The sequence below is a fragment of the Bradyrhizobium sp. INPA03-11B genome (assembly GCF_040446015.1).
Classification (GTDB): Bacteria; Pseudomonadota; Alphaproteobacteria; order Rhizobiales; family Xanthobacteraceae; genus Bradyrhizobium; species Bradyrhizobium macuxiense_A.
Genome location: NZ_JASGSR010000068.1, coordinates 1 through 44,670, shown reverse-complemented (window position 1 = coordinate 44,670; position 44,670 = coordinate 1). Strand labels below are relative to the sequence as shown.

At 60.7% G+C, this 44,670-nt stretch carries 46 protein-coding genes, 1 pseudogene and 2 riboswitches; of the genes and pseudogenes, 34 read left to right on the top strand and 13 right to left on the bottom strand.

What is annotated here, in order from left to right; all coding sequences use genetic code 11:
- From nifD to QMZ05_RS25700, 9 genes are all read left to right on the top strand, one after another.
- The coding region (gene nifD / locus QMZ05_RS25740) for a nitrogenase molybdenum-iron protein alpha chain (protein ID WP_353703291.1) at positions 1 to 1,342 on the top strand (1,342 nt) is incomplete at its 5' end.
- Positions 1,343 to 1,409: 67 nt separating this feature from the next.
- A complete protein-coding gene (gene nifK, locus QMZ05_RS25735; protein WP_353703290.1) occupies positions 1,410 to 2,966 on the top strand; it encodes a nitrogenase molybdenum-iron protein subunit beta in 1,557 nt (518 codons plus the stop codon).
- Positions 2,967 to 3,074: 108 nt separating this feature from the next.
- Complete coding sequence (nifE, locus tag QMZ05_RS25730; RefSeq protein ID WP_353703289.1) at positions 3,075 to 4,748, top strand: nitrogenase iron-molybdenum cofactor biosynthesis protein NifE; 1,674 nt, start codon at positions 3,075 to 3,077, stop codon at positions 4,746 to 4,748.
- 9 nt (positions 4,749 to 4,757) lie between these two features.
- A complete protein-coding gene (gene nifN, locus QMZ05_RS25725) occupies positions 4,758 to 6,164 on the top strand; it encodes a nitrogenase iron-molybdenum cofactor biosynthesis protein NifN (RefSeq protein ID WP_353703288.1) in 1,407 nt (468 codons plus the stop codon).
- Positions 6,161 to 6,556 carry a nitrogen fixation protein NifX gene (nifX, locus tag QMZ05_RS25720; protein WP_353703287.1) on the top strand — a complete coding sequence of 132 codons (396 nt, stop codon included), beginning with the start codon at positions 6,161 to 6,163 and terminating at the stop codon, positions 6,554 to 6,556. The genes nifN and nifX overlap by 4 nt, the downstream gene beginning before the upstream one ends.
- 7 nt (positions 6,557 to 6,563) lie before the next feature.
- Entirely contained in the window at positions 6,564 to 7,034 is a 471-nt protein-coding gene (locus QMZ05_RS25715) for a NifX-associated nitrogen fixation protein (RefSeq protein ID WP_353703286.1), read from the top strand.
- Between the two features lie 9 nt (positions 7,035 to 7,043).
- A complete protein-coding gene (locus QMZ05_RS25710; RefSeq protein WP_353703285.1) occupies positions 7,044 to 7,244 on the top strand; it encodes a CCE_0567 family metalloprotein in 201 nt (66 codons plus the stop codon).
- Between the two features lie 14 nt (positions 7,245 to 7,258).
- On the top strand, positions 7,259 to 7,555 hold the full coding sequence (fdxB, locus tag QMZ05_RS25705) for a ferredoxin III, nif-specific (RefSeq protein ID WP_353703284.1): 297 nt from the start codon (positions 7,259 to 7,261) through the stop codon (positions 7,553 to 7,555).
- Positions 7,556 to 7,962: 407 nt separating this feature from the next.
- On the top strand, positions 7,963 to 8,394 hold the full coding sequence (locus tag QMZ05_RS25700) for a Rieske 2Fe-2S domain-containing protein (protein ID WP_353703296.1): 432 nt from the start codon (positions 7,963 to 7,965) through the stop codon (positions 8,392 to 8,394).
- 10 nt (positions 8,395 to 8,404) lie between these two features.
- On the opposite strand, the gene QMZ05_RS25695 is transcribed toward QMZ05_RS25700, so the two are convergent.
- Positions 8,405 to 8,995 carry a hypothetical protein gene (locus tag QMZ05_RS25695; RefSeq protein WP_353703283.1) on the bottom strand — a complete coding sequence of 197 codons (591 nt, stop codon included), beginning with the start codon at positions 8,993 to 8,995 and terminating at the stop codon, positions 8,405 to 8,407.
- Between the two features lie 389 nt (positions 8,996 to 9,384).
- A complete protein-coding gene (locus tag QMZ05_RS25690) occupies positions 9,385 to 11,115 on the bottom strand; it encodes an ATP-dependent Clp protease adaptor ClpS (protein ID WP_353703282.1) in 1,731 nt (576 codons plus the stop codon).
- A gap of 273 nt (positions 11,116 to 11,388) precedes the next feature.
- Here QMZ05_RS25690 and QMZ05_RS25685 point away from each other — a divergent pair, with 273 nt between their 5' ends.
- Genes QMZ05_RS25685 through QMZ05_RS25665 form a run of 5 tightly spaced genes read left to right on the top strand, consistent with a single transcriptional unit; the run spans position 11,389 to position 14,299 of the window.
- Positions 11,389 to 11,709 carry an iron-sulfur cluster assembly accessory protein gene (locus QMZ05_RS25685; RefSeq protein ID WP_353703281.1) on the top strand — a complete coding sequence of 107 codons (321 nt, stop codon included), beginning with the start codon at positions 11,389 to 11,391 and terminating at the stop codon, positions 11,707 to 11,709.
- Between the two features lie 16 nt (positions 11,710 to 11,725).
- Positions 11,726 to 12,013 (top strand): hypothetical protein, encoded by a 288-nt coding sequence (locus QMZ05_RS25680; protein WP_353703280.1) that lies wholly within the window; start codon positions 11,726 to 11,728, stop codon positions 12,011 to 12,013.
- A gap of 11 nt (positions 12,014 to 12,024) precedes the next feature.
- The gene (gene nifS / locus QMZ05_RS25675; RefSeq protein ID WP_353703279.1) at positions 12,025 to 13,218 is read left to right on the top strand and encodes a cysteine desulfurase NifS; all 1,194 of its coding nucleotides are present in this window, start codon (positions 12,025 to 12,027) and stop codon (positions 13,216 to 13,218) included.
- Positions 13,215 to 13,439, top strand: a complete 225-nt coding sequence (nifT, locus tag QMZ05_RS25670) for a putative nitrogen fixation protein NifT (RefSeq protein ID WP_353703278.1) — start codon at positions 13,215 to 13,217, stop codon at positions 13,437 to 13,439. Before nifS ends, nifT begins: the two co-directional genes overlap by 4 nt.
- Positions 13,436 to 14,299 (top strand): SIR2 family protein, encoded by an 864-nt coding sequence (locus QMZ05_RS25665; RefSeq protein WP_353703277.1) that lies wholly within the window; start codon positions 13,436 to 13,438, stop codon positions 14,297 to 14,299. The genes nifT and QMZ05_RS25665 overlap by 4 nt, the downstream gene beginning before the upstream one ends.
- Positions 14,300 to 14,842: 543 nt before the next feature.
- Here QMZ05_RS25665 and QMZ05_RS25660 read toward each other — a convergent pair.
- The 4 genes and pseudogenes from QMZ05_RS25660 to QMZ05_RS25645 form a co-directional block, all read right to left on the bottom strand.
- A complete protein-coding gene (locus QMZ05_RS25660; protein ID WP_353703276.1) occupies positions 14,843 to 16,810 on the bottom strand; it encodes an NEL-type E3 ubiquitin ligase domain-containing protein in 1,968 nt (655 codons plus the stop codon).
- A gap of 355 nt (positions 16,811 to 17,165) precedes the next feature.
- The gene (locus QMZ05_RS25655) at positions 17,166 to 17,597 is read right to left on the bottom strand and encodes a molybdopterin cofactor-binding domain-containing protein (RefSeq protein ID WP_353703275.1); all 432 of its coding nucleotides are present in this window, start codon (positions 17,595 to 17,597) and stop codon (positions 17,166 to 17,168) included.
- A gap of 70 nt (positions 17,598 to 17,667) precedes the next feature.
- On the bottom strand, positions 17,668 to 17,868 hold the full coding sequence (locus QMZ05_RS25650) for a hypothetical protein (RefSeq protein WP_353703297.1): 201 nt from the start codon (positions 17,866 to 17,868) through the stop codon (positions 17,668 to 17,670).
- A 97-nt stretch (positions 17,869 to 17,965) separates the two neighbouring features.
- Positions 17,966 to 18,079: pseudogene (locus tag QMZ05_RS25645) on the bottom strand (recombinase family protein); the annotation flags it as partial.
- A 636-nt stretch (positions 18,080 to 18,715) separates the two neighbouring features.
- On the opposite strand from QMZ05_RS25645, the gene nifB reads away from it, so the two are divergent.
- The 9 genes from nifB (at position 18,716) to QMZ05_RS25600 (ending at position 23,728) form a co-directional block, all read left to right on the top strand.
- The gene (gene nifB, locus QMZ05_RS25640) at positions 18,716 to 20,263 is read left to right on the top strand and encodes a nitrogenase cofactor biosynthesis protein NifB (protein ID WP_353703274.1); all 1,548 of its coding nucleotides are present in this window, start codon (positions 18,716 to 18,718) and stop codon (positions 20,261 to 20,263) included.
- A gap of 11 nt (positions 20,264 to 20,274) precedes the next feature.
- Positions 20,275 to 20,499 carry a 4Fe-4S binding protein gene (locus tag QMZ05_RS25635; protein ID WP_353703273.1) on the top strand — a complete coding sequence of 75 codons (225 nt, stop codon included), beginning with the start codon at positions 20,275 to 20,277 and terminating at the stop codon, positions 20,497 to 20,499.
- 13 nt (positions 20,500 to 20,512) lie between these two features.
- A complete protein-coding gene (locus QMZ05_RS25630; RefSeq protein ID WP_353703272.1) occupies positions 20,513 to 20,851 on the top strand; it encodes a hypothetical protein in 339 nt (112 codons plus the stop codon).
- Positions 20,852 to 20,928: 77 nt separating this feature from the next.
- Complete coding sequence (locus tag QMZ05_RS25625) at positions 20,929 to 21,252, top strand: nitrogen fixation protein NifZ (protein ID WP_353703271.1); 324 nt, start codon at positions 20,929 to 20,931, stop codon at positions 21,250 to 21,252.
- Positions 21,249 to 21,488 carry a nitrogen fixation protein NifZ gene (locus tag QMZ05_RS25620; RefSeq protein WP_353703270.1) on the top strand — a complete coding sequence of 80 codons (240 nt, stop codon included), beginning with the start codon at positions 21,249 to 21,251 and terminating at the stop codon, positions 21,486 to 21,488. The genes QMZ05_RS25625 and QMZ05_RS25620 overlap by 4 nt, the downstream gene beginning before the upstream one ends.
- A 15-nt stretch (positions 21,489 to 21,503) precedes the next feature.
- Positions 21,504 to 21,860: a DUF3024 domain-containing protein gene (locus QMZ05_RS25615; protein ID WP_353703269.1), complete on the top strand. Its 357-nt coding sequence runs from the start codon at positions 21,504 to 21,506 to the stop codon at positions 21,858 to 21,860.
- A gap of 33 nt (positions 21,861 to 21,893) precedes the next feature.
- Positions 21,894 to 22,163: a hypothetical protein gene (locus tag QMZ05_RS25610; RefSeq protein WP_353703268.1), complete on the top strand. Its 270-nt coding sequence runs from the start codon at positions 21,894 to 21,896 to the stop codon at positions 22,161 to 22,163.
- Positions 22,164 to 22,207: 44 nt separating this feature from the next.
- Positions 22,208 to 23,362, top strand: a complete 1,155-nt coding sequence (locus QMZ05_RS25605) for a DegT/DnrJ/EryC1/StrS family aminotransferase (RefSeq protein WP_353703295.1) — start codon at positions 22,208 to 22,210, stop codon at positions 23,360 to 23,362.
- A gap of 144 nt (positions 23,363 to 23,506) precedes the next feature.
- Positions 23,507 to 23,728, top strand: coding sequence for a hypothetical protein (locus tag QMZ05_RS25600; protein ID WP_353703267.1), 222 nt, complete (start codon positions 23,507 to 23,509; stop codon positions 23,726 to 23,728).
- Between the two features lie 126 nt (positions 23,729 to 23,854).
- Here QMZ05_RS25600 and QMZ05_RS25595 read toward each other — a convergent pair whose 3' ends face one another.
- From QMZ05_RS25595 to QMZ05_RS25585, 3 genes are all read right to left on the bottom strand, one after another.
- A complete protein-coding gene (locus tag QMZ05_RS25595) occupies positions 23,855 to 24,523 on the bottom strand; it encodes an OmpW family outer membrane protein (protein ID WP_353703294.1) in 669 nt (222 codons plus the stop codon).
- A 449-nt stretch (positions 24,524 to 24,972) separates the two neighbouring features.
- Positions 24,973 to 25,386 carry an ArsC/Spx/MgsR family protein gene (locus QMZ05_RS25590; protein WP_353703266.1) on the bottom strand — a complete coding sequence of 138 codons (414 nt, stop codon included), beginning with the start codon at positions 25,384 to 25,386 and terminating at the stop codon, positions 24,973 to 24,975.
- Between the two features lie 7 nt (positions 25,387 to 25,393).
- Positions 25,394 to 25,798 (bottom strand): hypothetical protein, encoded by a 405-nt coding sequence (locus QMZ05_RS25585; protein ID WP_353703265.1) that lies wholly within the window; start codon positions 25,796 to 25,798, stop codon positions 25,394 to 25,396.
- Between the two features lie 463 nt (positions 25,799 to 26,261).
- On the opposite strand from QMZ05_RS25585, the gene nifH reads away from it, so the two are divergent.
- The 9 genes from nifH to QMZ05_RS25540 all read left to right on the top strand — a co-directional run bounded on the left by nifH (position 26,262) and on the right by QMZ05_RS25540 (position 33,855).
- Positions 26,262 to 27,146 (top strand): nitrogenase iron protein, encoded by an 885-nt coding sequence (gene nifH, locus QMZ05_RS25580; protein ID WP_146991729.1) that lies wholly within the window; start codon positions 26,262 to 26,264, stop codon positions 27,144 to 27,146.
- Between the two features lie 150 nt (positions 27,147 to 27,296).
- On the top strand, positions 27,297 to 28,013 hold the full coding sequence (locus tag QMZ05_RS25575; protein ID WP_353703264.1) for a nitrogen fixation protein NifQ: 717 nt from the start codon (positions 27,297 to 27,299) through the stop codon (positions 28,011 to 28,013).
- Between the two features lie 314 nt (positions 28,014 to 28,327).
- Positions 28,328 to 29,476 carry a homocitrate synthase gene (gene nifV, locus QMZ05_RS25570; RefSeq protein ID WP_353703293.1) on the top strand — a complete coding sequence of 383 codons (1,149 nt, stop codon included), beginning with the start codon at positions 28,328 to 28,330 and terminating at the stop codon, positions 29,474 to 29,476.
- A gap of 222 nt (positions 29,477 to 29,698) precedes the next feature.
- Complete coding sequence (gene nifW / locus QMZ05_RS25565) at positions 29,699 to 30,055, top strand: nitrogenase stabilizing/protective protein NifW (protein ID WP_353703263.1); 357 nt, start codon at positions 29,699 to 29,701, stop codon at positions 30,053 to 30,055.
- A gap of 103 nt (positions 30,056 to 30,158) precedes the next feature.
- Complete coding sequence (locus QMZ05_RS25560; RefSeq protein ID WP_353703262.1) at positions 30,159 to 30,452, top strand: hypothetical protein; 294 nt, start codon at positions 30,159 to 30,161, stop codon at positions 30,450 to 30,452.
- 57 nt (positions 30,453 to 30,509) lie between these two features.
- Positions 30,510 to 31,067, top strand: coding sequence for a hypothetical protein (locus tag QMZ05_RS25555; RefSeq protein ID WP_353703261.1), 558 nt, complete (start codon positions 30,510 to 30,512; stop codon positions 31,065 to 31,067).
- A gap of 14 nt (positions 31,068 to 31,081) precedes the next feature.
- Positions 31,082 to 32,191, top strand: coding sequence for an electron transfer flavoprotein subunit alpha/FixB family protein (locus QMZ05_RS25550; RefSeq protein ID WP_353703260.1), 1,110 nt, complete (start codon positions 31,082 to 31,084; stop codon positions 32,189 to 32,191).
- 9 nt (positions 32,192 to 32,200) lie between these two features.
- A complete protein-coding gene (locus QMZ05_RS25545; protein WP_353703259.1) occupies positions 32,201 to 33,508 on the top strand; it encodes an FAD-dependent monooxygenase in 1,308 nt (435 codons plus the stop codon).
- Positions 33,509 to 33,558: 50 nt separating this feature from the next.
- The gene (locus tag QMZ05_RS25540) at positions 33,559 to 33,855 is read left to right on the top strand and encodes a ferredoxin family protein (protein ID WP_066503893.1); all 297 of its coding nucleotides are present in this window, start codon (positions 33,559 to 33,561) and stop codon (positions 33,853 to 33,855) included.
- 1,144 nt (positions 33,856 to 34,999) lie between these two features.
- Here the strand turns inward: QMZ05_RS25540 and QMZ05_RS25535 are convergent.
- The 4 genes from QMZ05_RS25535 to metE form a co-directional block, all read right to left on the bottom strand.
- A complete protein-coding gene (locus QMZ05_RS25535; protein ID WP_353703258.1) occupies positions 35,000 to 35,548 on the bottom strand; it encodes a carboxymuconolactone decarboxylase family protein in 549 nt (182 codons plus the stop codon).
- Between the two features lie 6 nt (positions 35,549 to 35,554).
- Positions 35,555 to 36,109, bottom strand: a complete 555-nt coding sequence (locus tag QMZ05_RS25530; RefSeq protein ID WP_353703257.1) for a peroxiredoxin — start codon at positions 36,107 to 36,109, stop codon at positions 35,555 to 35,557.
- Positions 36,110 to 36,331: 222 nt separating this feature from the next.
- The gene (locus QMZ05_RS25525) at positions 36,332 to 36,532 is read right to left on the bottom strand and encodes a hypothetical protein (protein WP_353703256.1); all 201 of its coding nucleotides are present in this window, start codon (positions 36,530 to 36,532) and stop codon (positions 36,332 to 36,334) included.
- A gap of 18 nt (positions 36,533 to 36,550) precedes the next feature.
- The gene (gene metE, locus QMZ05_RS25520) at positions 36,551 to 38,902 is read right to left on the bottom strand and encodes a 5-methyltetrahydropteroyltriglutamate--homocysteine S-methyltransferase (protein WP_353703255.1); all 2,352 of its coding nucleotides are present in this window, start codon (positions 38,900 to 38,902) and stop codon (positions 36,551 to 36,553) included.
- A 111-nt stretch (positions 38,903 to 39,013) separates the two neighbouring features.
- A riboswitch (cobalamin riboswitch) is annotated at positions 39,014 to 39,214 on the bottom strand.
- A 133-nt stretch (positions 39,215 to 39,347) separates the two neighbouring features.
- Positions 39,348 to 39,570: riboswitch (cobalamin riboswitch) on the top strand.
- A gap of 114 nt (positions 39,571 to 39,684) precedes the next feature.
- On the opposite strand from metE, the gene QMZ05_RS25515 reads away from it, so the two are divergent.
- A complete protein-coding gene (locus QMZ05_RS25515; protein WP_353703254.1) occupies positions 39,685 to 42,561 on the top strand; it encodes a ribonucleoside-diphosphate reductase subunit alpha in 2,877 nt (958 codons plus the stop codon).
- A 76-nt stretch (positions 42,562 to 42,637) separates the two neighbouring features.
- Positions 42,638 to 43,729 (top strand): ribonucleotide-diphosphate reductase subunit beta, encoded by a 1,092-nt coding sequence (locus QMZ05_RS25510; RefSeq protein ID WP_353703292.1) that lies wholly within the window; start codon positions 42,638 to 42,640, stop codon positions 43,727 to 43,729.
- Positions 43,730 to 44,670: the final 941 nt, after the last annotated feature.

Below are 44,670 nucleotides of genomic sequence, written 5' to 3'. Positions count from 1 at the left end.
CATCAAATCCATACCCGGCGTGATGACAATTCGCGGGTGCGCCTACGCGGGTTCCAAGGGCGTGGTCTGGGGGCCGATCAAGGACATGGTTCATATCAGCCATGGCCCGGTTGGCTGCGGCCAATATTCGTGGGGCTCGCGCCGTAACTATTACGTAGGTACGACGGGCATCGATAGTTTCGTGACCTTGCAGTTCACCTCCGACTTCCAGGAAAAGGATATCGTGTTCGGCGGCGACAAGAAGCTCATCAAAGTCATGGATGAGATCCAGGAGCTGTTCCCGCTCAACAACGGCATCACCGTCCAGTCGGAATGCCCGATCGGCCTGATCGGCGATGACATCGAGGCGGTCTCCAGAGCGAAGTCCAAGGAATTCGGCGGCAAGACCATCGTGCCGGTCCGCTGCGAGGGTTTCCGTGGCGTATCGCAGTCGCTTGGCCATCATATCGCAAATGACGCGGTGCGTGATTGGATCTTCGACAAGGGTGGCCCGGAAAGCAAGCCAAGGTTCGCGCCGACCCCCTACGATGTCGCAATCATCGGCGATTACAATATTGGTGGCGACGCTTGGTCGTCTCGAATTCTGCTGGAGGAAATCGGCCTGCGCGTGATTGCCCAATGGTCCGGCGACGGCTCGCTGGCCGAGCTCGAGGCAACGCCGAAGGCAAAGCTGAACATCCTGCATTGCTATCGCTCGATGAACTACATCTCGCGCCACATGGAAGAGAAGTTCGGTATTCCCTGGTGCGAATATAACTTCTTCGGGCCTGCAAAGATCGCAGAATCACTGCGCAAGATCGCGGGCTATTTCGACGACAAGATCAAGGAGGGCGCCGAGCGGGTGATCGAAAAGTACCAGCCGCTTGTGAACGCTGTGATCGCAAAATATCACCCGCGCCTGGAGGGCAAGACGGTTATGCTGTTCGTCGGCGGATTGCGTCCGCGTCATGTGATCGGCGCATACGAAGACCTCGGCATGGAAGTCGTCGGTACCGGATATGAGTTCGGACACAACGATGACTACCAGCGCACCGCCCAGCACTACGTGAAAGACAGCACGCTCATCTACGACGACGTCAATGGCTACGAGTTCGAGCGCTTCGTTGAGAAGATCCAGCCCGACCTGGTCGGCTCGGGGATCAAGGAAAAATACGTGTTCCAGAAGATGGGTGTGCCGTTCCGGCAGATGCACTCCTGGGACTATTCGGGCCCGTATCACGGCTATGACGGGTTTGCGATCTTCGCGCGCGACATGGACATGGCGGTCAATTCGCCGATCTGGAAGAAATTGAAGGCGCCCTGGAAGGACGTCCCAAGACCGCAGCTCCTGGCCGCAGAATGACGCAAACAAGCCTGCTCTCTGCCTAGAGACGGGACGACGTTATCACGATACCTGAAAGGCTTTTACCATGGTGCAGAGTGCAGACCATGTGCTCGATCACTTCGACCTGTTTCGCGGGCCGGAATACCAGCAGATGCTGGACAACAAGAAGATGTTTGAGAACCCTCGCGATCCTACCGACGTCGAATGCGTCAAGGAGTGGACGAAGACATCAGAATATCGCGAAAAGAACTTCGCGCGGGAGGCTCTGACGATAAACCCGGCCAAGGCCTGCCAGCCGCTCGGTGCGGTGTTCGCCTCCGTCGGTTTCCAGGGCACGCTGCCTTTCGTGCATGGCTCCCAAGGCTGCGTGGCCTATTACCGCAGCCATCTGTCGCGGCACTTCAAGGAGCCGAGCTCTTGCGTGTCCTCGTCGATGACGGAAGACGCCGCGGTATTCGGCGGCCTGAACAACATGATCGATGGGCTCGCCAACAGCTATAATATGTACAAGCCCAAGATGATTGCGGTCTCCACCACCTGCATGGCGGAGGTGATCGGTGACGACCTCAACGCCTTCATCAAGACGTCGAAGGAAAAAGGCTCGGTGCCGGCGGATTTCGACGTCCCGTTCGCGCACACGCCGGCGTTCGTCGGCAGTCATGTCACCGGCTATGACAATGCACTCAAGGGGATCCTGGAGCATTTTTGGGACGGCAAGGCCGGAACAGCAGACAAGCTCGAGCGCAAGCCGAACCGCAAGATCAACCTCATCGGTGGCTTCGACGGCTATACAGTCGGCAACCTTCGCGAGATCAAGCGTATTTTCGAACTGATCGGTATCGAATACACCATCCTCGCCGACAATTCCGAAGTTTTCGATACACCGACAGACGGCGAGTTCCGGATGTATGACGGCGGCACCTCGCTGGAAGACGCCGCGAACGCGCTTCACGCCAAGGCAACGATCTCCATGCAGCAGTGGTGCACGGAAAAGACGCTGCCGTTCATCGCCGACCATGGCCAGGAGGTCCTGGCTTTCAACTATCCGGTGGGCGTATCCGCAACGGATGAATTCCTGATGGCGTTGTCGCGCATCAGCGGCAAGGAGATCCCGGAGGAACTCGCCCGAGAGCGCGGTCGCCTGATCGACGCGATGGCTGATTCCAGCGCGCACATCCATGGCAAGAAGTTTGCGATCTATGGCGATCCGGACCTCTGCCATGGGTTGGCTACTTTCCTGCTCGAACTCGGCGCCGAACCAACGCATGTGCTGTCCACCAACGGCAACAAGGCCTGGGGCGAGAAAATGCGGACGCTATTTGGGAGCTCGCCTTACGGGCAAAACTGCCACGCCTATCCGGGGCGAGATCTCTGGCACATGCGCTCGCTGTTGTTCACCGAGCCGGTCGATTTTTTGATTGGAAACACCTATGGCAAGTATCTGGAACGCGACACCGGCACGCCATTGATCCGCATCGGCTTCCCGATCTTTGATCGCCATCATCATCACCGCTCGCCGGTGTGGAGCTATCAGGGCGGCATGAACGTGCTTGTGAAGATTCTCGACAAGATCTTCGACGAGATCGACAAGAAGACGAACGTTCTAGGCAAGACCGACTTTAGCTTCGACATCATTCGTTGATGACGAGCAACGCGCGTGCCATCGCCGGACAATATCGGCGGTGGCAGAACGCAGGATGGGCAAGCCTTACACATCAAGCCTTGCAGATAGCGTGAGAGGAAAAGACGGATGAGTTCGCTACCAGCCACGGTGCTAGATGTCTTCAACGAGCCGGGCTGCGCCAAGAATGCCAACAAGTCACAGGCCGAGCGGAACAAGGGCTGCACCAGGCAGCTGCAGCCCGGCAGCGCCGCCGGCGGCTGCGCCTTCGACGGCGCCAAGATCGCGCTGCAACCGTTTACCGACGTTGCCCACCTGGTGCATGGCTCGATCGCTTGCGAAGGCAATTCGTGGGACAATCGCGGCTCGGCATCATCGGGGGCGAACTTGTGGCGCACTGGATTCACGACCGATCTGACCGAAACCGATATTGTATTTGGCGGCGAGAAGCGGCTCTACAAGGCGATCAAGCAGATCATCGACAAGTGCGACCCGCCGGCCATCTTCGTCTATCAGACCTGCGTTCCCGCCATGATCGGCGACGACATCAACGCAGTCTGTAAGGCAGCGTCGCAAACATTCGGCAAGCCGGTTATCCCCGTCAATTCGCCGGGCTTCGTCGGTTCCAAGAACCTCGGCAACAAGCTGGCCGGCGAGGCCTTGCTCGAGCATGTTATCGGAACGCAAGAGCCGGACTACACCACGCCCTACGACATCAATCTGATCGGGGAATACAATCTGTCCGGTGAGCTTTGGCAGGTCAAGCCGCTGTTTGACGAACTCGGCATCCGCATCCTGTCCTGCATCGCTGGTGACGGCAAATATCACGAAGTCGCCTCCTCGCACCGGGCACGCGCTGCCATGATGGTATGTTCGAGGGCGATGATCAATGTCGCGCGCAAGATGGAGGAGCGTTACGGCATCCCGTTCTTCGAAGGCTCGTTCTATGGCATCCAGGACTCCAGCGACGCACTGCGCGAGATTGCGCGGCTCCTGGTCGAGCGCGGCGCACCGGAAGATCTGATCGGGCGCACCGAGGCGGTGATCGCGCGTGAGGAAGCGCGGGCCAGGGCCGCAATCGAGCCGTACAGGCCGCGCTTCAAGGGCAAGAAGGTCTTGCTGATGACCGGTGGCGTCAAGTCCTGGTCGGTCGTTGCCGCGCTGCAGGAAGCCGGGCTCGAACTGGTCGGAACCAGCGTGAAGAAATCCACAAAAGAGGACAAGGAGCGGATCAAGCAGTTGATGGGGCAGGACGCCCACATGATCGAGGACATGACGCCGCGCGAAATGTACAAGATGCTGAAGGACGCGAAAGCGGACATCATGCTCTCGGGCGGCAAGTCGCAGTTCGTCGCGCTGAAAGCGGCGATGCCCTGGCTCGATATCAACCAGGAGCGCTGCCACGCCTATATGGGCTATGTCGGGATCGTCAAGCTGGTCGAGGAGATCGACAAAGCGCTGTTCAACCCGATGTGGGAGCAACTGCGTCGACCGGCGCCGTGGGACGGTCGTGCCGACAATTGGCAGACCAGGGCGATGGCGCAGCTCGACGTGCCGCCGATTGAGATCGTCGCCGATCGAACACTGACGCAGAAGACCCCGCGCGCGAAAAGGATTTGCTTCTGCAACACGGTCGACCTCGGCACGATCGAGGATGCGATTCGCTCGCATAACCTGACCAGCGTCGAAGCGGTCACACAGCACACCCCGGCGGTCGGTGGCTGCTGCAGACGCCGGATCGAGGACATCCTGGCGGGCAGGCCGATCTCCTGGTGGCCGGCCACGCTGCAGGCCGCGGAATAGGGTGGCGTCATGGTCCTTGTCACCGCGCCGAAGAAGGCCTGTGCGGTCAACCCACTCAAGATGAGCCAGCCGATCGGGGGCGCATTCGCCTTCATGGGGCTTCGCGGAGCGATGCCGCTTCTGCATGGCCCGCAAGGATGCACGTCCTTTGGGCTCACACTGTTCGTGCGGCATTTCAAGGAGCCGGTGCCGCTGCAGACCACAGCGATGAGCGAGGTAACGACGGTGCTCGGCGGCTATGAAAATGTCGAGCAGGCGATACTCAATATCCACAATCGCGCCAAGCCGGAGATCATCGGGATCTGCTCGACCGGGGTGACGGAAACCAACGGCGACGATGTTGACGCCTACATCAAGCTGATCCGCGAGAAGCATCCGCAGCTCGCCAAGCTTCCTCTGGTCTATGTCTCGACGCCCGACTTCAAGGACGCATTCCAGGACGGCTGGGGAAAGACGGTCGCGCGCATGGTCGAGGTGCTGGTCGAGGCGCCCGCGACCGGGGCCGAGCGCAATCCTGCGCAGGTGAATGTCCTTCCCGGATGTCACCTCACGCCGGGTGATCTCGACGAACTGAGGATTATCCTTGAGGATTTCGGCCTGCAGCCATCCTTCCTGCCCGATCTGGCGGGTTCGTTGGATGGGCATATCCCCGATCAGTTCACTCCGACGACCATCGGCGGCATTGGGATCGATGACGTCGCGCGCATGGGCCGAGCCGGCTGGACGATTGCGATCGGTGCGCAGATGCGGCGGGCGGCAGAGGCCATGCAGGCCAAGACAGGGGTGCCTTTTCGGCTGTTTGAACGACTATGCGGCCTGATTCCCAATGATGACTTCATCGCTTTTTTGAGCGAGATCAGCGGCCGCCCTGTGCCATCGAGATATCGGCGTCAGCGCGGGCAGCTCGTCGATGCGATGCTGGACGCGCATTTCCAGATCGGCGGCCGCAGACTTGCGATCGGTGCAGAGCCTGACCTGTTGTTTGACCTATCCAGCATGCTGCACGAGATGGGCGCGCAGGTGACGGCGGCCGTGACGACCACGCAGTCGGCGGTGCTGGAGCAGATCAAGGCCACGGAGGTGCAGATCGGCGATCTGGAGGATCTGGAAGAGCTTGCCAGGACCAGGAATTGCGATCTGCTGATCACGCATTCGCATGGTCGGCAAGCCGCGGCACGCCTGAAGATTCCATTCTATCGGGCGGGCTTTCCGATGTTTGATCGGCTCGGGTCAGGACATCAGCTATCCGTCGGCTATCGGGGCACGCGCGATCTGATCTTCGATATCGCCAACCTGGTGATCGCCGACCGCGAGGAAAATCATGCGCCGACGCCTGATAGCTGGCGGAACTCGACGCTGCCGTTAAGGGGCGGCCGCCGAAGCTCCATCGACTCAACAGAGAGGTCGATTGCATGAAAGTTGCGTTCGCTACCCAAGATCTCAGGCGCGTCGATGCGCATTTTGGCTGGGCGAAGAATATCGCCGTCTACGATGTCGGGCCAGGCGGGCACGTATTTCTGAAGGCGGTCCAGTTCGACGGCGAACTGAAGGAAGACGGCGACGAGGACAAGCTGGAGCCCAAGATCGAGGCGATCAAGGATTGCGCCATCCTCTATGTCGGTGCCATCGGCGGCTCCGGCGCTGCGCGGGTGGTGGCCAGAAAGATCCATCCCATCAGGGTCAACAAGCCCGAAAGTATCCAGGCACTGCTGGAAAAGCTCGAGCGCGTGCTGAAGGGGACGCCGCCGCCATGGCTGCGCAAAGCCTTGGCCAAGGACCAAAAGCGTACATTCGATTTCGACGAATGAGGATCACATGACCGAGGCTGCAGACGTAATGCAACCCGCTGGCGGGTTCGATGCACCATTCGTCAAAGAGCTGGTCAGGATTTGGCGGGCTGAGGACATGGGCGGCGCCTGGGCCGGCAAGAGCGATCTCGACCTCCTCGAGCCTTATATCCTGGACAAGGAGAAGCGACGTGCACTGCCGATCGTTGGCGATCCCGATCCCGATACGGTCTGGCGGCTGGAGCTGTTCTTCAATGCCGTTGCGCTTTCGATCGAGAAGGCGACCGACGTGATGATCCAGCCGATGCTGAAGATGCACCATGAGGGCTTTGGTCGCATGGTGCTGATTGGGGGCCGGCTGATCGCGGTGAACAAGCAGCTGCGGGATGTGCATCGCTTCGGATTCGACAATCTCGCAAAGCTTGCGAATGAAGGTAACAAGTATGTCCGGGACGGAATCAAGATGATCAGGAAATTTCCTGATGTGGCGAACTATTGAGGGCCGCGCATGAGCGATCGAGAGATACTGCTAGCAGAATTGAAGAAGCTGTCGTCCAGAGCGCTGCAGGCCAAAATGGATCTGCACGATCTTTCGGAAGAATTGCCCGTCAACTGGACTTCGATCATGGCGGTGGCCCAGAGGGCGCACGATGCCTACGCCGAACTCGAGCGCAGGAGCCAGGACCTGAAGGCGCTGGAAAAGGCGTAGAGGGGATCCCCATCATGTCATTTGCAACGCGCGATGGCCGCGACTGGACGCCGGACTATTTGAGCGCGATCGATGCCAAGAAGTGCATCGGCTGTGGCCGCTGCTTTAAGGTCTGCGGTCGTGATGTCATGACCCTGAAGGGCATCAACGAGGAGGGCGAACTTGTCGACCTCGATGATGATGATGATGAGGTTGAGAAGAAAATCATGGTCATGAATGACCAGGGCGCCTGCATCGGCTGCGGCGCCTGCGCCAGGGTTTGTCCGACCAATTGCCAGACCCACGTTTCCGCTGCAGCGGAAGCGGCTTGAGGCGGCCTATGTCCGCCTCTCCCAGAAGTAGGCTAAGCGTGGGCAAGATGAACGCCGCAATGGTGCAGCTTTACGAAGATCGCAGCACCTTTCGATACCGGCCATGTCGTGGAGTGCTGGGATCTGAGGGCCGCGAGCTTGATGGTTCGCGCAAACACTGAAGAATCTCATTTGCCGCCGAAGTGCGAATTGGGCTGGTCCAGCAACTAGCCGGAAAAAAGCCCGAAGATCAATTTCCGTGGCAGCCGTGGAGCTGCGTCTGCGGTGGAGCGAGACAGCGCGAATGCTCGCGCGGTTGGTCGACCGTGTCCCTGGTCCAATCGGGTGCGGACGCCATTTCGGACGCTGCGGGTTCCTAAAAAGTGGACGATCCGCGGCTCTGCGATTCCTGCAGGCCTGATCGCAGGATGATCAATGTGAGGTGTATGGTGATCAAACAAGGGGTGCAGCCCAATACCGTCTATGCGATTTGCGGCTTCAACGACATTCCAAGCCGCCAGGCCATGGGCTTCCATCTCATGATCGTCGGCGAGGACGGCAAGCACAGGCCGTGGTCCATCATTGTGGTGCGTTGGGGCAAGAAGGTGCTTGGCTATCTCAACAAATGCCCACACAACGACGTCAATCTGGACTGGGAGCGCAACGAGTTCCTCGATCCATATGGAATCCGGCTGATGTGCGGCAAGCACGGCTCAACCTTCGAGCTTGGCACTGGCCGCTGCGTCGACGGCCCTTGTAAGGGCGCAGAGCTCACGCCGGTCGCGCTGACGGTTCTGGACGGCGACATATGCGTCGTCGGCGTGCGACTTGTCGAGGAGGATCCCGCCGGCGAGAGCTGAAACTGCGCGCTCAGACCGGCCGGTTCTCGTTGCGGTTCTTCACAGGCGCCATTCGCTTCAGTCCGTCTTGGTAAGAGATCTCATCATAGGACGCATCGAGATCCTTTGCCGCATCGAGCAGGTAGTCGAGCTTGCCGCCCGCGTCGAGCTTCTTGATGTCATCCTTGTTGATCCCGACCAGGTCCATCATCTCCTTCCAGACTGTGGATTCATCGCATGGCAGCACGTGGAAGGTGACATTGCCCAGCTTGATTCGGTATTTCGCCAACAGGTCAATGTTGTTGCAGAATATAAAGTAGCGACCCTCCGGGCTGAGCGCCCCGTCAAGCACGTCTGCGACGTCAGCAAGATAAGCGAGGGAGTGCAGATAGCCGGCCAGCAACGGAATAGTGCTTCCCCCTTCCTGCGCAACCGTCAGAACCTGCTCGATCGAATAGTCCGGCGGCCGCTTCTCGTCCGCGAGCTGGGCCTGGAACTTCAGCGCGATATCGCCGCGGAAGCCAAACCGGCCCGGCTTGGTGGTCCCGCCTTTGAGTACGGCGTTGAGCAGGCGCCCCTCCTTCTCCAGCCGGCCGAGCGCGGTGTTCTCGATTGCAGTCATGAAGATCGTCCTCAATCTGAGCTGATCGCCGGACACTTTTTTGCCGGCGAGACAGGCAATGCAAAGGTCTTGCCGTTGCAAGCGCGACGGTTCATCGGGGTATTCCTGGAGAAAATGCGGGAAGTGGGCCGCGATCGCCGAACAACAGCGTCAGAAACGCGACGCGCGTTGCAGCGTCAGTGCTTCGAAAATGTAAGCATTGTCGGACCGCGTGGGCTACGGCTATGGGATCTGCTCCTTGTTTGGTTCGGTCGTGAAACTGGTCGTTTTCTGTTGCAGTGCTTTACGGTTTGGTGCGCCAGCGCACTGGAGGAGCCCCATTCAGCCCTGGCGGCCGCGCTCGGTGTCCTCCTCTTGCGAGTTTGCGGGCGAGCCAATGGGCGGCAGGCTTAATGCCGCGCTTTCCTTGACTTCCGAGGCGATTCGATTGCGCCAGTCGCCCCGCTTCGAGCCCCAGCAGCCATCGCTTGGGAGCCGCCGAGCAGCTTCGCGTTGAGCCGCCCGCCGACGAACAACATATCATCGAGCGCTTCGTGGATATCGGCTGTGATCACTGAATGTCCGCCGTCACGCGCAATGCTTGATTGCGTGATGCGCCGCATCAATTCCTTGATGAAAGTGACACTGGCGCCTTCGGTGCTGCGTACGGCCTCGGTAATGATCTCCCCCTCAAGCGGCAGGCCTCCGCTGTAAAGCCGGATCAGCTTGCCGCGGCTGGCTGCATCCGGCAGCGGCATTTCGATCGCCTGGTCGATGCGGCCGGGGCAATCGGCGAGGGTGACCTCGAGTTGGTCGGGGCGGTTGGTCGTGAGCACGAAGAGGATATCGGCGTCCTCCTTCAAGCCGTCCATTTCATTGAGCAGCTTGCTCAGCAGGGACACCTCGCATGCTGCCAAAATGCTGCGGTTGCTCGCGGTCCGATCGACATCGTCGATCACCACCATTGTCGGTTGCAGCAGGCGCGCCAGTGCCATATAGGCGCTCAGCAGCTCGAGCTGATCGGCGGTGATGATCAGCGTGGTGTATTCCGGCAGGTTAGTGGCGAGATAGTGGACCGTGTGGGTCTTGCCGGTGCCGGGCGGGCCATAGAGCAGAATGCCCTTGCGGGTCGACTGGCGGAGCCGGCGGAGTGCATCGCGCGCATCGACGAAGCCCAACACGCTGCGATCGAGCAGCTTGAGTGCCCGTTCGGGCAAGATGACGTCCTCACGTTTGACCTTCGGCAGCCGATGTACCGTCACACCTCTGATGCGGCCAGGGCAATCCGCGCCCCCGTCGAGCGAGATGATCTTGCCACGATAAGAGCATGCAGAGTGGATGGTCCGTTCTAGTTCATCAAAGCAGCATTGCACGAAGCTGTCGCCGGTATCGCGCGCAGGAACGATTATTTCAATGCGGATCAGGGCCTCGCGGCCAAATTCGCGATCATGGGAGAGCACGACGGCGTAGGGGAATTCGCTCGCTTGGCAAAGCCACAAGCCGTTACGCAAGCATTTGACTGGCGCCATCTCGCCCGTATCGATCTCGTCAAATTGCGGCGGCACAAGGGAAATCGCATCAGATCCACGGCGTTTCATTCGAGCGAATGAAAGCGCCTCATCCCAATGCCGTTCATACGCGCCAAAGAAGCGGATTGGGTCGGCAAAAAGCTTGTCGATAGCGACCTGAACATCGGCGCGCATGTAGGTCGGCAGGTGCCGCACCGTGGTGGCGAGTTCTCCGGGCAGGAAATCGAAAAAGTGCCAGTCCAGCGCATCACAGGCGTATTCGAATTGCACATCGGACAGGTCGGCTGTGTCCGCCTTGCCCGCGGCTTCACTCGTGATCAGCAAGGGAAATCCTGCGGCGCGAATGCGATTCTGTGCTTCCTCTATCAGCGCTTTCGCAACTGAGGGTGGGTAGGGGCCGCAGACGGCCTTGCCCTGCTGCCAGACGAACTCGGCAAGTGCACTGGCATCTCGCTGCTGCTTTCCGAATACCTCGCGCAGCAGGCGCACGACGAAACCGACAGGCGTGTCGTCGTCATTATGAAAAACAAGCTGAATGGATTCAGCGTCTACACAGACCGGGTCCATCAAAACCCCCGGTGAGCGTTCTGGTTCTTCGGGCATATGCGTCATGCGAATCGTCCTCGTCGAACGTGATCACCGGGCCGGGCCGCCGGCACGAGGCGCGATGCAAATTCGCTGCCGTGACGCGCCTCATGCTGGAGCAGCGCAATCCATGAGGAACCAGCCGGCTCGCCGCCGCGCCGTCCATACCCTTGTCAGGAAGCCGACATGCGTTGCAAAGCAAACGGCGCGGTCCGAAAAGGCCAGTATTGTCAGACACGGCGGGCTGGCATGCGAATTGCCAATTCGCATGCGCCAGCTCAGTTAAGTGGAGGGTGAGTGATGATCAATCTGACAGACAGCGCGTTGAATGCGGTCAAGAGCGTGCTCGCAACGTCGGCGCAGCCAGCGCGCGGTCTGCGCATCATGGTTGAGGCCGGTGGATGTGCCGGGTTCAAATACGCAATGGACCTGGCCGAGCAGGCGAAGCCAAACGAGACCGTGATCGAGCGGGACGGCATCAGGGTCTTCGTCGACAATATGAGTTGTGATCACCTCGCCGGCACGACCATCGACTTCGTGGTGAAGCTGGAGGGCTCGGGATTCACCTTCGATAATCCCAACGCCGGCTCGACCTGCTCCTGCGGCAAATCGTTCAGCTGATGACGAGGGACAAAGCATGCTTATCCCCGAGCCACTGAAGCATCCGCTGCTTACTGAGACGGATCGGGAGCAACTCATTCGCGCGGTGATCGAGGAGATCCGACCCAATCCGCAATGCCATAGTAGCGATGGCCGTCTGGTCGAGATTGGCCGCAGCCGGAGCATGGTCAAGCCGACCAGAACATCCATGCTCTGCAAGCTTTCTGGCAGGACGCTCGAAAGCATTCAGGCGCAGCTGATCGGAAAGCTCGGCAAATTCGTCGGCCTGATCCCCCTGGCCGCCGCGGCCAAGGCGCGGGATTGAGCGAGGCCTGAATGCCGATTTATCTCGACAACAATGCCACCACGCGAGCGGATCCCGCCGTCGCGCAAGCCATGTTGCCGTACCTCGCCGAGCAATTCGGCAATGCTTCCTCCGCTCACGCCTTTGGCAGCGAGGTCGCGAAGGCCGTGAAGCAGGCGCGCCGCAGCTTGCAGGGATTGTTAGGCAGTGCCTACGATCACGAGATCGTTTTCACCTCCGGCGGGACCGAGGCAAATAACACCGCCATCCTCTCTGCGCTTGCGACCCAGGACGGGCGCGACGAGATCGTCACCACTTCCGTCGAGCATTCCGCCATCCTTGCCCTGGTCGAGCAATTGGCGACAAAGGGCGTCAAGACCCATGTGATCGGCGTGGACTCGCGCGGCCGGCTCGACATCGAGGCGTTCCGCAGGGCACTTGGACCTCGCACGGCGATTGCGTCGGTCATGTGGGCCAACAATGAGACCGGCACGATCTTCCCGGTCGAGTTCCTGGCCGGGTTGACGCGCGCGGCGGGCGCCCTGTTTCACACCGATGCGGTGCAGGCCATAGGCAAGGTGGCCATCGACCTGAGTGACAGTGCTATCGACATGCTGTCGCTGTCCGCCCACAAGCTGCACGGCCCCAAAGGCGTCGGCGCGCTCTATTTGCGCAAAGACACAAAATTCAGACCACTGATCTGGGGCGGATCGCAGGAGCGCGGGCGCCGCGCGGGGACCGAGAACATCCCCGGCATCGTCGGTCTTGGCAAAGCTGCAGAGCTTGCGGCGGAACGGCTCGAGCCGGAGCGCGCTCGCATTGGTGGCTTACGCGATCGCCTGGAGCAGGCCATCCTGCACAATGGCGGTTGCTCAGTGCTCGGCGATCTCAGCAACCGGCTACCGAACACGACCAACATCGCCTTCGAGCATCTCGAGGGCGAAGCCATTGTGCATCATCTCAATCGTGCCGGCATTGCAGCCTCGGTCGCATCGGCCTGCAGCTCCGGCGCATTGGACCCATCGCATGTTCTACGCGCCATGCACGTGCCGGCAATGAGCCTGCGCGGGGCTGTGCGCTTTTCCCTGTCGCGTGAAACCACGGTCGAAGAGGTCGCCGAGGTCGTGCACGTACTGTCCGACATCGTGACTCAGCTGCGCGCCATGTCGCGGGAGTATTCAAATCCACCCAGCGATGCGTTGCAGTCCAGGGAGTTGACGTCATGAAGATCATGATCCGCCGCTCTCCGGACGCAGGTTTGTCGATTTACGTGCCGAAGAAAGATCTCGAAGAGCCGATCGTGGAGTCCGAGTATGAGACGCTTTGGGGCGGTTGGATCAGGATCGCCAATGGCTGGGTACTCGACCTGCCCGAGATGGCAAGCGACACGCCCTTGCCGATCACGATCAACGCCAGGAAGCGCGGCGAGGATGGTAACGACCGATGAAGGCGCCTCCGCGCATCGATTTTACCAGCGCAGCCGATACGGAGGCGATTCTCACTGAACTGGCGGCCAGGCTGAGTGCGGGCAGCGTTATTCCCTACCTTGGACCTGGCCTTGCCGAATTGTCCCGGCCGGATGTGCCGACGACGCCTGAGGCATTGGCCGCTTTCTTTGCCACCAAGATTGCACTGCCGCGCCGGGCCAAGGGCAATGTGTGGGCATCGGCGCAATATATCGAGAGTAACAAACATCGTCTCACCCTGACGAGGTTAATGGCTCAGGCCTTTGCTGTACCGGTCGAGCCGACGGCGCTGCATTATCATCTTGCGTCTCTATCGCCGCCGATGATCGTCGACGCTTGGTACGACGGCGCCATGCGTGCGGCGCTCGGCGAGCGTGACGGATGGGGCGAGGTGCAGGGCGTCAGCCGCGCCGGCCTCTATACGGACCACTTTTATCGCTTCTATGATTCGGCGGGCCAGGAGGTCGACGGTGCCGTGGCCGGCAATTGGGCGACGGTGCTGTACAAGCCGCATGGTAGCGTAGAGCCGGCCAAAAACTTCCTGATCTCCGACGCCGATTATGTCGAGGTGCTGACGGAGATCGACATCCAAACGCCGATTCCCGACATCATCAAGGAGAGGCGGACCGGGCGGAGCTTTCTGTTCATCGGCTGTCGCTTCAATGACCAGCTGTTACGCGCCTATGCGCGGCAGATCACCAAGCGCTCGTCCGACGTCCATTACGTGATTGTCGATCCACAAGCGCTTTCGCGCAACGAACTCTGCTTTCTCGCCGCGCAAGGCTTGATGCCACTCGCGATTGAGCTCCCGCGCGCAATCGAGCTATTGCTTGCCAACTAGCCGGCGCTGCCAAGTTCAAGCCGAGGACGCCGGCCGAGCTGTCGGGAGAGAGGGGCGATAGGTGTGGCCCTGGTTGAGCGGGATTCTGGGCGCCCTCAGTCGGCGAATGAATGGGGCCCGGAACCGGTATCTCTCGCTGCCACCAAACATGTATATCAATGGCCTGGGAGGGGCGGAGCGGAAGGCAGTGAGCATGGACGTAGTCGCGCGCAACGAGACGAATTCAGCTGCCCGTTGCAGCGAGCGAGGGGGGCGGTTGCAAGACGGCCGTGCCATGCTGACCGATCCAATGACAGGCAATTCAGTTCCGGCGGCGATCGTTGGTTCGGCCGACACGATTATCGCCGACTCCGACCGAGCGTTTTGATCGCGAACATTGGCGACGAGATCGATCGGTTGCCACCATAGGCCGCGGCACGGACACTGGCGTTTGCCGAAGCATAGTGGCGATCGACACATCGAGACCGTGCCAGTGAACCTGTTGGACCGGCGGTTCGCGGCCGAGGGTCCGAACCAGAAGTGGATCGCCGACTTCACCGATCTCTAGAGGCCGCGGTTCCTGCGCACCTGGCGCGTCAGCTCGCCCTTGATCTCAGAGGCGATCTGGTCGCGGATCAGGGCTCCGAGCTGTATCTCGGCCTCGTCGCCAGTTAGGCCATCGGCTATGAGCCGTTGCTGCAGGCGGTTGGGGAATTCCTCCTCCATCGCCTTGAGAAGCCGTTCCTGCATCGCTGAGTGAGCCTCGGGTTCGATGCGGCTCAGCACCGTCTCCCAGGGTTGCCAGCGGGTTGCCAGATAGTCGTCGAACTGCGTTGCCTCCTCATGCCGCACCCGCGTCTCGGCCACAGCGAGGTCAGCGTCGGTGACATAGGACACGGCGAAGAAGCGCATGTCCGGGGCGAGGAGCTGCAACTCCAGCCGCCCGCGCAGTTTGACCTGATAGGCGAGATAGACCTCGATCTCGTCAACAAACCGAAGCGAGCTGACCTTCTCGCGGGCGATCCGGTCGAGTACGCCCAAGCGGAACAGGACACGAGCCTGCTCGAGGAGTTCGTCGAGCCGATCATCATACGCCCCGTCCTCGACATCGGCGCTTAGGCGCGCGCTCTGCATCTGGTTCCAGGCCAAAGTGATGCGATCCTCGCAGCTCGCGCTCGCCCCCAAGGCCTGTTGGAAGTACAGCTCGCGCAATCGTGGCCTCATTGCCACCTGCTGCAGATCCTCAGTCACCGCTTGCCGAAACGCGGCGTTGCCATAGTTCACGGTGCGTCTGAGCCGGTCGAGAAAGAGGGCATATTCCTGAGCCCCTTCTTCTTCGGCGAACCCCTGCCAGGTCATCATCACCTCCGGCTCGCCGCCAACCCAATCCGCCACGACTGCGTGCAACGGTGGCGGCTGACTTGGCCCGGCCTCTCCGCCGATCGAAAAGAAGACTCGGGGACCGACGTAGCCCGGCGCATTGATGACCGTTGCAAGGTTCGTCAGCACCCGCTCGGGCAGCGGGTTGTCGTCCAGGTCGACCCTGCACCAGGGGCGCAGCTGCGTCAGCAAAGTTTCCGGTAGGCTGGTCAGTTGGTTACCCCTCACGTCGAGCGATTCAAGCCCGGCCGGCAAGGTCTCAGGCAAGTGGGTCAGCCGGTTGTGCGCGGCTTCGAGCGTCCGGAGCCCGGCTGGAAGAGCCTCCGGCAGGCTGGTCAGCTGATTATTGCTGACCACGAGGTTTTGCAGCTCAGCCGAGAGTGTCTCAGGCAGACTGGTTAGCCGATTGTGACTGACGTGCAGCGTCCGGAGCGGGAGGGTGTCAGGCAGGCTGGTTAGCTGGTTGCGGCCGACGTTGAGCGTCTGGAGTCCGGCTGGGAGAGGCTCGGGCAGGTTGGTCAGCTGATTACGACTGGCATCCAGCCATACAAGCCCAGCCGGGAGAGTGTCGGGCAGATCAGTCAGTCGATTGTGGTGGACATAGAGCGCCCGCATAGCGGGTGGGAGGATTGCCGGCAGGCTGGTCAGCCGGTTGTTACCGACCACAAGACGCGAGAGCTGCGCCGGCAGAGTGTCGGGCAGACTGGTCAGATAGTTGACGCGCACATCGAGTTCCCGGAGCCCTGCCGGGAGCGCATCGGGCAGGCTGCTCAGCGCGTTGTGATTGGCAGAGAGGCTTCGGAGCGGAGCCGGGAGACAGGAGGGCGCGCCGACTATCTGATTGACGTTGCACCTGAGTGTCTGGAGCACTTCCGGAAGCGCGGCAGGCAAACTGGTCAGCCGATTGTTGCCGACATTGAGATCCTGGAGTTCCTCTGGGAGCGCGGTGGGCAAGGCCGTCAGGGACAGCCGTGACAGATTCAGCGGCCCATCCACATCGCCAGCCGCCCGCCAGGTCCTCGTTCGTCTTGCCGCCGCTTGCCGGTTCTCGGCTTCGTCCTGTCCGTCCGCGCCAGCCCAGGCGTCAAGGATTTCGTCCAGTGATGGTTCGCTGGCCGGCGAGGCATCGAAGCTCGCGCGCGCCCCGGTCAAGGCTTCGATCCTGTGCCGGTTGAGAGCTTGCCGGCGTCTCGTTCGGAAGCGTCGGACCTAATGCCAGCGAACCGCTGGGCTCGTGCTGTGTTCATCAACCATCTCTCTGCGAGAGCCAATATCAGAAGAATGCGCCGGGACGACGACTGTCAAACCCGGTAATGCGCGTTGACGAATGATGAAGGATTCAAGATCAAGGCTCCGGCTGCTATCATGTGGCTACCGAACATGCTGCCTCATTCGCCCTCAGAAGAACAGGGTCGTGTCCCCTGCGATGCGTGTAGCTCGGTACAGCAAAGCTATCCGCACGCGCGCCCTCAAATAGCGCCGTAGCGGGCGGACGGCTTTGCGGTGGTCATCGGCAATTCGCCGGTAGGGCGGGCTGCTGGCACCAACCCGATTCGAGGAACCGCCGATGACAAGATGATGAAACCTTCGCGCTCGTGGAGAAGGCGCCAGACGCCAACCTGCCGCGCGAGATGATTGGCTTTGCCGCCGAAACGACCGAGATCTCCGGCACCTTGTGAATAAAGAGCTTTGAGCCGAAGCTGCCGCCAGCGATTGTCGGAATGATGTTGAGCTGGTGGACTGGCACGCCCAGCGTGACAGCCAGAAGCCATCCAACGTAGTTGGACATCGAACTGTTCACGTGAGTGGTAAACTTACCTGTGGCGCTATCGTACTCGCTGACCGCGCCGCAGTTCTCCAACGCCCGGGCACCTGACCGGGGCCAGCGGAGCGATCGTTTGACAACACGCTTTGCGCGCGCCAAGTCGGCCTGCCACATCTCCGAAAGAGCGGCCCCGACACACCCTCCTTGTTCAGCTCAAAAGCGATGGCGCGGGACGACTTTCCCATCAACGAAGATGCGGCGGAAAACGGCAGGCCTCGGTCTTATTGATCGTTCGATCGCCGCGGATCGGCTCGCCATTCGCTGCAAACTGTTTGACCACATCGTAGCCGAAGCACAATCCACCGCCGGACTTGCCGTCCTCGACGCGGCCGAGCAGCCCACGGCGCGTCTTGTTGGCCAGCTCTTTCAGGAAGAGGGCGCTCATCGTGCCCCTTGAGACTGACGTGCAGAGGCGGCACGTCGCCTTCGGACAGCGTGACGATATGCACCCCACCGACAGCCATGCGGTTGAACAGTCCGGCGATGTCTTCCTGATCGCGTGAGAGGCGATCCATCGCTTCGGCCAGCACAATAAGGAACTTGCCGCGAATCGCGTCGTCGATCAGCTCTTGAATGCCGGGGCGCAGCAACGACACGCCGGAGATCGCGCGATCGGTATAGCCGTCGACGACTCCAACCCTGCTTTTCGGCGTCAAGGCAGCAGACCCGCAACTGATCCTCAACCGAGGCGTCTCGCTGGTTATCCGGCGAGTAGCAGGCGTAGAGCGCGACCCTCATGAGGCGACCTCCTTACTCCGGGAGGCGGTCTCGCGTCCGGTTGTCTGTTTCGGCTTGAACAAAGTCACGTGCGGCCTGTCGCGCCAGCAGCCGGACCAGATTGACGAGGCGTGGATCGGGCTTTGACGCCGCAGGCACGGCCGGTTGGTGGGCCACGTCGGCAACCACATCGAAGCTTTTCGGCTGTTGTACGTCTCGGTCGCGCCACGATCGCGTCCTCGTCCTCGTGCGGAATACCCCGCTTGGACACAATGATGCCAAGAGATGGCACTTTAGCAAAAGCGAGATCGCGCGCGTGATGTGTGTCGGAGTTCCGACATGTGGCAGCATCATTGCTATATCTGCAACAACGCCGATCGCGTCTTTTAAGTCATTGACACGGATCAGAAATAGCAGCGCCGGCCGCGATGGCACACGGGTTGCTAACTGCTCTCCTTGTGGCTCGCTCGGGGCTGGTCCTGAGAAGCCTATTCGCCGTCCAGGGAGAACTGAATATGAACGCGGTCGCGGGGCGCGGAAGACGTACCGGAGTTGCGGAGTATATCGGCGAGATCGCCGAGCATAAGGGTCGCCGCACCTCGCCCGGCGGCCCCAAGACGAACTGCGGATCACAGGCCGGCCAGGGCGATCTGCCGAAGACAATCTGGAAAAAGGTGAAGAACCATCCCTGCTACAGCGAAGAGGCGCATCATCACTACGCCCGCATGCATGTCGCGGTGGCACCGGCCTGCAACGTCCAGTGCAATTACTGCAACCGCAAATACGACTGTGCCAATGAATCGCGTCCGGGCGTGGTGAGCGAGAAGCTCACTCCTGAACAGGCGGTGAGGAAAGTGCTTGCGGTCGCGACCAGCATTCCGCAGCTGACCGTGCTCGGAATCGCCGGCCCCGGCGATCCCTTGGCCAATCCGGAAAAGACCTTCAAGACGTTCGAGCTGGTCGCCAAGGCGGCGCCCGACATCAAGCTCTGTCTATCGACCAACGGACTGGCACTCCCAGACTACGTCGATAGCATCGCTCGCGCCAAGGTCGACCACGTCACCATCACCATCAACACGATCGACCCCGAAATCGGCGCCAAGATCTATCCGTGGATCTTCTTCAACCACAAGCGCTACACCGGCATCGAAGCCGCGAAGATACTCACTGATCGCCAGTTGCAAGGTCTTCAGATGCTCACGGAGCGGGGCATCCTGTGCAAGGTCAATTCGGTGATGATCCCTGAAATCAACGACCAGCACCTGGTCGAGGTCAACAAAGTTGTGAAGTCACGGGGTGCCTTCCTGCACAACATCATGCCGCTGATCTCCGCATCCGAGCATGGCACCGTATTCGGCCTCAACGGTCAGCGGGGCCCGACGGCGCAGGAATTGAAGGCGCTGCAAGATGCTTGCGAAGGTGAGACGAACGTGATGCGGCATTGCCGCCAGTGTCGTGCCGACGCGGTCGGTCTGCTCGGAGAGGATCGCAGCGCGGAGTTCAGCAGCGAGGGGATCATGGCCATGGACGTCAATTATGACGCTGAAATGCGTCGAGCCTATCAAGCCAAGGTTGAGGATGAGCGCGCGGCTAAGGTCGCGGCCAAGCGGGAGGAGCTTGCGGAACTCGCCGGCCGGAAGAGCGAGATCACGCTTCTGGTCGCTGTCGCAACCAAAGGCTCGGGCCTGATCAATGAGCACTTTGGGCATGCCAAGGAGTTCCAAGTGTACGAACTCTCGACATCCGGCGCCAAATTCGTCGGCCACCGCAGAGCCGATGTCTACTGCCAGGGCGGACACGGCGAGGAGGACAGGCTTTCAAACATCATCGGCGCAATCAAGGACTGCCATGCTGTGTTCGTAGCCAAGATCGGCGATTGCCCGAAAAGCAATCTGATCAAGGCCGGCATCGAGCCGGTCGATCAATACGCGCATGAGTTCATCGAGAAGTCGGCGATCGCCTGGTTCCGCTGCTATCTCGACAAGCTGCAAAGCGGTGAGATCCTGCACGTCAAACGCGATGACGCGGCAATCCGCCAGAAAGCACTGACCTCGGCGGCGTGAGGAGATAGCGAATGCCGTTCAAGATCATCGCTTCGCAATGTACCGGCTGCTCAGCCTGCGAGCCGTTATGCCCGAACGTTGCAATCTCCGAGAAGGCGGGAACTTTCATGATCGATCCGAAGAAATGTACCGAATGCGTCGGCTATTTCGACGAGCCGCAATGTGTTGCGGTTTGTCCGGTCGACGACACCTGCGTCGTCGACACCTCATGGCCGCGCCGCCAGGCGTCGGCCTAAATCGGAGAGGCCCATGAACGTCACGCTTCGATCGGGCGCTGAAAAGCTTGCAAGTTTGCTGCTGCGCCTTGCTGGCACCCAGATTCCGAATTTCGTTCGCCGTCATAGAAGGCGCTCGCTTGCGATTGTTCGCCGATATCGGCGTCGCGCCAGCACCCACGGCTCGGCGAGCAAGTCGCCGAGCGCAATGGCCGAACATTGCTTCTCAATGCCGAACGCTGCTTGCTGCGCGGCTGTGTCCCCATGGATTTGGCCGACGCTGCTCCCCGTCATCGACCTGTCTTTCGCCGAGCCGGGCGTTCCGTCCGGCCATCGCACAGGCCGCCCATTAGAAGAGGAAAGCTACCGATGAATCTGGTGCAGCGGGCAATTCGCTTAGCTTGCGCGCGCGTGGCAGCTCGTCCTTAAAAGTCCGCAAGGGATGGGTGCATGAACAACATCGTCCGCGACAGTGACGTGGTCGAGCTAAGCGGGCCTCCTTGCTTCAGCTTTGGTGAAAAGGTGCGCGCCAACCGCTCAATCCGCAATGACGGTACCTATCCCGGCAAGGAGATCGGCGAGGTTCTGGTCAAAAAAGGCGAGGTTGGTCACGTCGTCTCCATCGGCACGTTCCTGCAGCAATTCTATATCTACGGCGTCGCATTCCTTGAAAGCGGCTACCGCGTTGGCATGAAGCGAAAGGAACTCGATGCGCTTGGTCCGGGCGAAGAGGTTGATGATCCGCCATTGCCGGAGGAAGAGGCCTTGTCATGATTGAGTCGGCCGTTCCGAAATATCGATCAGGCCAGCGCGTCAAAACCGCGATCGACGTCATTAATGACGAATCTTTTCCCGATGCGCCGCCAGATGGGGTCTTGATCGGCGCCGGACGGGTCGGCGAGATCATCCGGGTCCGCATGCATACGGAAGCGAACGTGCCGATCTATCTCGTGGATTTCGGTGAGCACCTGATCATCGGCTGTTTTGAGGACGAAATCAAAGCGATCTGAAGGGAGGCGTTGGCGATGAATGCCGCGGTGATGAGAAAGGTAGTCGGGCTGATCCCTCACCCGAACGAGGTCGATCGCAAGCGGATCGAGCGCGCCTTGAACTCGCGCAAGCGCTATCGCTTTGTCTCGCCGCATGTGACGCCAGTAAGAGGGGGCTATCTCATCGAGAGTCCCTGCTGCTCGGGCAATATCGATAGGGACGGCGGCCTGATCGATGTCGCGCTGATCCTTTATGATGTCGCGAGTGGGGCCTGGAAGACGTTCTTCAAGAATCACGCGCGAGGAATCTGGGAATTCTACAGCATTTACCATCGGCTGGCCTCAGCACTCGACGAATTGAACGCGGATCCAGAGCGGCTGTTCTGGCAATGATGTCCGTTCTGGACCAGTCATACAGGAGCCATAATGGCGCTCGGCCCCGACGACCTGATCGAAATCGAACGGCTAATTGCGTCAGCTGATGCCGATACAGGCCCGGTTGTCGAACTGCGGCGCCGCTTTCCGCAGCTCGCCTGCGTACGCTGTGATGCGTCTGACGTCACGGAGCAGCCCTTCCGGCGCTTTCAGCGTTTTGACCTGCATCTGGTCGATGGATCCGACCACTGCATGCAGATTACGGCCGACCCGACGCGGGCGATCGGCATCGTGCTGGCTAAAAGGAATGCCGGGCGGTGACGGGCCTTGGACTAGCCACGGGTCATGACGTCGTCACGGGTGCGGTGGAGGAGGATGGATCCTTCATTCCGCTCTCCGACCCCGATATCACCTTCGCGGAACTCTCTGCCGTGGAAGCGCTGCTGTGTTCGCCGCGAATTTCCAATGGGCCGGTTACCGAGGCATTCGAGCAGGCTTTCGCCACCTATCTTGGCCGCAAATATGCCGTCGCCGTCCCGAGCGGCACGCTCGGGCTTCTGCTTGCCTTGAAGGCTCTGGGCATCGGGCCCGGACAGGAGGTGATCGCCTCGCCCTATTCGTTGCGTGAGACAGTCCATGCCATCCGTCTTGCGGGTGCACGAACGGTATTTGCCGACGTCGATTATTGGTCGGGCGCGTTGGCTCCGGCGAAGGTGGAAGAGCGTATCACCCCCAGCACAGGGGCGATAATTGCCGGCAATCCTAACGGCCATCCGGCGCCATGGTCGGAACTGCGCGCGATCGCGCAGCGCCATCGACTGCCGCTTTTGGAGGACTCCAGCGAGGCGATCGGATCGAGATACAAGGGCGAACTCGTCGGCCGCTTTGGCGATATCGCGGTGTTCGACTTTGCCCAGCCGCTGGCCTTAAGCTGTGGTGAAGGCGGAATGGTGGTGAGCGACGATATCGAGGTGGCCGTTGGCTTGCGTCGCCATCGCGCGCACCGGCTGGATGAGCGCTCCTCCGTTGTCGTCGGCAGCGCGGCACCTTACCAAGCCGGAATGAGCGATCTGACTGCAGCGTTGGGGCTCGCGCAGCTAAAGCGCCTCGATGACATCCTGGAGCGACGCCGGCTGATCGAGCAGCTGTACACTGCGCACATGCAATCATTTGAGGGCATCAAGCCGCCCTATATCGGCCCCGATGTGACCGAGGTGAACTGGTTCCTCTATCTCGTCCATCTCGGGACCCGCTTCACGAGATCGAGCCGCGACGCCATTGTCGATGATCTGCGCGTCGAGCAGGTCGAAGCCGCCGCTTATTGCCATCCATTGCATTTGCAGCGCCAGTATTTTGATCTCGGCTATCGGCGTGCCGATTTCCTGGTCACGGAGAAGATCGCCGATCGCGCCGTGGCGTTGCCGTTTCACGCCCATCTCACGAGTAACCAGATCGAGTTCATCGTGGAGACGATAAAGGATGCCTCGATCAACGTCGGCGCTGGTGCCGCGATCTATTGAACCGCTCATCGTCCCATACACGCAAAGGAAGATTGAATGGCCGTAGTGACGGTTTGCTGTTGCGCGAGAGTGCTCGGTGCCGAGCACGTGACGATCGAGCTCCTCGGCCTCGGCGCAGGTCTGAAACTCAAAAAAGGAAACTGAATGGATTCGCAGCAGGTCATCATCCACGTCCGCTTCGCTCCGAACGGGACCGTGGTCCAGATCAGCGGGCGGCCGGCGAAGCTCACGCCGCACCAGTGGTTTGATGTCCTCAATGCGCGTGCCGGCCATGCCTATCGTCCGCTGGCCGGCGGCCGTGGCGTATTTCGGCTGACCCGGGCAGCGGTCGATGCCTTCAGGCAGGAAGCGGTGACGGCGAGATAGCCAAGGGATGCGGCGCCGGGCCCGGCTCCCGGCACTGGGGTGTGATGACCTTTCCTCGAGGCGTCACCTCGCTCGACCTCTTGCCTTGGCGCGCCGGTCTTTACATTTGCGGGGCGTGCTCGTTCATCAGAACTTATATGTGACGCCGCCGCTGACCAGCCATGGGTCGATATTAGCGCGCCCGGTGACGGGGATCGCGCCGTTTACGGTCGCCGAATAATCCGGCCGCAGCCACAGCTTCTTCACGTCAAAGTTGAGGCCCCAATGACGATCGAACATGTAGTCGAAGCCGAATTGGATAGCGGGGCTAACTGTGTTGTTGACGTGCAAATCTGTCACCACCAGGCCTGCGAACGGCGTCTTTGCTGCGGATTGGTGGAGGAACGCGGTGTAGTTGATGCCGGCGCCGATATACGGCTTGAACGGACCGAATTGAGTGAAGTGATATTGCAGGGTCAGCGTCGGCGGCAACAGCGAGGTTTTGCCGATATCAAGCCCGCTCAGCATCCCAGTTCCGCTGATCTGATGCCTGGTCACGGCGAGAATGAGTTCAGCGGAGACGTTGGGGGTGAAGAAATAGGTGATGTCGAGCTCCGGTACGACCCGATCGCTGATCGAGAGGCCGGAATTCGGTGACGACAGAGGCGGGACGGCGCCGACATTGACCGAGCTGCCTTCGGAATCCGGCAGCACGCCGAGCACGCGCAGGCGGATCATGAGGGGATTGAAGGGTTCGACCAGTGGAGGTCTAGCGTAGACCCGCGCCGGTGCGAGATCCACAGCGTGTAGCGGCATGGCGGCTCCGTCGACCGCTGCCGCAAGCAGGAGCAGGGACGCCTTCGTCAGAATTGTTCTTGCTCTCATCAAAGTCTCCATTCTCAAGTTCGCGCGGATAGTCACGCGAGCTCTCTCTCACATGATTGGGATGGCGAGGGATTTGATGCGGATCAAATCGCGTTGGTCATGGACGCAATTAAGTCGCTAAGTCACATCGGTAATGCGCGGTTGAAGTTTCTCAGGCTTGCATTGCGCCTGTCATGTCCTGCCGCATGCGCGGAAAGTTCGTTTTTGCGCGACGCACAGATCCGCCCCGAGCGGTCTCTACCGACCTGCAGCGGTTGATAGAGATACCTCTCACCTTCCAATCTTCTCAGCGAGCGTTGCGCGTCGCGCGCGTCCGCAAAGAACGAGGAGAGGGAGCGTCGGTCTTGTCTCTCGGCGTAGCCGGAGTTTGTGCAATCGTCTCACTTGGGCGGACAGTCCATGAGCGTTCCCTCGCGCGAGCATCCTTCGAGATCATCTTGCGCGGTCCGTCCACGCAGCGACAGCACGGGCTCACGATCAAATCCCGCGCATTTTGCGCCGTCGGCGTCGATCAGGGGGCGTCGGATCAAAAGTGGATCGCCGAGCATCAGCGCAAGTGCGCTCGCCGCATCGATCGTGTCGGGATTGACTTCGCCTGATTTGATGCGCGGCGCGGCACGGTTGAACCAGGATGCGACCGGCGTATGTCCGAAGAACGAGCGCAGTTCCTCCGTGCGCCACGGCTCTTTCAAGATGTCCTTGGCAATCACGTGGTGGCCCGCTGCCGTCAGCGAGCGGATTTGTCGGGCGTTAGTGGCGCAGCCGCCCTTTTGATAGAAGATGATCGTTGCCATGGCGCACCTATTCGAGCGCGCCAGGCTGAGCGATCGGTGCGACGCCGTCGTATTCGAGAACGGCATCGACCTTGTTGCGGACTGCTGCCAAGATCGGTGGCTTGCCGTGCACGCCGGGCGCGCCGTCCGTGATGCCGCCGACCGTGGTGGCCTCGTCTGATGCGTCGCAGACGATCGGGATTCGAACGCCAGGACATTGGGCCGCCATTTCGCCGGTCGGCGCCGGCTCCTTTTGCTCCAAAAGACAGCCGCCGAGCAGCACCACATCCGGTTCCGGCCAATTCACGCCCCTGGCCAGCGCGTTTTCCGGCGTTGCAAGCTGGTGCGTCTCGATCTCATCATGCGACATGCATCGCAGGGCCGCGCGGGCGATCTTGTGATCATCGATCACGTACATCGGCCGCTCGCCCATCCCCTTTGATGTTTCGCTCCCGACCTGCATTCGCGTTCCTCCGCCAACGATCCACCGCAAAGACCGATTGGCAATTCCCGTTCCACGCTTGAATGCATCGAAATAGCCCGCGGCGAGCCGGCCTTGACCCGTTTGATGCTTGCGATGCTTGTTCGATTTCCGACAGGCGTGCTTGAGTCCTGTCGGTTAAAAACAGCAGGGATCTTCCGCCGGACCGTAGGGATCTTCCGCGGGTGCGTGAGTTTGCAAAACGTATTCAGACGCTTAACGAGCGCGGATAGGCGTTGGCACGGCCGTTGCTATAGGGATGACGCAACACTGAGTGAGGGCTGAGTGCACGCAGACGCACAAGACGAGCGATGCGCTCCTTCCCTTGAACCCGTGGGCCCCGTTTCTGAGAAAGAAACAAGCTCGCGCGTAGAGCAGCGCGCAATGTTTGGCAAATCGGTTGATGGAGAGCAACATGTCTTCACTGAGGCAAATCGCATTCTACGGCAAGGGCGGCATCGGCAAATCGACCACCTCGCAGAACACGCTGGCAGCGCTCGCGGAGATGGGTCAAAAGATCCTGATTGTGGGCTGTGATCCAAAGGCGGACTCGACCCGCCTGATCCTCCATGCCAAGGCGCAGGACACGATCTTGAGTCTGGCAGCGAACGCCGGCAGTGTCGAGGACCTCGAACTCGAGGACGTGATGAAGATCGGCTACAAGGACATCCGCTGCGTGGAGTCGGGCGGGCCCGAGCCGGGTGTCGGCTGTGCGGGGCGCGGCGTCATCACCTCGATCAATTTCCTGGAGGAGAACGGCGCTTACGAGGGCATTGACTATGTCTCTTATGACGTGCTCGGCGACGTTGTCTGCGGCGGCTTTGCGATGCCAATCCGCGAGAACAAGGCGCAGGAGATCTATATCGTGATGTCCGGTGAGATGATGGCGATGTACGCCGCCAACAACATCTCCAAGGGCATTCTGAAATATGCCAACTCTGGCGGTGTGCGGCTGGGCGGCCTGGTCTGCAACGAGCGGCAGACCGATAAGGAGCTGGAACTGGCGGATGCGCTGGCCAAGAAGCTCGGAACCACGCTGATCTATTTCGTGCCGCGCGACAACATCGTCCAGCATGCGGAATTGCGCCGGATGACGGTGCTGGAGTATGCGCCGGACTCTCAGCAGGCCGATCACTATCGCAATCTCGCGACCAAGGTCCACAACAATGGCGGCAAGGGCGTCATCCCGACGCCAATCTCCATGGACGAGCTCGAGGACATGCTGATGGAGCACGGCATTATGAAGGCGGTTGACGAGTCCATTGTCGGCAAGAGCGCCGCCGAACTCGCTGCCTCGTAAAGGTGGCGACTCGTGGCCTCGTAAGGGCGCGCGAGCGGGTGCCGGTCTCCCCAATTTCCCCCATCCCCGGGAGACCGGCATTCCGGCGAGAGCGCCTCACCTGGGTGGGATGCGCCGGCAGATACTTGGACCCGCGATGGAAAGGCCGGCATGTTTGAAGCGAAGTTGCCTCCGCTGTTGATTAGTGGTGCACCCGCCGCGAGCGAAGACGTGCATAAAGGTATTGCAACCTACCGCCTGCTCACTGGAGTTCCCCCCGCAGACGCCGAGATAGCCGCCGACAGCGATTTCGATCGTCACGTGCTGGCGTCTATCCTGGCGGCTGCCACGATGGATGGTGGTCCACTTCCCGAAAAAGCCGGCCTGGCAGGCCATGAACTGGCGGCGTTGCTGGAACAGTACTTTCCGTCGATTGAGATCAAAATCGAACAGTCGCCCGCGCGTTTTGAGTGCAATGTGACCGACGAGGTCGCAATGGTGCGTGATCTCTTGCTCGCGCGACGGTCGACGGAAGGGGATATTGGCCGCTGGCTGGCTGCAATGATCGCGCGACGCGCCATCGAGCCGGATCACTTATGGGAAGACCTCGGATTGCGCAACCGTGGCGAACTCTCTCGGCTTCTAAGCCGCCATTTCGCGCCGCTCGCGGCGTGCAATATCAACAATATGCGATGGAAGCGGTTCTTTTATCGCACGCTATGCGAGGACGAGGGCCTCGTGATGTGTACGACGCCGGTGTGCACGCAATGTAACGACTTCAACGTCTGCTTTGGCGATGAAAGCGGCGAAAGCCGGATGGCTGAGCGCCGGCGCGACGTTCTGTTGCAGGCGGCGAGCCCGATCGTCGCCGGCGACTGGCCCATCTGACGCGGGGGTAGAGATCGTCTGTTGGCCAGCTTTCCAGTCGATGACTGCCCAGGCTTCGCGACCAGCGGGCGACCCGTGTGGCAAGCCCGGGTCGAATCCCAGCCCAGCGAGCTCCAAGTCAATTTGACGCGCTTGTTCTGCAACACTGTCGCGTTTGCGACAATCCAATCCCGACAAAAACCACATATCGGTCAATCGGTTGATGTGGTCGCCGGCGTGGCATGCCGGTTGCTGAAGCACATTCCGTGGTCAGACATAGCAAGGAGTTTCTCGTGATCGCTGCCGCAACTGTTGCCAAACCGTCGTGGTCCGAGATGGCACCGGCCAAGCCGACCGTGCTCAACGATACGACATTGCGCGATGGCGAGCAGGCGCCTGGCGTTGCTTTCACCGCCGAAGAAAAGCTGGCGATCGCGCGGGCGCTGGCGCGGGCCGGGGTCACCGAAGTCGAGGCCGGGACGCCCGCCATGGGCAGTGAGGAGATCGCTGCGATCCGCGCCATTGTCGAAGCCGGTCTCCCGCTCACCACCATTGGCTGGTGTCGGATGCGAGAGGCCGATGTCGATGCGGCGATCGCGGCGAAGGTATCCATGGTCAATATGTCGATCCCGGCCTCCGACGTGCAGATCGCGGCCAAGATTGGCGGAAATCGCGAATTGGCGCTGGAGCAGATGAAGCGAGTGGTTGGCTACGCCTGTGAGCGAGGGCTCAAGGTCGCTGTCGGCGGCGAGGACTCGTCCCGTGCCGATGTCGAGTTTCTCATCACCCTGGTCGCAACTGCAAAGGCGGCAGGTGCGCGGCGCTTTCGCATTGCCGATACGCTCAGCGTGCTTGATCCAGATTCAACTTGCGCGCTGGTCGGACATTTGCGGGCGGCCACCGATCTCGAGCTCGAGTTTCACGGCCACGACGATCTCGGGCTTGCGACCGCCAACACGCTTGCCGCCATCAAAGCCGGTGCGAGCCATGCCTCGGTGACGGTCATTGGGCTTGGCGAGCGCGCGGGCAACGCGCCGCTGGAGGAGGTCGCAGTCGCGCTCAAACAGCTCTACGGACGACAGACCAGCATCATACTGCCGGAGCTCGAGAACGTCGCTGCGGTGGTCGCGGCCGCGGCAGCACGTGCGATTCCTCTGAACAAGGCGATCGTAGGTGAGCATGTGTTCACCCACGAATCCGGCATTCATGTCGACGGTCTGTTGAAGGATCAACGCACTTATCAGGGGCTTGATCCCCATTTGCTAGGTCGCTCCAACCGTTTTGTGATCGGCAAACATTCTGGACTTTCGGCGATCACAACGCTGCTCGACGAATTGCAGCTTGCCGCCAGCGGCGATGAGGCAAGACAGATTCTGTCGCGGGTGCGGAAATATGCCGTTGAGAACAAGCTGCCGGTTGAGCGCGAGACATTGGTTGCGATTTGGCGCGACATCTGTGAACGCTCGTTGAGCCATCGCGCGTGATGCCATGTCCAGCATTCTCGCGCCGGCCATTGCCGGCGTCCAGGTGGCCGACCTCGCGCGGCGCCTCGAGGAGGCGATGCAGTGCTACTCGACCGCCTCGCGTTTCTGAAGCCTTGGCTGGGCGATACGTTGGGGCTCTGCAAGGCAAAGGTGCGGCAGGATTGTGCGGCTGTGCCGGATCCCGACCACACGCCGGCGGCTTAACCGAAGGGAGAGTTTTCGATGAATGACACGCGGGCGACAGTCGGCATCATGGAGCGGCTCAACGCGGCCGCCTCAGCAGAGGAGTTTTTTGCGCTCCTTGGCGTCGGCTACGAGCCCAAGATCCTCAACGTCGCACGCCTGCATATCCTGGGGCGCATGGGGCAATATCTCGCCAAGGAACAATTCGTCGGCGTCCCGGAACCAGAGGTCACGGCGCGGTGCAAGGCAATGCTGCAGCAGGCCTATGCCGATTTCGTGGTGTCGTCACCAATCGACCAGCGAGTATTCAAGGTTTTGAAGGATGCGGTCGCAGAGCCCAAGAACGCAGAGCCAAAGAAGTCCGCCGCCTTCGTGCCATTGAGTGTCCTGAAGTAGCCGCGCCGTCACCTCGGTGCGGATTGTTCCCGCGCCACGCTGTTGTTACGGCCCAGTTGTACGGTCTTCGTCTTCATCAGGCGGCGTTGTTGGATTCGCGACCATGTCAGGAGTTGTCGTGCCGGTGATGTTGAAGGTTATCTCCATCAAATCATCTCAAGCCATTGCTTTGACGTCCGATTTTCGCTGGTGCCACGATTGGTACGACACTTGCTGTTCTGCTGCCAAGTCTGTCGTTGACGACGGCTCTGTCGACCTTTTGTTCCAGATGAGATTTGGAGGAAGACCAATGACGTTGCCTTTGCTGCTCTGTGCCCGTGCCGCGATCATCTCATGGATCGCGCTCGCGCTAGCTCCGTTCGAAATTGCCTTCGACGCAATCGAGGTCAGGGATTGACCGGGAGGTGGCGATCCATCGGTAACTCAAGCATCCACGCGACCGTCTGGAGAAGGCATGCATACGGCCGTCTGCATCAAGCAGGTCACGGATTTTTCGCTGATCTTCCAACACCCCATGACCGGCAGCATCATGTGTCAGGAGGACAGACCATCATGGTGGTGTGCGATTTCTTTGCATTGGAAGACGCGCACGAACTACATGGCGGGTTCGGCGGCAAGATTACCGCGCTCGCCACAGTCAGCGCGTAGCGTCACGTCGAAGGCGGCGCGCGAGTGTTGCGCACAAATCGGCGCTGCCTGGTCAACCATTCTGGAAGCGATGAGCCGGACTAACCGCGGCGGCACGGCCGACGCCGTGCGGCTGGCGCGGGCGCCGGCCGCGACATGGGGCGCGGAGGAGGCCGGAGCCAAGGACATCTACAAACATGACCTGTCGAAACGTGACCTGTGCGGCAACCGGCCATGGCCGAGCGCTGCTTTTTGCGGAGGGGCCGCACCGGGAAGGCGGAGCCGGTGGCGGCAGCCGAGAAGTCGGTCCGGCGCTGATCAATCCATCTTCAAGGGGCAACCGAAGCTAGAGCGCGTTCCTGTGGCGCAAGCGCGCTGGTTCTGAGGGAATTCAAAGGTATGAGCAACGTCACCAAAGCTGCCGTGCCGGCCGTGGGCGGCCGTGCCGCAGCCAAAAGAGAATTGCCGGAGCACTTTAAGGCCTATAAGCACGTCTGGGTCTTCGTCGAGCAGGAGCGCGGCCAGGTGCACCCCGTTTCCTGGGAGCTCATGGGAGCGGGCCGCAGGCTTGCCGACAAGCTGAAGGTTGATCTCGCCGCAATCGTAATCGGTCCGGAGGGGGAGGCGACGCGCAATGCCGCGCTCGAATCGTTCTGCTATGGCGCCGATCTGAGCTATCTCGTGCCCGACAACATTCTGTCGGAGTATCGCAATGAATCCTATACCAAGGCGCTGACAGAACTTGTCAACGCCTACAAGCCCGAAATCCTGCTGCTCGGCGCCACCACGCTCGGTCGCGATTTGGCGGGATCTGTCGCGACGACACTTCTGACAGGGCTGACCGCCGACTGCACCGAGCTCGACGTCGACGCTGACGGTTCGCTTGCGGCCACACGTCCGACCTTTGGCGGCTCGCTGCTCTGCACGATCTACACCTTGAATTACAGGCCGCAGATGGCAACCGTCCGCCCGCGCGTCATGCCGATGCCCGAACGTGTCGAGCGCGATGCGGCCCGCATCATTATCCACCCGCTTGGTCTCGTTGAAGACGACATCGTTACCAAGGTGCTGTCGTTCATTCCGGACCGCGATTCCGAAACGTCCAATCTTGCCTATGCCGATGTCGTGGTCGCCGGCGGCCTAGGGCTGGGATCGCAGGACAACTTCCACCTGGTGCGCCAGCTCGCAACGGTCCTCGGCGCCGAGTATGGTTGCTCACGTCCTCTGGTGCAAAAGGGCTGGGTCTCGACTGACCGGCAGATTGGCCAGACCGGCAAGACCATTCGGCCGAAGCTCTATATCGCTGCCGGCATATCCGGCGCGATCCAGCACCGGGTTGGCGTCGAGGGCGCCGATCTGATCGTCGCAATCAATACCGACAAGAATGCGCCGATATTCGATTTCGCCCATATCGCCATCGTCAACGACGCCCTGCAGTTGTTGCCGGCGCTGACGGCCGCATTTCGAGCGCGGCTTTTGCCGCATTCGCGCGCCCGGATCGCGAGTTAGGAGATTGTCATGATCGAGGAGAGATTCGACGCAATCGTGGTCGGCGCCGGGATGGCAGGCAACGCGTCGGCACTGACCATGGCCAAGCGCGGCATGAAGGTCCTGCAGCTCGAGCGCGGCGAATATGCCGGATCGAAGAATGTGCAGGGTGCAATCCTCTATGCCGACATGATGGAAAAGCTGATCCCGGACTTCCGTGAGGAGGCGCCGCTCGAGCGTCATCTGGTCGAGCAGCGGTTCTGGATGATGGATGATCGCTCCCACCTTGGCATGCAGTATCGCTCCGAGGACTTCAATGAGGAGCGGCCAAACCGCTATACCATCATTCGCGCGCAGTTCGATAAATGGTTCTCGTCAAAAGTGCGGGAGGCTGGCGCGACCGTATTATGCGAGACGACAGTCACGGAGCTCGCACGAGACGATCATGGAAGGGTGATTGGCGTTCGTACAGATCGCCGCGACGGCGAGATACACGCCGACGTCGTGGTGCTGGCCGAAGGGGTTAATGGCCTGCTTGGGACGCGTGCGGGCCTGCGCGCGCGGCCTGAGCCCGACAAGGTGGCATTGGCGGTGAAGGAAATGCACTTCTTGCCGCGCGAGACGATCGAGGCTCGCTTCAATCTCGAGGGCGACGAAGGGCTCGTGATTGAGGCCGCGGGCACCATTTCCCGCGGCATGACCGGAATGGGTTTCATCTATGCCAACAAGGAGTGCATTTCGCTCGGCATCGGTTGCCTTGTCGCCGATTTCCAGCGCACCGGTGAGACGCCCTACGGGTTGCTAGATCACTTCAAGAGGCATCCGTCCGTGGCGCCGCTGATCGCAGGCTCCGAGGTCAAGGAATATTCCGCACATCTCATTCCCGAGGGCGGCTACAAGGCGATCCCGCAGCTCTATGGAGAGGGCTGGGTGGTGGCAGGCGACGCGGCGCAGCTCAACAACGCCGTCCATCGCGAAGGTTCCAATCTTGCGATGACCTCAGGCCGCATCGCCGCCGAGGCAATCTTCCAGGTGAAATCGCGCGGCGATCGCATGACCGCAAAAAATCTGTCGCTCTACAAGAAGATGCTCGACGATTCCTTCGTCATCAAGGATCTGAAGAAATACAAGGATTTGCCGACGCTGATGCACACCAATTCGCAAAACTTCTTCCTCACCTACCCGCAACTCCTCTCAAGGGCGATGCAGAACTTTGTGCGTGTCGATGGTACGCCGAAGGCCGAGAAGGAGAAGATGACACTGAAATCTTTTGTCAAGGCGCGGTCGTGGACAGGTCTGTTCGGCGATGCATTCCGCTTCGCTCGCGCCTGGCGCTGACCAAAGTCGGGCCGAACAAACAAAGTCGAGCCGAACAAAGGAGGCTAACCATGAATGCCGAGCCCTCAGTGCGCGTCGAGGACAAACTGTACTACAACCGCTACCTTGTCGACGTCGGCCGGCCCCACGTCAAGGTCCGCGCGCACACGACGCCTTCGCCGCAGCTCCTTGCACTTTTGAAAGCCTGCCCCGCGCGCTGCTATGAGCTCAACGACAAGGGGCAGGTCGAGGTCACCGTCGACGGCTGCATCGAGTGTGGCACCTGCCGCGTCATCGGCGAGCCGACCGGCGACATCGAATGGAGTTATCCGCGCGGTGGATATGGCGTGTTATTCAAGTTTGGATGAGGGGATGAAAGATCGCGGTGTGACGCCATTGAGCGAGACGATCCCGCCACGGCTTCAATTCGCCTCTCACTGGCTTGAGCCACTACCGGGCATAGGTTCTCCAGGCCGAAATCCGGCGAGCTCAGGCACAGCGAAGGCGTGGCAGCGCCACTTCTCAACTCGAGCTCGCGCGCCCATCTGTTCGAAATTACCGGCCACAAATGCGCTGGGACAGACCGAGGCGTTCCGGAGATCATATGAAATTGGCTTATATCAAGCAGCATCAAACGAGCAGGCTTCCTTGGTCAGTGTCCGGAAGGCAATAAAGCCGTCGCGACCAGAGCGGAGGAAAATCCTTATCACCTGCCATACCCATCTGTGCTCATCGCGCGGCTTCCATAGCCCTTCCGTCAGATAGCGATCGGAAGACGTTCCTCAACTACGACATCAGAGGATTGGCAGTGCGAAGCATATGAGAACGTTGTGCGGCTCAACCTGCTGCGGCCGCAGTCCCGCTTTCAATCGCCGAGATCCGGATCCGCGAACGCGATCGGAAGCCGAGCCTCATACGCCATCGGAAACCTGCGCTGTGGAGCGCTTGGTAAAATCTCTAAGCCAGAACCTGACGTAGCGTCAGATTTGCATTCCGCGTTCGTGCTGTTAGGTTGAGAGCGGCTGTGGGCCAATCTTAGGTGACGCTCGAATGAAAAAATGGTTGTTTGTGACTGCGAGCGCCGTCGCGCTTGCAGCGGCGGTTCCGACTTTCGTTGCTGAGGCCGCCGGACCGGTCGACAGCAATGCGCAGGTCGTGAATGAGTCGGATGTTTGCAGCGCCAGCCCGGAGATGGCTTGGGTCTGCCGAACCTTTTATTGCTTATGCGACCCGGAGTGCAAACTATAATGAACTAACAAAATCAATTTTGGCAGAAATTGAGGATAGTGTCCTAGTACACTGGCCGCTTGAGGGCATAGCGGCCCCGTCCTCTTCCCGTGGGGGGCACTGTCAGATGATGCAAGGCGCGCCATCTTCAGTGTTCTCTCCATCGCCAATTCCGCTCGAGCGATTCAGGCCTCGTTCACGAAGGGGTGAGGGTTGCCTCTGGGCAAGCATCGAGTTCCGAATGCTGCCCTCACCCACCTGGAAAGAGCGGGCAGTGAGGTTAGATCACCCCGTCGTCGGAGCAGCGCCGTGCCCCGCCGCTTCGATCGCAACTGCCGCCGACTGCACGATGGCTGCAAAACGCGCCGCAGTCTGGATCGTCTCAGTACTGACGCCTGCCGCACGCAGGGTCTTCTCGTGGGCGTCAATACAGGCGCCGCAGCCATTTATGGCCGAGACTGCCAACGACCACAGCTCGAAATCGGACTTGTCCACGCCGGGATTGCTGATCACATTCATCCGCAGCCGTGCCGGCATCATCTTGTACTCCGGGTTGGTGGCGAGGTGAACGAAGCGGTAGTAGACGTTGTTCATCGCCATCACGGAAGCTGCCGATCTCGCTGCCGCGATCGCGACTGGGGTCATCACGGCGGCGGCAGCCGATTCCATCGCGGCGATCACGGCCGGATTGCGGGTGGCTATCGCGCTCGCCAACAGTAGCCCATACTGGCGCTGCGGCGACAGCGTCTCATCGGCGACCATCGACATCAGATTGAGCCTGACGTCCTTTGCGAAGTCGGGGATTTGTTCCTTCAGCTGCTCGATCGACGACATGCTGCCTCAAGCAACGTTCAGCGTTTCGCCGCCGATCTCGCGATTGCACGGGCAGAGTTCGTCGGTCTGCAGCGCGTCCAGAACGCGCAGCGTGTCCTTGGGGCTGCGGCCGACATTGAGATTGGTCGCATAGACATGCTGGATGGTATTGTCAGGATCAGTGATAAAGGTATAGCGGTAAGCGACGCCCTCGGGCGAACGCACGCCAAGGCCATCGACCAGCGCCCCTGTGGTATCGGCAAATTGCCAGATCGGCAGATTGTGCAGGTCCTGGTGTGCGCGTCGCCAGGCGAGCTTGCAGAACTCGTTGTCGGTCGAACCACCCAGTACGACCGCATCGCGGTCGGCAAAATCCTTGGATAGCCGGGCAAACTCGGCGATCTCGGTCGGGCAGACGAACGTGAAATCCTTCGGGTAGAAGAAGATGATCTTCCATTTCCCGGAAAAGCTGCTTTCAGTCAACGTTTCAAACGCGCTCTGCCCTTCTTCCTGCTGCGCGTGGAAGCCAGGCTTTACGCCTGTGATTTCGAACGACGGCAACTTACTTCCAATTCCGAGCATATTGTCCTCCCATGATCACTTCGTGCCGAAAACCGTGCTTCCGCCATGAGCGAAGCAAGCGACGTGCCACGTGATCTCGCGAGGCAGTTGGTCGAAGCAAACGGGACGCTTGCTGTGGGCATCTGATGCCGTGGAAGGCAAGACAAGCAGGCGCTCTCAGCCGCTGCGCAGCATCAGCTGTGCGGCAGATCGGTCGCCACGCGACCCTAAAGGTCTTGGGAGTTAGACGCGCTCCGCGGGCGCACCGAGGTGAAGCGCCAGAACCTGTTCCGGCGTTTCCATCACCTCGATGGTTTGAGCGTTGCTGCCGACGAATTCCAGGATCGTCTTGTCGCCCTCGCGCGACATGCCGCCGACGAGCGAGATGTTGACATAGTAGGGCTCCGCTTTGCCATAGCGGGTGCATTTGATCCAGAACTGCATCAGCAGCCTCCGTGACAATCAGCCTGCGGCCCGTAGCTCGCGCGCGGCCGCAACCATGTTGACAAGCGCCGGCCTGACCTCGTCCCATTTGCGGGTTTTCAGGCCGCAATCCGGATTGACCCAGAGCTGGCCGTCGGACAGGCGCCGCCGCGCCAGCTTGAGCAGCTCGGTCATCTCGGTCACCTCAGGCACCCGCGGCGAGTGGATGTCGTAGACGCCGGGTCCGATCTCGTTCGGATAGCGGTAGTTCCGGAATGCGTCCAGCAACTCCATCTTCGATCGCGATGTCTCGATCGAGATCACGTCGGCATCCATCGTGCCGATCGCGTCGATGATGTCGTTGAACTCGGAGTAGCACATATGGGTGTGAATCTGGGTCTCGTCCCGGACGCCGGACGAGCAGATACGGAAGCATTCCACCGCCCAGTCGAGATAGGTTGTCCACTCCGAGCGCCGCAGCGGCAGGCCTTCGCGCAAGGCGGCCTCGTCGATCTGGATCACGCCGGCGCCGGCGCCTTCGAGGTCTATAACCTCGTCGCGGATCGCGAGCGCGATCTGGCGGCAGGCTTGGCTACGCGGAACGTCGTCGCGGACGAACGACCAGTTGAGGATGGTGACTGGGCCGGTCAGCATCGCCTTCATCGGCTTCGCAGTCAGCGACTGCGCATAGTGCCACCATTCGACCGTCATCGGCTTCGGGCGTGACACGTCGCCGAACAGGATCGGCGGCCTGACATAGCGCGAGCCGTAGGACTGCACCCAGGCGTTCTCGGTGAAGACGAATCCTAAGAGCTGCTCACCGAAGTACTGCACCATGTCGTTGCGCTCGAACTCGCCATGGACAAGCACGTCGAGACCGATGCTTTCCTGCCAGCGCACGGTGCGTGCTGTCTGGTTCTGAAGGAAGGTCTTGTAGGCGGTATCACTGAGGTCTCCCTTGGCATGCGCGGCGCGTGCTTTCCTGATTTCGTGGGTCTGCGGGAAAGAGCCGATCGTCGTCGTGGGGAAAGCTGGCAGGTTGAAGCGCGCATGCTGCACCTCGGCTCGCTCCTCGAACCGACTGGCGCGCCGGCGCATCGCCTCGTCGATCCCCGCGATGCGGCTTGCCACCGTCGCGTCGTGAATGCGCGGCGAGGTCTTGCGCGCGGCTACGGCGGCGTCGGATGCCTTCAAAGCCTTTGTGATCGACCTGCGCCCGCTCGCAAGTGCCGTGCCGAGCGTGGCCAACTCCTCGACCTTCTGCACGGAGAAGGCCAGCCAGCTCTTCACTTCGGCATCGAGCTTGCCTTCCAGGGCAAGATCGATCGGCACATGCAGCAGCGAGCAGGAGGGCGCGATCTGCACGCGCTCCTTGCCGAGCTTTGCAACAGCGGGTTCAAGCCGGTCAAGGAGTCTGCTTAGATCGGCGCGCCAGATGTTGCGGCCGTCGAGCACGCCGAGCGAGACGACGCGGTCGGCGGGCAGGCGGGCGAGGTCATCGAGCTGCTCGGGCGCGCGCACCAGGTCCAGATGCAGACCAGCCACGGGAAGCGCGAATGCCGTGTCTTGATTCTCGCCAAGGCCGCCAAAATAGCTCGCCAGCATGATCTTGATCTGCGGTACCGCCCTGGCGATTCCGACATAAGCACGGCGCAGCGCGTCACGCGCCGCCTCGTCGAGATCCAGCACCAGGCAGGGCTCGTCGATCTGCACCCATTCCGCGCCGCTGCTGGCAAGCCCCCGCAGCACCTCGACATAGACCGGCAGCAGCCGGTCCAGCAGCGACAGCGGCTCGAAGCCGGCATCCTTGCTCTTGGCGAGCTTGAGAAAGGTGACCGGACCGACCAGCGCGGGTCGGGTCTGGTAGCCCAGTGCCTTGGCTTCCTCATATTCCTCGATCGGCTTGCGCGAGACGAGGCGGAATTGCTGATCTTTCGCGAGTTCCGGAACCATGTAGTGATAGTTGGTGTCGAACCACTTGGTCATTTCTTGCGCCGGCACGCTTTGGCCATGATGGGCATGGCCGCGGGGCGCATCGTGCGGGTTGCCTTGGACATCACCCTGGCTGCCGCGCGCCATCGCAAAATAGGTCGCAAGTGGCATCGGGCCGCTGGCCCAGCCATAGATCGCGGGGATCGCGCCAACCATCACCGAGGTGTCGAGCACCTGGTCGTAGAACGAGAAATCGTTCGACGGGATCACGGAGACGCCGAGCTTCTTCTGCCGCGCCCAGTTGGCGGCACGCAATCCGATCCCGGCTTCGATCAATGCCTTCTCGTCCGATGCGCCGGACCAGAAGCTTTCGAGCGCAAGCTTGAGCTCGCGGCGTGGACCGATCCGCGGCGTACCAAGAGTTGCGACCGCAAGTGAGGAGATAGATTTAGAGGACATTGGCTTAACCCCAAAAGTTGGGGGCAAAGGCCGTAGTGACACGTCTGGACTCGCAAAGACGCATGGAGGCGCAAGCGGGTCGCAACCGCACCACCGGGACACCCCGCCCGAGGACGTTTATGTTGTCGAGGCAGGTCTCCTGGCTCGCGGGTCCTAGCTGTCGTCCGGCCTTCCCGAAACTTGCGCTTCAGTGGCTGAAATGGACGATGGCTCGCCGCTTACAGTTGCGGGGGCAGCGCCGGCATCGCACCGGCTTCCCTCTTAGCTTCGAGAGAAAGTGCCTCTCGAAGAACCACGACGAGGTCACTTACAGACAACATCGCGGGCGCGTCAACTCACGTGAGTTGAGGGGCTTCGTCCACAGACGCTCACGAGCGTTGGGATGACGCTTCCAAAAAATTTGGAGAGATCGTCTTGCGGCGGTTGACATCCTGTCTCAAATCGCACCAGATATAGACGTCACGGTCCGCCATATCACAAGATTTGGTGGCTAAGAGGGAAGCCGGTGAACTACGGATCGATCCGTAAAAATCCGGCGCTGCCCCCGCAACTGTAAGCAGTGAGTTGCTCTCGCCCTGTTAAGTCACTGATGCCACGAGGCATTGGGAAGACGAGGGAGCAACGGCGACCTGCGAGCCAGGAGACCTGCCGCGACACCAAACACGTCCACGGGCGGGGTGTCCCGGCGGTCGCTTGCACGGCCATGCCGGTGGCACTTGCCGCCGGAATGACGCAGCGTCCCCTCGACATCCAGCCCCAACAAGCATCACGGGGTCTGCACGATGTCTCTCTCTCTCGATCGCGAAACAAAGCCAGCGCCACTCATCCTGTTGCGTCCAGAATCGCTCGCCGCGCCGGAAGCTGCCCCTCCGATACAGGTGATACGCCGTAACGGCACGGTGTCGAAATTCGACGCCAGCAAGATTTCGGTGGCGATGACCAAGGCGTTCCTCGCAGTTGAGGGACATACCGCGGCCACCTCGCGCCGGGTGCATGAGATCGTCGAGCAACTCACCGCGGAGGTCGTCACCGCGCTGTCGCGGCGGATGAGCGAGGGCCGCACCTTCCACATCGAAGACGTGCAGGATCAGGTCGAACTGGCGCTGATGCGCAGCGAGCACCACAAGGTGGCGCGCGCCTATGTGTTGTACCGCGAGGAGCGCACGAGGCAGCGCGCCGAGCAGGAGGCGGCGAAAACGGCAAAGCCGGCGGCAGGACCAGCGATCCAGGTCACGCTGCGTGGCGGCACCAAGGTGCCGCTCGACCACGCCCGGTTGGCGCTGATCATCAACGAGGCCTGTACCGGCCTTGACGGCGTCGACGCCGTGCCCGTCATCGCCGAGACCCAACGCAACATCTATGACGGCATCGGCCAGGATGAGCTGGCGCTCGCCTCGGTGATGGCGGCCCGCACCCTGGTGGAGCAGGAGCCGAACTACACCTATGTCAGCGCGCGCCTGTTGCTCGACAAGCTGCGCACGGAGGTGCTGTCCTATGTGCATGGCGTGCCGACCAGTGCGTCGCAGGCGGATATGGCCGTGCACTATGCCGAGTATTTCCCGGCCTATATCAAGACCGGGTTCACGTCCGAACTGCTGGACGCCGAGCTCGGCCGCTTCGACCTCGTGCGGCTCGCCGCAGCACTGAAGCCCGAGCGTGATCTGTCGTTCCAGTTCCTCGGTCTACAGACGCTGTACGACCGCTATTTCCTGCATGTCCGCGGTAACCGCATCGAGCTGCCGCAGGCCTTCTTCATGCGCGTCGCCATGGGGTTGGCGCTGCGCGAGATCGACCGTGAGGCCCGCGCGATCGAGTTTTACGATTTGCTGTCGTCGTTCGACTTCATGGCTTCGACGCCGACGCTGTTCAATTCCGGCACGCTGCGGTCGCAGCTCTCGTCGTGTTTCCTGACCACCGTGGCCGATGACCTCGACGGCATCTTCAAGTCGATCAAGGACAACGCGCTGCTCGCCAAATATTCCGGTGGGCTCGGCAACGACTGGACCCGCGTCCGCGGGCTCGGCGCCCATATCAAGGGCACCAATGGCGAAAGCCAGGGCGTGGTTCCGTTCCTGAAAGTGGCCAACGACACCGCGATTGCCGTCAACCAGGGCGGCAAACGCAAAGGCGCTGTCTGCGCCTATCTCGAGACCTGGCACGTCGACATCGAGGAATTCCTCGATCTGCGCAAGAATACCGGCGACGACCGCCGCCGCACCCACGACATGAACACCGCCAACTGGGTGCCCGATCTGTTCATGCAGCGCGTCGAGGCCGATAGCGAATGGACGTTGTTCTCGCCGGACGAAACGCCGGATCTGCACCATCTCTATGGCAAGCCGTTCGCCGAGCGTTACGCCTATTACGAGGCCAAGGCCGCGCGCGGCGAGATGCGGGTGTTCAAGCAGATCCGCGCCGTCGACCTCTGGCGCAAGATGCTGACCATGCTGTTCGAGACCGGCCATCCCTGGATCACCTTCAAGGACCCGTGCAACCTGCGCTCGCCGCAGCGCCATGCCGGCGTGATCCACTCTTCGAACCTCTGCACCGAGATCACGCTGAACACGTCCGACGACGAGACCGCCGTGTGCAATCTCGGCTCGATCAACCTCGCCAATCACATCCAGGACGGCCGGCTCGACGATGTCAGGCTGAAGAAGACGGTGACGACGGCGATGCGGATGCTCGACAATGTCATCGACATCAACTTTTACACCATCCCGGAAGCGCGCTGCTCCAACCTGCGGCATCGCCCGGTCGGGCTCGGTCTGATGGGGTTCCAGGACGCGCTACATATGCTGCGCATCGCGGTAGCGTCTGATGCCGCCGTCGCCTTCGCCGACACCAGCATGGAGGCGATCTCATATCATGCGATCTCGGCCTCGGTCGATCTCGCCGCCGAGCGAGGACGCTATCCGTCGTTCGAGGGCTCGCTGTGGAGCCAGGGCACCCTGCCGATCGATTCGATAGACTTCGTTGCCGATGCCCGCGGCGGGGTTGCGATGGATCGCACCAGCACGCTTGACTGGGTAGCCCTGCGCGGCCGCGTCACCGCGGTCGGCATGCGCAACTCGAACGTGATGGCGATCGCGCCCACGGCGACGATCTCCAACATCTGCGGCGTCGCGCAGTCGATCGAGCCGGCCTACCAGAACCTCTATGTCAAATCCAACATGTCCGGCGACTTTACGGTGGTGAACGACCATCTGGTGCGCGACCTCAAGGAGCGCGGGCTGTGGGACGAGGTCATGGTCCACGACCTCAAATATTTTGACGGCAGCGTCGGTGCGATCGACCGCATCCCCGACGACCTCAAGGCACGCTACGCGACAGCCTTCGAGATCGATTCGCGCTGGCTGGTCGAGGCGGCCGCGCGGCGGCAGAAATGGATCGACCAGGCGCAGTCTCTCAACCTCTATATCGCCAATCCCTCCGGCAAGAAGCTCGACGCGCTCTACCGTCTGGCATGGTCGCTGGGCCTGAAGACCACCTATTACTTGCGCTCGCGCAGTGCGACCCATGTCGAGAAGTCGACGCTGAAGGGCACCGACGGCAAGCTCAACGCCGTCTCGCCAGTGGCGCCGACCGCGCCGGTCCCGGATCTACCGGACGCCATTGCCTGCTCGATCGATAGTCCCGACTGCGAAGCCTGCCAGTAAGCAAAACAAAGGACCCCACATTATGCTCGACTTTACAGAAACTGTGACCACAGCCCGCCAGGAGCGCACGCCCTTCATGGCGCCGTCCTTTGCGGCGGCGCCCGCCGCACTGAACGAGGCAACCGGCCTCGGCACGATCGACCGCCATGGCGGCCGCGTCTCGGTCGACGAGAAGCGGATGATCAACTGCCGTGCCGACGTCAACCAGCTGCTGCCGCTGAAATACAACTGGGCTTGGGAGAAATACCTTGCCGCGTGCAACAATCACTGGATGCCAACCGAGGTCTCGATGCAGGCCGACATCGCGCTCTGGAAGTCGCGCGACGGCCTCTCGGAGGACGAGCGCCGCGCCATCAAGCGCAATCTCGGCTTCTTTGCGGCCTCTGAAAGCCTCGTTGCCAACAACATCGTGCTGGCGATCTATCGCCATCTCACCAACCCGGAATGCCGGCAGTATCTCCTGCGCCAGGCCTTCGAGGAGGCGGTGCACACCCACACCTTCCAGTACATCGTCGAAAGCCTCGGCCTCGACGAGGGCGAGCTGTTCAATATGTACCGCGAGGTGCCCTCGATCACCGACAAGGCGGCCTGGGCAATCAAGCACACCCAGCATCTCGACGATCCCGATTTCAAGATAGGCACGCCGCAGGCCGGTCAGGCGTTCCTGCGCGACCTCGTTGCCTTCTATGTGATCTTTGAGGGCATGTGGTTTTACACGGGCTTCGCGCAGATCCTCTCGTTCGGCCGCCGCAACAAAATGGTCGGCATCGCCGAGCAGTATCAATACATCCTGCGCGACGAGAGCATCCATTTGAACTTTGGCATCGACGTGATCAACCAGATCAAGATCGAGAACCCGCATCTGTGGACATCGGCTTTCCAGGAGGAAGTCCAAAACATGATCCGCGAGGCCGCCGAACTCGAGGCCGCCTACGGCCGCGATACGATGCCGCGCGGTTTCCTCGGACTGAACGCCGCATTGTGCGAGCAGTACATGCACTTTATTGCCAACCGCCGCTGCGCGCAGATCGGCCTGACGCCCGTGTTCGCGGAGGCGGAGAATCCGTTCCCGTGGATGTCAGAGGCGATGGATCTGAAGAAGGAAAAGAACTTCTTCGAGACCCGCGTCATCGAGTATCAGAACGGAGGTGCGCTCGATTGGGGATGAACTAATTTGCGGTGACCGGCGCCTATTCATACGTGCGGTACGAGCCGGCTGACGTAACGCCGGATATTGCCCCCACACGCCATGCTGCGCCGCCGGACCACTTTGGTCACTTTGGGAGCGAAGTGGTCCGGAATGCCAGATTGATTCTGATCGTTGTCGCTCTGATCATCGGGCGACTTGGTAATGCTGCCTGGAACGAAGCAAGCAGCGTACGAACCAAGGCTGCGGCCACTGCAAACATGTCATGCGAGGATCGCCTTCGAAGGGGCTTGAAGCTTACGCAGCGTCAGATTGTACATTCTCAGCCTGGGTGTTTTCCGAGTGAGTAAAATGGGCTGGGGATGGCAACAAGCGCAGGTGATGGACAAGACCCAACGGTCGGTGGACTGCTTCGACGAGTCTCGGTGGCGGAGTTCTGCTTGGCCGCATGATCTTGAACGAAGTCATCTGGCGAAGCCTACAAAACTTGCGGCGGGACCAGCGATCCAGCTCACACTGCGCGGCGGCATCAAAGTATGACCGCACGCGGCCGGCGTTCCTTGGTCTGCAGATGCACTACGACCGCTATTTCCTGCCTGCCCGCGGCAACTGCATCGAGCTGCCGGAGGCCTTCTTCATGCGGTTTCGGTGCAATGGATGCGCCGCAATGAAAAGAGCAACAAGGTCCGCCTCAATAAACCTCGCCGGCGCACATTGTTGACACTTTTCCGGTCCGGGTTGTGGAACAAGACGTGCGACGTGATGGTCGGGCTTCCAAGCGGCTGACGACGAGTACCACTGACATCCAGGCCTATCGTCGTCAGTGGCGAAGCCGTGAAACGGCGGAGAGTGTCAAGTCAAGCCGAAATGGAAGGACGTCCTCACGCGCCCTCGGATATAGGACCGGTGGAGGAACAGGATGAAGGCAACGCAGAGAGAATTGCAGGCGCTCAGGCTATTTC

Bases quoted from the DNA above. Each gene is read 5' to 3' on its own strand.
- nifK (WP_353703290.1), top strand. From the start codon at position 1,410: ATGGTGCAGAGTGCAGACCATGTGCTCGATCACTTCGACCTGTTTCGC.
- nifE (WP_353703289.1), top strand. From the start codon at position 3,075: ATGAGTTCGCTACCAGCCACGGTGCTAGATGTCTTCAACGAGCCGGGC.
- nifN (WP_353703288.1), top strand. From the start codon at position 4,758: ATGGTCCTTGTCACCGCGCCGAAGAAGGCCTGTGCGGTCAACCCACTC.
- nifX (WP_353703287.1), top strand. From the start codon at position 6,161: ATGAAAGTTGCGTTCGCTACCCAAGATCTCAGGCGCGTCGATGCGCAT.
- QMZ05_RS25715 (WP_353703286.1), top strand. From the start codon at position 6,564: ATGACCGAGGCTGCAGACGTAATGCAACCCGCTGGCGGGTTCGATGCA.
- QMZ05_RS25710 (WP_353703285.1), top strand. From the start codon at position 7,044: ATGAGCGATCGAGAGATACTGCTAGCAGAATTGAAGAAGCTGTCGTCC.
- fdxB (WP_353703284.1), top strand. From the start codon at position 7,259: ATGTCATTTGCAACGCGCGATGGCCGCGACTGGACGCCGGACTATTTG.
- QMZ05_RS25700 (WP_353703296.1), top strand. From the start codon at position 7,963: ATGATCAATGTGAGGTGTATGGTGATCAAACAAGGGGTGCAGCCCAAT.
- QMZ05_RS25695 (WP_353703283.1), bottom strand. From the start codon at position 8,995: ATGACTGCAATCGAGAACACCGCGCTCGGCCGGCTGGAGAAGGAGGGG.
- QMZ05_RS25690 (WP_353703282.1), bottom strand. From the start codon at position 11,115: ATGACGCATATGCCCGAAGAACCAGAACGCTCACCGGGGGTTTTGATG.
- QMZ05_RS25685 (WP_353703281.1), top strand. From the start codon at position 11,389: ATGATCAATCTGACAGACAGCGCGTTGAATGCGGTCAAGAGCGTGCTC.
- QMZ05_RS25680 (WP_353703280.1), top strand. From the start codon at position 11,726: ATGCTTATCCCCGAGCCACTGAAGCATCCGCTGCTTACTGAGACGGAT.
- nifS (WP_353703279.1), top strand. From the start codon at position 12,025: ATGCCGATTTATCTCGACAACAATGCCACCACGCGAGCGGATCCCGCC.
- nifT (WP_353703278.1), top strand. From the start codon at position 13,215: ATGAAGATCATGATCCGCCGCTCTCCGGACGCAGGTTTGTCGATTTAC.
- QMZ05_RS25665 (WP_353703277.1), top strand. From the start codon at position 13,436: ATGAAGGCGCCTCCGCGCATCGATTTTACCAGCGCAGCCGATACGGAG.
- QMZ05_RS25655 (WP_353703275.1), bottom strand. From the start codon at position 17,597: ATGTGGCAGGCCGACTTGGCGCGCGCAAAGCGTGTTGTCAAACGATCG.
- QMZ05_RS25650 (WP_353703297.1), bottom strand. From the start codon at position 17,868: ATGAGCGCCCTCTTCCTGAAAGAGCTGGCCAACAAGACGCGCCGTGGG.
- nifB (WP_353703274.1), top strand. From the start codon at position 18,716: ATGAACGCGGTCGCGGGGCGCGGAAGACGTACCGGAGTTGCGGAGTAT.
- QMZ05_RS25635 (WP_353703273.1), top strand. From the start codon at position 20,275: ATGCCGTTCAAGATCATCGCTTCGCAATGTACCGGCTGCTCAGCCTGC.
- QMZ05_RS25630 (WP_353703272.1), top strand. From the start codon at position 20,513: ATGAACGTCACGCTTCGATCGGGCGCTGAAAAGCTTGCAAGTTTGCTG.
- QMZ05_RS25625 (WP_353703271.1), top strand. From the start codon at position 20,929: ATGAACAACATCGTCCGCGACAGTGACGTGGTCGAGCTAAGCGGGCCT.
- QMZ05_RS25620 (WP_353703270.1), top strand. From the start codon at position 21,249: ATGATTGAGTCGGCCGTTCCGAAATATCGATCAGGCCAGCGCGTCAAA.
- QMZ05_RS25615 (WP_353703269.1), top strand. From the start codon at position 21,504: ATGAATGCCGCGGTGATGAGAAAGGTAGTCGGGCTGATCCCTCACCCG.
- QMZ05_RS25610 (WP_353703268.1), top strand. From the start codon at position 21,894: ATGGCGCTCGGCCCCGACGACCTGATCGAAATCGAACGGCTAATTGCG.
- QMZ05_RS25600 (WP_353703267.1), top strand. From the start codon at position 23,507: ATGGATTCGCAGCAGGTCATCATCCACGTCCGCTTCGCTCCGAACGGG.
- QMZ05_RS25595 (WP_353703294.1), bottom strand. From the start codon at position 24,523: ATGCCGCTACACGCTGTGGATCTCGCACCGGCGCGGGTCTACGCTAGA.
- QMZ05_RS25590 (WP_353703266.1), bottom strand. From the start codon at position 25,386: ATGGCAACGATCATCTTCTATCAAAAGGGCGGCTGCGCCACTAACGCC.
- QMZ05_RS25585 (WP_353703265.1), bottom strand. From the start codon at position 25,798: ATGGGCGAGCGGCCGATGTACGTGATCGATGATCACAAGATCGCCCGC.
- nifH (WP_146991729.1), top strand. From the start codon at position 26,262: ATGTCTTCACTGAGGCAAATCGCATTCTACGGCAAGGGCGGCATCGGC.
- QMZ05_RS25575 (WP_353703264.1), top strand. From the start codon at position 27,297: ATGTTTGAAGCGAAGTTGCCTCCGCTGTTGATTAGTGGTGCACCCGCC.
- nifV (WP_353703293.1), top strand. From the start codon at position 28,328: ATGGCACCGGCCAAGCCGACCGTGCTCAACGATACGACATTGCGCGAT.
- nifW (WP_353703263.1), top strand. From the start codon at position 29,699: ATGAATGACACGCGGGCGACAGTCGGCATCATGGAGCGGCTCAACGCG.
- QMZ05_RS25560 (WP_353703262.1), top strand. From the start codon at position 30,159: ATGTCAGGAGTTGTCGTGCCGGTGATGTTGAAGGTTATCTCCATCAAA.
- QMZ05_RS25555 (WP_353703261.1), top strand. From the start codon at position 30,510: ATGCATACGGCCGTCTGCATCAAGCAGGTCACGGATTTTTCGCTGATC.
- QMZ05_RS25550 (WP_353703260.1), top strand. From the start codon at position 31,082: ATGAGCAACGTCACCAAAGCTGCCGTGCCGGCCGTGGGCGGCCGTGCC.
- QMZ05_RS25545 (WP_353703259.1), top strand. From the start codon at position 32,201: ATGATCGAGGAGAGATTCGACGCAATCGTGGTCGGCGCCGGGATGGCA.
- QMZ05_RS25540 (WP_066503893.1), top strand. From the start codon at position 33,559: ATGAATGCCGAGCCCTCAGTGCGCGTCGAGGACAAACTGTACTACAAC.
- QMZ05_RS25535 (WP_353703258.1), bottom strand. From the start codon at position 35,548: ATGTCGTCGATCGAGCAGCTGAAGGAACAAATCCCCGACTTCGCAAAG.
- QMZ05_RS25530 (WP_353703257.1), bottom strand. From the start codon at position 36,109: ATGCTCGGAATTGGAAGTAAGTTGCCGTCGTTCGAAATCACAGGCGTA.
- QMZ05_RS25525 (WP_353703256.1), bottom strand. From the start codon at position 36,532: ATGCAGTTCTGGATCAAATGCACCCGCTATGGCAAAGCGGAGCCCTAC.
- metE (WP_353703255.1), bottom strand. From the start codon at position 38,902: ATGTCCTCTAAATCTATCTCCTCACTTGCGGTCGCAACTCTTGGTACG.
- QMZ05_RS25515 (WP_353703254.1), top strand. From the start codon at position 39,685: ATGTCTCTCTCTCTCGATCGCGAAACAAAGCCAGCGCCACTCATCCTG.
- QMZ05_RS25510 (WP_353703292.1), top strand. From the start codon at position 42,638: ATGGCGCCGTCCTTTGCGGCGGCGCCCGCCGCACTGAACGAGGCAACC.